At 72.9% G+C, this 57,671-nt stretch carries 50 protein-coding genes and 1 pseudogene (2 of these 51 cut by a window edge); 22 read left to right on the top strand and 29 right to left on the bottom strand.

The features are described from left to right. Positions 1-760: the 5' portion of a cation diffusion facilitator family transporter gene (locus tag TU31_RS29830; protein ID WP_042160299.1), read on the bottom strand. It extends 329 nt beyond the left edge of the window; the window shows 760 of its 1,089 coding nt (coding positions 1-760); it begins with the start codon at positions 758-760; its stop codon lies beyond the left edge, outside the window. A gap of 218 nt (positions 761-978) precedes the next feature. Between TU31_RS29830 and TU31_RS29825 the strand changes: the two genes are divergently transcribed. Continuing rightward, on the top strand, positions 979-1,638 hold the full coding sequence (locus TU31_RS29825; protein WP_042160669.1) for an HhH-GDP family DNA glycosylase: 660 nt from the start codon (positions 979-981) through the stop codon (positions 1,636-1,638). 123 nt (positions 1,639-1,761) lie between these two features. Here the strand turns inward: TU31_RS29825 and TU31_RS29820 are convergent, their stop codons facing one another. From TU31_RS29820 to TU31_RS29735, 20 genes and pseudogenes are all read right to left on the bottom strand, one after another. Then, positions 1,762-3,609 (bottom strand): complex I subunit 5 family protein, encoded by a 1,848-nt coding sequence (locus TU31_RS29820; protein ID WP_042160298.1) that lies wholly within the window; start codon positions 3,607-3,609, stop codon positions 1,762-1,764. Continuing rightward, a complete protein-coding gene (locus TU31_RS29815) occupies positions 3,606-3,953 on the bottom strand; it encodes a sodium:proton antiporter (RefSeq protein ID WP_042160297.1) in 348 nt (115 codons plus the stop codon). The genes TU31_RS29820 and TU31_RS29815 overlap by 4 nt, the downstream gene beginning before the upstream one ends. After that, complete coding sequence (locus TU31_RS29810) at positions 3,950-4,708, bottom strand: MnhB domain-containing protein (protein WP_042160296.1); 759 nt, start codon at positions 4,706-4,708, stop codon at positions 3,950-3,952. The genes TU31_RS29815 and TU31_RS29810 overlap by 4 nt, the downstream gene beginning before the upstream one ends. Beyond that, a complete protein-coding gene (locus TU31_RS29805) occupies positions 4,705-4,974 on the bottom strand; it encodes a Na(+)/H(+) antiporter subunit B (protein WP_042160295.1) in 270 nt (89 codons plus the stop codon). Before TU31_RS29805 ends, TU31_RS29810 begins: the two co-directional genes overlap by 4 nt. Continuing rightward, on the bottom strand, positions 4,967-5,458 hold the full coding sequence (locus tag TU31_RS29800) for a monovalent cation/H+ antiporter complex subunit F (RefSeq protein ID WP_042160294.1): 492 nt from the start codon (positions 5,456-5,458) through the stop codon (positions 4,967-4,969). The genes TU31_RS29805 and TU31_RS29800 overlap by 8 nt, the downstream gene beginning before the upstream one ends. Further along, entirely contained in the window at positions 5,455-5,631 is a 177-nt protein-coding gene (locus tag TU31_RS39245) for a hypothetical protein (RefSeq protein WP_181018697.1), read from the bottom strand. Before TU31_RS39245 ends, TU31_RS29800 begins: the two co-directional genes overlap by 4 nt. Positions 5,632-5,748: 117 nt before the next feature. Next, the gene (locus TU31_RS29795) at positions 5,749-8,157 is read right to left on the bottom strand and encodes a phosphoketolase family protein (protein WP_042160293.1); all 2,409 of its coding nucleotides are present in this window, start codon (positions 8,155-8,157) and stop codon (positions 5,749-5,751) included. 52 nt (positions 8,158-8,209) lie between these two features. After that, a pseudogene (locus TU31_RS38200) lies at positions 8,210-8,341 on the bottom strand (LLM class F420-dependent oxidoreductase); the annotation flags it as partial. 45 nt (positions 8,342-8,386) lie between these two features. Beyond that, on the bottom strand, positions 8,387-8,581 hold the full coding sequence (locus TU31_RS29790) for a hypothetical protein (protein WP_042160290.1): 195 nt from the start codon (positions 8,579-8,581) through the stop codon (positions 8,387-8,389). A 138-nt stretch (positions 8,582-8,719) separates the two neighbouring features. Beyond that, the gene (locus TU31_RS29785; RefSeq protein ID WP_042160288.1) at positions 8,720-13,033 is read right to left on the bottom strand and encodes a bifunctional nitrate reductase/sulfite reductase flavoprotein subunit alpha; all 4,314 of its coding nucleotides are present in this window, start codon (positions 13,031-13,033) and stop codon (positions 8,720-8,722) included. Positions 13,034-13,176: 143 nt separating this feature from the next. Next, positions 13,177-14,409, bottom strand: a complete 1,233-nt coding sequence (locus tag TU31_RS29780; protein ID WP_042160286.1) for an NAD(P)/FAD-dependent oxidoreductase — start codon at positions 14,407-14,409, stop codon at positions 13,177-13,179. A 163-nt stretch (positions 14,410-14,572) separates the two neighbouring features. After that, positions 14,573-15,808 carry a type III PLP-dependent enzyme gene (locus TU31_RS29775; RefSeq protein WP_042160284.1) on the bottom strand — a complete coding sequence of 412 codons (1,236 nt, stop codon included), beginning with the start codon at positions 15,806-15,808 and terminating at the stop codon, positions 14,573-14,575. Further along, complete coding sequence (locus TU31_RS29770; protein ID WP_042160282.1) at positions 15,805-17,586, bottom strand: IucA/IucC family protein; 1,782 nt, start codon at positions 17,584-17,586, stop codon at positions 15,805-15,807. The genes TU31_RS29775 and TU31_RS29770 overlap by 4 nt, the downstream gene beginning before the upstream one ends. Continuing rightward, complete coding sequence (locus TU31_RS29765; protein WP_042160280.1) at positions 17,574-18,884, bottom strand: MFS transporter; 1,311 nt, start codon at positions 18,882-18,884, stop codon at positions 17,574-17,576. Before TU31_RS29765 ends, TU31_RS29770 begins: the two co-directional genes overlap by 13 nt. Then, complete coding sequence (locus TU31_RS29760) at positions 18,881-20,698, bottom strand: IucA/IucC family protein (protein ID WP_042160278.1); 1,818 nt, start codon at positions 20,696-20,698, stop codon at positions 18,881-18,883. The genes TU31_RS29765 and TU31_RS29760 overlap by 4 nt, the downstream gene beginning before the upstream one ends. Further along, entirely contained in the window at positions 20,695-21,885 is a 1,191-nt protein-coding gene (locus TU31_RS29755) for an ATP-grasp domain-containing protein (RefSeq protein WP_042160276.1), read from the bottom strand. The genes TU31_RS29760 and TU31_RS29755 overlap by 4 nt, the downstream gene beginning before the upstream one ends. 88 nt (positions 21,886-21,973) lie before the next feature. Beyond that, complete coding sequence (locus TU31_RS29750; protein ID WP_042160273.1) at positions 21,974-22,981, bottom strand: ABC transporter substrate-binding protein; 1,008 nt, start codon at positions 22,979-22,981, stop codon at positions 21,974-21,976. A gap of 63 nt (positions 22,982-23,044) precedes the next feature. Further along, positions 23,045-23,857, bottom strand: coding sequence for an ABC transporter ATP-binding protein (locus tag TU31_RS29745; RefSeq protein ID WP_042160271.1), 813 nt, complete (start codon positions 23,855-23,857; stop codon positions 23,045-23,047). After that, positions 23,854-24,924 (bottom strand): FecCD family ABC transporter permease, encoded by a 1,071-nt coding sequence (locus TU31_RS29740; protein ID WP_042160269.1) that lies wholly within the window; start codon positions 24,922-24,924, stop codon positions 23,854-23,856. Before TU31_RS29740 ends, TU31_RS29745 begins: the two co-directional genes overlap by 4 nt. Further along, the gene (locus TU31_RS29735; RefSeq protein WP_042160267.1) at positions 24,921-25,931 is read right to left on the bottom strand and encodes a FecCD family ABC transporter permease; all 1,011 of its coding nucleotides are present in this window, start codon (positions 25,929-25,931) and stop codon (positions 24,921-24,923) included. Before TU31_RS29735 ends, TU31_RS29740 begins: the two co-directional genes overlap by 4 nt. A gap of 336 nt (positions 25,932-26,267) precedes the next feature. Here TU31_RS29735 and TU31_RS29730 point away from each other — a divergent pair, with 336 nt between their 5' ends. From TU31_RS29730 to TU31_RS29705, 6 genes are all read left to right on the top strand, one after another. After that, complete coding sequence (locus TU31_RS29730; protein ID WP_042160265.1) at positions 26,268-27,416, top strand: FAD-dependent oxidoreductase; 1,149 nt, start codon at positions 26,268-26,270, stop codon at positions 27,414-27,416. Positions 27,417-27,584: 168 nt separating this feature from the next. After that, a complete protein-coding gene (locus TU31_RS29725) occupies positions 27,585-28,349 on the top strand; it encodes a VOC family protein (RefSeq protein ID WP_042160667.1) in 765 nt (254 codons plus the stop codon). Between the two features lie 176 nt (positions 28,350-28,525). Continuing rightward, positions 28,526-28,945: a hypothetical protein gene (locus tag TU31_RS29720; protein WP_042160263.1), complete on the top strand. Its 420-nt coding sequence runs from the start codon at positions 28,526-28,528 to the stop codon at positions 28,943-28,945. A 213-nt stretch (positions 28,946-29,158) separates the two neighbouring features. Next, positions 29,159-30,373 carry an acyl-CoA dehydrogenase family protein gene (locus TU31_RS29715; RefSeq protein WP_042160261.1) on the top strand — a complete coding sequence of 405 codons (1,215 nt, stop codon included), beginning with the start codon at positions 29,159-29,161 and terminating at the stop codon, positions 30,371-30,373. 20 nt (positions 30,374-30,393) lie between these two features. Then, positions 30,394-31,311, top strand: coding sequence for an oxygenase MpaB family protein (locus TU31_RS29710; RefSeq protein ID WP_042160259.1), 918 nt, complete (start codon positions 30,394-30,396; stop codon positions 31,309-31,311). Between the two features lie 34 nt (positions 31,312-31,345). Beyond that, positions 31,346-33,511, top strand: a complete 2,166-nt coding sequence (locus TU31_RS29705) for a serine/threonine-protein kinase (protein ID WP_042160665.1) — start codon at positions 31,346-31,348, stop codon at positions 33,509-33,511. Here the strand turns inward: TU31_RS29705 and TU31_RS29700 are convergent. Further along, positions 33,498-34,805 carry a glycoside hydrolase family 27 protein gene (locus TU31_RS29700; RefSeq protein WP_052719111.1) on the bottom strand — a complete coding sequence of 436 codons (1,308 nt, stop codon included), beginning with the start codon at positions 34,803-34,805 and terminating at the stop codon, positions 33,498-33,500. The genes TU31_RS29705 and TU31_RS29700 overlap by 14 nt on opposite strands. Before the next feature lie 180 nt (positions 34,806-34,985). Between TU31_RS29700 and TU31_RS29695 the strand changes: the two genes are divergently transcribed. From TU31_RS29695 to TU31_RS29675, 5 genes are all read left to right on the top strand, one after another. Continuing rightward, positions 34,986-36,551 carry a phytoene desaturase family protein gene (locus tag TU31_RS29695; protein WP_042160256.1) on the top strand — a complete coding sequence of 522 codons (1,566 nt, stop codon included), beginning with the start codon at positions 34,986-34,988 and terminating at the stop codon, positions 36,549-36,551. Between the two features lie 179 nt (positions 36,552-36,730). Continuing rightward, positions 36,731-37,834 carry an NAD(P)H-dependent flavin oxidoreductase gene (locus TU31_RS29690; protein WP_042160254.1) on the top strand — a complete coding sequence of 368 codons (1,104 nt, stop codon included), beginning with the start codon at positions 36,731-36,733 and terminating at the stop codon, positions 37,832-37,834. 41 nt (positions 37,835-37,875) lie between these two features. Next, positions 37,876-39,432, top strand: coding sequence for an acyl-CoA synthetase (locus tag TU31_RS29685; RefSeq protein WP_042160252.1), 1,557 nt, complete (start codon positions 37,876-37,878; stop codon positions 39,430-39,432). A 103-nt stretch (positions 39,433-39,535) separates the two neighbouring features. Beyond that, positions 39,536-41,089: an acyl-CoA synthetase gene (locus tag TU31_RS29680; protein WP_042160250.1), complete on the top strand. Its 1,554-nt coding sequence runs from the start codon at positions 39,536-39,538 to the stop codon at positions 41,087-41,089. A gap of 111 nt (positions 41,090-41,200) precedes the next feature. Next, positions 41,201-42,001 (top strand): VOC family protein, encoded by an 801-nt coding sequence (locus TU31_RS29675; RefSeq protein ID WP_042160248.1) that lies wholly within the window; start codon positions 41,201-41,203, stop codon positions 41,999-42,001. Positions 42,002-42,058: 57 nt separating this feature from the next. Here the strand turns inward: TU31_RS29675 and paaK are convergent, their stop codons facing one another. Continuing rightward, complete coding sequence (paaK, locus tag TU31_RS29670; RefSeq protein ID WP_042160662.1) at positions 42,059-43,375, bottom strand: phenylacetate--CoA ligase PaaK; 1,317 nt, start codon at positions 43,373-43,375, stop codon at positions 42,059-42,061. Between the two features lie 122 nt (positions 43,376-43,497). On the opposite strand from paaK, the gene TU31_RS29665 reads away from it, so the two are divergent. Together TU31_RS29665 and TU31_RS29660 are read left to right on the top strand one after the other, a co-directional pair. Beyond that, positions 43,498-44,196, top strand: a complete 699-nt coding sequence (locus TU31_RS29665) for an alpha/beta fold hydrolase (protein WP_042160246.1) — start codon at positions 43,498-43,500, stop codon at positions 44,194-44,196. A gap of 19 nt (positions 44,197-44,215) precedes the next feature. Beyond that, complete coding sequence (locus TU31_RS29660) at positions 44,216-44,833, top strand: chorismate mutase (protein WP_042160243.1); 618 nt, start codon at positions 44,216-44,218, stop codon at positions 44,831-44,833. Between the two features lie 155 nt (positions 44,834-44,988). Here the strand turns inward: TU31_RS29660 and TU31_RS29655 are convergent, their stop codons facing one another. Beyond that, positions 44,989-46,617 carry an acyl-CoA synthetase gene (locus TU31_RS29655; protein ID WP_042160241.1) on the bottom strand — a complete coding sequence of 543 codons (1,629 nt, stop codon included), beginning with the start codon at positions 46,615-46,617 and terminating at the stop codon, positions 44,989-44,991. A 164-nt stretch (positions 46,618-46,781) separates the two neighbouring features. On the opposite strand from TU31_RS29655, the gene TU31_RS29650 reads away from it, so the two are divergent. The 5 genes from TU31_RS29650 (at position 46,782) to TU31_RS29630 (ending at position 51,138) form a co-directional block, all read left to right on the top strand. Further along, positions 46,782-47,582 (top strand): crotonase/enoyl-CoA hydratase family protein, encoded by an 801-nt coding sequence (locus tag TU31_RS29650; RefSeq protein WP_042160239.1) that lies wholly within the window; start codon positions 46,782-46,784, stop codon positions 47,580-47,582. A gap of 15 nt (positions 47,583-47,597) precedes the next feature. Next, complete coding sequence (locus TU31_RS29645) at positions 47,598-48,545, top strand: Zn-ribbon domain-containing OB-fold protein (RefSeq protein ID WP_042160237.1); 948 nt, start codon at positions 47,598-47,600, stop codon at positions 48,543-48,545. Then, entirely contained in the window at positions 48,545-49,594 is a 1,050-nt protein-coding gene (locus tag TU31_RS29640; RefSeq protein WP_042160235.1) for a thiolase family protein, read from the top strand. The genes TU31_RS29645 and TU31_RS29640 overlap by 1 nt, the downstream gene beginning before the upstream one ends. Further along, on the top strand, positions 49,594-50,760 hold the full coding sequence (locus tag TU31_RS29635) for a thiolase family protein (RefSeq protein ID WP_042160233.1): 1,167 nt from the start codon (positions 49,594-49,596) through the stop codon (positions 50,758-50,760). Before TU31_RS29640 ends, TU31_RS29635 begins: the two co-directional genes overlap by 1 nt. A gap of 138 nt (positions 50,761-50,898) precedes the next feature. After that, positions 50,899-51,138, top strand: a complete 240-nt coding sequence (locus TU31_RS29630; protein WP_042160231.1) for a DUF397 domain-containing protein — start codon at positions 50,899-50,901, stop codon at positions 51,136-51,138. Between the two features lie 56 nt (positions 51,139-51,194). Here TU31_RS29630 and TU31_RS29625 read toward each other — a convergent pair whose 3' ends face one another. From TU31_RS29625 to TU31_RS38835, 3 genes are read right to left on the bottom strand one after another with little or no spacing between them, the layout of a single operon-like run. Beyond that, positions 51,195-51,935, bottom strand: a complete 741-nt coding sequence (locus tag TU31_RS29625) for a leucine-rich repeat domain-containing protein (protein WP_181018696.1) — start codon at positions 51,933-51,935, stop codon at positions 51,195-51,197. Between the two features lie 31 nt (positions 51,936-51,966). Further along, entirely contained in the window at positions 51,967-52,701 is a 735-nt protein-coding gene (locus TU31_RS29620; RefSeq protein ID WP_245698879.1) for a maleylpyruvate isomerase family mycothiol-dependent enzyme, read from the bottom strand. Continuing rightward, a complete protein-coding gene (locus tag TU31_RS38835) occupies positions 52,692-52,871 on the bottom strand; it encodes a hypothetical protein (RefSeq protein ID WP_158894778.1) in 180 nt (59 codons plus the stop codon). Before TU31_RS38835 ends, TU31_RS29620 begins: the two co-directional genes overlap by 10 nt. A 50-nt stretch (positions 52,872-52,921) precedes the next feature. Between TU31_RS38835 and TU31_RS29615 the strand changes: the two genes are divergently transcribed. The 3 genes from TU31_RS29615 to TU31_RS29605 all read left to right on the top strand — a co-directional run bounded on the left by TU31_RS29615 (position 52,922) and on the right by TU31_RS29605 (position 54,560). Continuing rightward, positions 52,922-53,530, top strand: a complete 609-nt coding sequence (locus tag TU31_RS29615) for a CGNR zinc finger domain-containing protein (RefSeq protein ID WP_042160228.1) — start codon at positions 52,922-52,924, stop codon at positions 53,528-53,530. A gap of 35 nt (positions 53,531-53,565) precedes the next feature. Further along, positions 53,566-53,961, top strand: a complete 396-nt coding sequence (locus TU31_RS29610; protein WP_042160226.1) for an ACT domain-containing protein — start codon at positions 53,566-53,568, stop codon at positions 53,959-53,961. 98 nt (positions 53,962-54,059) lie between these two features. Next, positions 54,060-54,560: a hypothetical protein gene (locus TU31_RS29605; protein WP_042160224.1), complete on the top strand. Its 501-nt coding sequence runs from the start codon at positions 54,060-54,062 to the stop codon at positions 54,558-54,560. An 86-nt stretch (positions 54,561-54,646) separates the two neighbouring features. On the opposite strand, the gene TU31_RS29600 is transcribed toward TU31_RS29605, so the two are convergent. Both TU31_RS29600 and TU31_RS29595 read right to left on the bottom strand, forming a co-directional pair. Next, positions 54,647-56,653, bottom strand: a complete 2,007-nt coding sequence (locus TU31_RS29600) for an N-acetylmuramoyl-L-alanine amidase (protein WP_042160222.1) — start codon at positions 56,651-56,653, stop codon at positions 54,647-54,649. 335 nt (positions 56,654-56,988) lie between these two features. Beyond that, positions 56,989-57,671 carry the 3' portion of an aminoglycoside phosphotransferase family protein gene (locus tag TU31_RS29595; protein WP_078886052.1) on the bottom strand. 451 nt of this gene lie beyond the right edge of the window, so the window shows 683 of its 1,134 coding nt (coding positions 452-1,134); its start codon lies beyond the right edge, outside the window; the stop codon is at positions 56,989-56,991.

Raw genomic sequence — 57,671 nt, 5'->3', positions numbered from 1 at the left:
GGCGCAGCGCCGGGTCGGCGGCCTCGCCGATGATCTGGCCACGGGACTCCTTGGCCAGCTGATAGGCGACGAACACCAGCAGCGCGCCGATGATCATGGAGGCCCAGGCCTCCCACTGCACCTCGCCGGTGATCATGTGAAGGCCCAGGCCGGCCATGGCGACCAGCACACCGAAACAGGCGGTGGAGTCCTCGGCCAGTACCGTCCGCAGCGCCGGGTCGTCGGCCGTCCGGACCGCCTTTCGCATGCTGTGGCCGGCCTGCCGCGCCCGGCCACGGACCTGGAGCAGGGCGCGGACCAGCGAGGAGCCCTCGGCGACCAGCGCGACGGCCAGCACGACGAGGCCCACGACATAGCCCGTAAAGGTCTCCGAGTGGTGCGAGCGCAGGGCCTCGATGCCCTGGAAGAAGGAGAAACAGCCGCCCATGACGAAAATGCCGACCGCGGCGAGCAGCGACCAGAAGTACCGCTCCTTGCCGTAGCCGAAGGGGTGCCGGCTGTCGGGCGCGCGGGTGCTGCGCTTGAGCGAGGCGAGCAGGAACAGCTCATTGAGGCTGTCGGCGACCGAATGCGCCGCCTCGGACAGCAGCGCGGGCGAGCGCGCGAACAGCCCGCCGGCCAGCTTGGCCAGGGCGATCACCAGATTGGCGCCGAGAGCCACGAAGACCGTGACCGCCGTCCTGGCGTCCTCCGCGTCCTTCCCGTCCTGCCGGTCCGGCCGGCCGGTGGAGTGCGGTGCAGCGTCAGCGTGCCGGGACAAGCGTGGCCTCCCCGTCGTCGGTCGGACCGCCGTCGCGAGCGTAGCCGCCCGTACCTGGCCACGCATACGGTGCGGTGTCGTTGCGCCCCACGGAGCAGCGGCTGTTTCCCGCCGTGCGTACCGGGGACGGTGAGTGCGGACCCCGACCGGAACGACGGAGGACAGGACGTGAACGAGACTTCCCGCAATGACGTGCTGTGCCGGTACGGGTGCGCGCGATGAGCCCCCGCGGCGGTCAGCGGGCGCTGGCCCGCACCCTGTTGGAGCGGCACGGTGAGACCTTCGCCGCGGAGAGCGGTATCCGGCTGGCGAACACCCCGCAGCCGCTGTACCAGGTGCTGGTGCTGGCCGGGCTGCTCAGTGCGCGGATCCGCGCCTCGGTGGCGGTGGCGGCCGCCCGGGCGCTGTTCGACGCGGGACTGCGCACACCCCGGCGGATGGCGGACGCGACCTGGCAGCAACGGGTCGACGCGCTGGGCGAGGGCGGCTACCGGCGCTACGACGAGCGCACCGCCACTCAGCTCGGGGACGGTGCCACCCTGCTGCTGGACCGGTACGGCGGCGATCTGCGGCGGATGCGGGACGCGGCCGACGGCGACCTCGGGGCGCTGCGCAGCGCACTGCGGGAGGTGCCCGGCCTGGGACCGGCGGGCTGCCACATCTTTCTGCGCGAGGTCCAGGGCGTCTGGCCCGAACTCGCCCCGTATCTCGACGCCAAGGCGGTCCAGGGGGCGGAGCGGCTGGGCCTGCCGGGCGACAGCGAGAAGCTGGCCCGGCTGGTCGGTGCGGACGAGACCGCGGCGTTCGCCTCGGGGCTGGTGCGCGCGGCGCTGGACCGGTCCGTCGCCGAGGAGGTACGGGAGGCCGCGGGGGCCTGAAACGGGCGGGGCACGGCCGCGGGCGCGGCTCCCGGATCCCGGCCGCGGGCGCGGCCCGGAACCCGGGCCGGGGGCACGACCCGCAACCGGTCGTGGGAAGTGCCAGGACCGCGGCCGGGCCCGTCACACGACCAGCACCCCCAGCAGGGTGACGCCCGCCAGGAACCATGCGACATAGTCGCCGACATGGCCGGAGTGCAGCCGGCGCAGCGGTGTGGTCCAGCGGGCGGGTTCGGCGCCCAGCGGACGGCGCACGGCGAGCAGGGCGAGGCCCACGGCCAGCGCGGTGGCGAGCAGTCCCCACAGCACGCCGGCCGTGGACCAGTGCGGCGGGGGAGTGGACGCGGGCTCCACCGCCCGGCCGTGCAGCACGGCCGCGAGGTAGCCGGCCTGGTCGGTGAAGGCATCGGCGGCGTGACCGGTGCCGGTGCGCAGGCCCGGGACCAGTCCGACCGCCAGGGCCCCGGCGAGCAGCGCGGCGGGCACCGCGAGCATGCTGCCCGGAACCCGGGTGAGCCGTCCGCCGCTGGTCTCCGGCTCCTCCGCCTTCCCGGTGGTCTCCTCGGCGGCCGCGTCGTCGGCGGCGTCGGCCGGCCCGGACGTGGCGGCCCCGCTCCCCAGGACCGGCCCCAGGCCCAGGAACACCCGCGCTCCGGCCCGCAGCACCGCGCCCCCGGTGGCCGCCGAGACCACCACGAACAGCGCGGTCGCCCAGCCGCCCACCGCCTCCTCGGTCACGGCCTTGCCCAGCGCGGTGCCGAACGGCGGCAGTCCGGCCAGCGCCAGCCCGCCGGTCCCGAACAGCACGCCCACCCACGGGAGTTCCCGCCCCTTGCCGTGCAGCTCGGGCTCATCGACGCTGCCGAACCGGTCCAGCAGGATCCCCACACAGGCGAAGAGCGCCGCCTTCACCCCGGCATGCGCCGGCACGTACAGCGCGACACCGCCGAGCCCCTCCGGGGTGAGCACCGCCAGGCCGATGAGGAACAGGCCGGTGTGCGCGACGGTGGAATAGGCCAGCAGCCGCTTGAGATGGCGCTGGAGCCCGCACATCACCGCACCGAGCACCGCGGTCAGCACCCCCAGCGCCAGCAGCGCCCGCTGCGCGTCGGGCGCCGGGATGCCGCCGGGGCCCGCGAAGACCGTCCAGTAGACCCGGGCGGTGCCGTACACGCCCAGCTCGACCATGACCCCGGACATCAGCATGCACACCGGCGTGGGGGCCACCGCATGCGCATCGGCGAGCCAGAAGTGGAACGGCACCGCCGCGGCCTTGACGAGCAGTCCGGTGGCCACGAGGACGAAGGCGGCGATCACCAGCGCGTCCGGGCCGCCGGGGCGCGCGTCGAGGGCGCTGCCGATCTGGGCGAGGCCGAGTTCGCCGGTGCGGGCGTAGAGCAGGCCGATGCCCAGCAAGGTGGTGTAGGCACCGAGGGAGTTGACGACGCCGAACACCAAGGCCCCCTGGACGGCGCGGGCCTCCTCGACGCGGTAGCCGGTCAGGGCGTAGGCGACGACGCCCATCAGCTCGAAGAAGACAAAGGCGTTGAACAGATCCCCGGCCAGCGCGAAGCCGCACATGCCCGCCTGGAAGAGCAGCACCAGGGCGGGAAAGGAGCCCGCGTGGCGCCGTGGGGGTTCGTCGAAGTACCGCCAGGCGTAGGCGAGGGCGGCCACCACCAGCAGGGAGACCAGGGTGGCCAGGCCGAGGCCGATACGGTCGCCGACCAGCACGATGCCCACCCCCGCCCCGTCGTGCGGCCGCCAGCCGCCCAGCCATTCGAGGGGCCGGGCGCTGGACGACGGGGTACCGGCCGATGCGGCCAGCGCGAGCGCCGCCGTGGCCGCGGCGAAGAGACACCCCAGCACCTCGGCGGCGGACCGCGGCAGCCGCCGGCCCGCGCCGACCAGCAGCGCCGCCCCGAACAGCGGGACCGCCACGATCAGCGGAAGGATCCGGTCGACGCTCACCCCCGCAGCTCCGAGAGCTCGTCCGGGTCCACCGTCCGGTGCCGTTTGGCGACCTGGATGACCAGGGAGAGCAGCAGCGCGGTGACGGTCGCCCCGATGACGATGTCCGTGAGGGTGAGGGCCTGCACGACGGGGTCGACGACGGGGCGGGAGCCCGGCGCGATGTCGGAGAAGACCGGGGCGGTGCCGCCGTCCCGGTAGCCGATGGCGAGCAGCAGGACATAGGTCGAGGACTGGCAGACGGCGAGACAGCCCACCGCGTGGATGAGGTTGCGGCTGGTGGCCAGCCCGTAACAGCCGATCAGGAACAGCCATCCGGCGATCAGATACGGCAGCACACTCATGTCCCGGCCTCCGCTTCGTCGTCCCGGTCCCCGCTCTCGATCTCTACGGCCTGGTCCAGGAAACGGGCCAGCAGGACGACCACCCCGCAGGCCACCTCCACGCCGATGGCGGCGTTGAGCAGCGGGACGGTGCCGCCGGAGGAGAGCGTGTTGAACGTGCCGTAGGGAAGGAAGTTGGTCAAAAACGCCGCCCCCGTCACCAGCGCGGCCGTGCCCACCAGCAGATAGGCGGCCTCCCCGGCGGCATCCGCCACCTCGTACAGGCCGACCGGCCGGATCCGCTCCAGCGCCCGGTAGTCCACGGCGATATAGAGCAGATGCAGCGCGGTGGCGACCACGACCCCGCCCTGGAAGCCGCCGCCGGGGCTGAGCTGGCCGTGCGCGATGACGTACAGGCCGATGAGCAGGGTGACGGGCAGCGCGATCAGCGCATAGCGGCGGACCGGCGGCGCGACCGTGGCCGGCTCCGGGGGCAGCCGGCCCTCGTCCCGGGTCTGGCGGAGCAGGACGACGGTGCCCACCACCGAGCCGAACAGGATGGACTCCTCGCCGAGGGTGTCGAAGGCGCGCTGGTCGAAGTTGACGGAGGAGACGGTGTTGGCGGTGTGCCGGGCCAGCGCGGCATGCACGGCCCGGTCGCCGTACGGGTGCCGGAGCCCGCCGAACGCCGGCAGGTCGAAGCAGGCCAGGACGAACAGGACGGCCACCCCCAGTCCGCCGGCGGCCAGCACCCACAGCCGCAGCCTGCTGCTCATTCGTGCTCCTCCCGGCGCTCACTGCGCGCCTTGCGCCGCACCTTGCGTACGGACAGCAGCACCATCAGCGGGGTCAGCGCGGAGCCCACCGCCAGCTGGGAGAGCGCGACATCGGGGGCCTGGAGCAGCAGGAAGACCAGGGCCAGCGTCAGGCCGAACAGGGACAGCAGAAAGGACTGCCGCACCGGATCGCGCACCAGGACGGCGGCGGTTCCGGCGGCGGCCACCAGGAGCAGGCCGAGCAGCAGCGGCAGATCGTCAGCCATCGGACATTCCCTCCGCCGGTCCGGTCCGGCCGTGGCCCGCGGAGACGGCGGCGGTCACCGCACGGGCCGCCACCCGGCTCCCCAGCACCAACAGCACGCCGATGACCAGCAGTTTCACCATGGCCCTGCCGGGCCCGGTGGCCACACACAGCGGCAGCACCACGGCGGGCACGGCCGTATAGCTCAGCGCCGTCACCGCGAGCAGCGAGCGCGGCCGCGGCGGATGTGCCGCCAACTGGTCGGCGAGCAGCCGCACATACAGCAGAGTGCCGGCCGGCCCCAGCACCGCGAGCACCAGCGCCGGATCGGTGTACGCCGGGCGGCCGTAGCCCTGGGCCAGCAGCAGGATGACCAGGCTGAGCAGGGTGGTCGTCAGGTTCTGTGCGGGCACCCGCCGCCGGACCGGGCCGGTGGCGGCGCCACAGGCGGCCGGGGCGACACCGCACAGCAGCAGCGCGGCGGCCGCGGCGGTCCAACCGCTCATCGGCGGTCGACCGCACGCCGCGCACCGCAGGCCGCACCGGCGGCGAGCAGCGCGGCGCCGGCGCCGACCGCCCACTCCAGGGTGTCGACCGTACCGATCAGCACGATCCACAGTCCGGTCAACACCGCCCACCAGCCGATGAGTTCGGCGCCCGTTGTCAGCCATCGCGCCATCCGCGCACCTCCTGAGGCCCCGGGTACCCGGGCCTCAGGCTCACATGCGGGGGCCGGGCCGCCCCGTCACCGCGCCGCGCGTTACTCCGTCGGAGGCGGGGCCGCCACCGGGCCCCGTCAGCCGGCCCAGGTCCAGTCGGCGACCTCCGGCAGATCGGTGCCGTGCTCCCGGATCCAGGCGTGGTGGCGGGTGCGGGTGTCCGCCATCTCCTGCCGCAGCGCGACGGCGCGCACCCCGAGGCCGGGCACCCGGTCCACCACGTCCATCACCAGCCGGTACCGGTCGAGATCGTTGCGGACGACCATGTCGAAGGGCGTGGTCGTGGTGCCCTCCTCCTTGTAGCCGCGGACATGGAGATTCTCGTGTCCGGCGCGGCGGTAGCAGAGCCGGTGGATCAGCCACGGGTAGCCGTGGTAGGCGAAGATGACCGGCTTGTCGCGGGTGAACAGCGCGTCGTACTCGGGGTCCGGCATACCGTGCGGATGCTCCCCCGACGGCAGCAGCCGGGCCATGTCGACGACATTGACCACCCGCACCGCCAGCTCCGGCAGATGCCGGCGCAGCAGAGCGGCGGCGGCCAGCGTCTCCTGGGTGGGGACGTCCCCGGCGCAGGCCAGCACCACATCGGGGTCCCTGCTGCCGTCCTCGGTGCCCGCCCACTGCCAGGCGCCGGCGCCGCGGGCGCAGTGGGTGCGGGCCTCGTCGAGGGTGAGCCAGTCGAAGCTCGGCTGTTTGCCGGCCACGATCACATTGACGTAGTCACGGCTGCGCAGCGCATGGTCGGCCACCGAGAGCAGGGTGTTGGCGTCCGGCGGCAGATAGACCCGCACCACCTCCGGGCTCTTGTTGAGGATGTGGTCGACGAAGCCGGGGTCCTGGTGCGAGAAACCGTTGTGGTCCTGCCGCCAGACGTGTGAGGTGAGCAGATAGTTCAACGAGGCGAGGGGGCGCCGCCAGGGCAGCCGGCGCGCGGTCCGCAGCCATTTGATGTGCTGGTTGACCATGGAGTCGACGATGTGCGCGAACGCCTCGTAGCTGGAGAAGAGCCCGTGCCGGCCGGTGAGGAGATAGCCCTCCAGCCAGCCCTGGCACAGATGCTCGGAGAGCACCTCCATGACCCGGCCGTCGTGGGCGAGATGCTCGTCGGTGTCCAGTGTTTGTGCCTGCCAGGCCTTGCCGGTGGCTTCGTAGAGCGCCTCCAGACGGTTGGACGCGGTCTCGTCGGGGCCCACGACACGGAAGTCGCGGCGCTCCGCGGTGGCGTCCATGACCGCTTGCAGCAGTCCGCCCAGCACCCGGGTCGGCTCGTGCAGCACGGTGCCGCGCTTGTCGACCTCCACGGCGTACCGCTCCAGCGGCGGCAGCGGCAGGTCCCGTACCAGCAGACCGCCGTTGGCGTGCGGTGAGGCACCGAGCCGGCGCGAGCCCTCGGGCACACACGCCAGCACCTCGGGCCGCGGCCGGCCCTCGGAGTCGAACAGCTCGTCCGGCCGGTACGAGCGCAGCCACTCCTCCAGCTGCCGCAGATGCCCGGCGTCTTCCCGTACGCCCGGAAGCGGGACCTGGTGGGAGCGCCATGTGCCCTCGACGGGCTGCCCGTCGACCTCGTGCGGGCCGGTCCAGCCCTTGGGGGTCCGCAGCACGATCATGGGCCAGCGGGGGCGCTCGGTGACCCCCTCGCCGCGGGCCCGGTGCTGGATGGCGGCGATCCGGTCCAGGGCGCGGTCCATGGCGGCGGCCAGCTCCTGATGGACCGTCGCCGGATCGTCGCCGGTGACATGGATCGGGTCATGGCCGTAGCCGCGCAGCAGCGCGTCCAGTTCGTCCCGCGGGATCCGGGCCAGCACCGTCGGATTGGCGATCTTGTAGCCGTTGAGATGCAGCAGGGGCAGCACCGCGCCGTCGTGCACCGGGTCCAGGAACTTCGTGGCGTGCCAGGACGCGGCGAGCGGCCCGGTCTCCGCCTCGCCGTCGCCGACCACACAGGCGACCAGCAGCTCCGGATTGTCGAACGCGGCGCCATAGGCATGGGTGAGGGAGTAGCCCAGCTCGCCGCCCTCATGGATCGAGCCCGGGGTCTCCGGCGCGACATGGCTGGGGATACCGCCGGGGAACGAGAACTGCCGGAACAGCCGGGCCATGCCCGCGGCGTCCCGGCTGACATCGGGATAGGTCTCGGAGTAGGTGCCGTCCAGCCAGGAGTTGGCCACTACGGCAGGACCGCCGTGTCCGGGCCCCCATACGCACAGGGCGTCCAGGTCACGGGCCTTGATGACGCGGTTGAGGTGGGTGTGCACCAGGTTCAGACCGGGTGAGGTGCCCCAGTGGCCCAGCAGCCGCGGCTTGATGTGCTCGGGGCGCAGCGGCGCCTCCAGCAGTGGATTGGCCATCAGATAGATCTGCCCGACGGCCAGATAGTTGGCGGCCCGCCAGTGGGCATCGAGCCGTCGCAGCTCGGCGGCGTCGAGGGGCCCCGCCGCCGCCGGGGCCTCCGTCGTCCCCGCCGGGATTTCCGCGTCGTGCATGCTCAGCTCCTCATCAATGGGGCGTGCGTCGGGCGGGTCACAGCGGGCGCAGTGCGGGCAGCAGCTCGGTCCGGGGCTCGGTGGCGATCACCAGATCACCCAGGCGGCCGGCGATCTCACAGGGCCGCCGGCCTGAGACGGCCACCCCGATCGGTGGCAGCACCTCGGGTGTGCACCATGTCCTCACCTCGCTGTGCTGACACCGGGTGGCAATCGGGGTGCGGCGGTGTCAGTCGGGTGGTTCGGGCGCCGGGTGGGCGCCCGGCTTCGAGCCGGGCGGCTCCGTGGGGGCCGGGCCCGGCTCGTCCGGTTCCGGCTCGGCGGGGGCCGGGTCCCGTGGCACCGGTTCGGGCTCGCTCGGCACCGGCCCCGGTCCCTTCGGCTCCGGTTCGGTGGTCATGGCGTCAGCGGTCATCAGGGTCATAGCGCTCTCCTTCCTCTCCATCGTCCGTCCAATGCCCGAGGTCGGCCCGTTCAAGAAATCAATCGAGGGGCGCGCGAACGGCAGGGCCGGGAGAGAGCGTTACGCAGGGGGCGGGCTCGGTCCGTGTCCCGCTGCGTCTCAGTACACGTCGCGGACGTAGCGCTTGTCGGCGGCGAGCTGTTTGACGTAACCGGCGGCCGTCTCCTCCGCCAGGCCACCGTGTGCCACGGCGATGTCCCGCAGCGCGCGGTCGACATCCTTGGCCATCCGGGAGGCGTCACCGCAGACATAGAAGTGTGCGCCGTCCTGGAGCCAGGACCACAGCTGGGCGCCGTGTTCGCGCATCCGGTCCTGGACGTAGACCTTGGCCCGCTGATCGCGGGAGAACGCGGTGTCCAGCCGGGTGAGCAGCCCGTCGCGGCGCAGCCGGTCGAGCGCTTCCTCGTAGTAGAAGTCCGTGGCGCGTCGCTGCTCCCCGAAGAAGAGCCAGTTGGGGGCGCGGTGGCCGCGGGCCCGCCGTTCGTCGAGGAAGCCGAGGAAGGGCGCGACTCCGGTGCCCGGGCCCACCATCACCATCGGGGTGGCCGGGTCGGCCGGCGGACGGAAGTGGGCGGTGCGCTGGACGAAGACCGGTACCGGGCTGCCGGGCTCGGCATCGGCCAGAAAGGTGGAGGCCACGCCCTTGCGCGGGCGGCCCGCGCGGTTCTCGTAGCGGACCACGGAGACCGTCAGCCGGAGCAGCCCGGGATCGGTCAGCGGGCTCGACGATATGGAGTACAGCCGGGGCTGGAGACGGGGGAGCAGACCGGCCCACTCCGCCGCACCGGCCCGGACCGGGAACTCCGCGAGCACGTCGACGGCCTGCCGGCTCCAGGTCCACTGGGCCAGTTCACCCTTGTTGTCGGGCCGCAGCAGCTTCTTGAGGACCCGGTCACCGGTGCGTTCGGCGACCAGCCGGAGCAGCGCGGGGGTGATCCTGGCGATGTCCAGATGGCGGTGCAGCGCCTCGCCCAGCGGCACCGTGCCCGGGCCCGGGAGCTCTACGGGGGTGGCGGGATCGAGACCGGTGACGGCCAGCCACTCCGCGACGAGGTCCGGGCAGTTCCGCGGCAGCACGCCGAGCGCGTCGCCCACCTCGTAGTCCAGCGGGGTGCCGTCGCCGTCCCGGGTGTCGAAGGTGAACTGCCGCACCTCCTTGGTGGCCCCCGCCCGGCTCAGCAGTTCATTGCCGACGAGGCGGGCGGTGGCGGGCGCGGCCTTCGAGGGCCGGGTGGGGCCGCCCCGTGCCCCGCCCGGTGCGGCGGGAGCCGGGACCGCCCCCGGCGGCGCGGCGGCCGCGGCACCCGCCCCGGCACCGCCGTCCGCCTCCCCGCCGGCCTGCGCCTCCGCACCGCCGTCCGGCTCCGCGCCGCCCTCCGGCTCCGCGCCGCCCTCCGGCTCCGCGCCGGCCTCCAGGGCCGTGAGGACCTGGTCGAGCCACTGCCCCGCCGGCTGCTCATAGTCCGGTTCGCAGTCCGTACGGGGCACCAGCCGCTTCGCGCCCAGCTCGGCGAGGCGTGCGTCGAGCCGGCGGCCGTGGCCGCAGAAGTCGTCGTAGGAGGAATCGCCCAGGGCGAGGACGGAGTAGCGCATCCCGTCCAGCCGGGGCGTGTCCGGCGCGTTCAGGGTCTCCCAGAAGCCGGTCCCGTTGTCGGGGGCGTCGCCGTCGCCGAAGGTGCTGGTGACGATGAGCAGATCGGCGCCGCGGGGCAGGGTGGCCGGTGCGCTGTCGTCCATGCTGAGCAGCGTCGCCGCCCGTCCGCTGCCGGTCAGCCGGCGGGCCGTGTCGGCGGCGACCTCCTCCGCGTTGCCCGTCTGGGAGGCCCACAGGACGACGACCGTACGGGCGGCCGGGGCGTCGGCTGCCTCGGCGGGAGCCTCCGCCGGGTCCGCCGCCGTCGCCGGCCGGGTGTCCGGCGTGCGGGAGAACATCCCGGCCAGGACGCCGTTGACCCACAGCGCGCTCTCCGGGCTGAACGGGGCGTGGGACGGCAGTACGGGAGTGCCGACGGCGGTGGCGGGCCCGGAGCCCAGCCCGGCGAGGAAACCGGAGAGATAGCGCCGTTCGTGCTCGGCCAGCGCCGGCGGGGCGGGTTCGCCGAGCCCGAACACCCCGGCCAGCACCGCCGTCGCCCCGTCGTGGTCCTGGTCCGCCCCGGCCCCCGACCCGCCGCCGGTCCGCCCGGCGCCCGCCCCGCCCTGCGGCTGCCCCGGGGCGGCCGCGACCCTGGCCAGCGACACCGCGCAGACCTTGAATTCGGGCTGGAAGGAGACCGGGTCGACCGCGTCATGGGTCACCGCGTTGACGCTGAGGTACTCGCCGAACAGGTCGTTCCAGTGGAACGGCGCGAAGCAGTTGCCGGGCCGTACCCGGTCGGTCACCACCGCGGGCAGCACCGCCCGGCCGCGCCGCGAGGCGACCTCCACCATGTCGCCCTCGGCGAGGCCCAGCGACTCCGCGTCCTGCGGGTGCAGCTCCACGAACGGGCCGGGGTTGAGCTTGTTCAGCTTGGCGACCTTGCCGGTCTTGGTCAGGGTGTGCCACTGGTGGGGCAGCCGCCCGGTGTTCAGTACGTACGGGAAGTCGTCGTCGGGCATCTCGGCCGGCGGGAGGTGCGGCCGGGCGAAGAACACGGCCCGGCCGGTCGCGGTGGGAAAGGACAGCCGGGGGCGGGTGCCGTCGGGCCGCTCGTCCAGGGTCTGGCTGACGCCGTCGTTGAGGTAGCGCACCGGATTCCGGTCGGGCCCGTCGACGGCCGCGCTGGGCCACTGCACCGGGGTCTCCCGCAGCCGCTCATAGGTCACTCCGCGCAGGTCATAGCCGGTCATCGGGTTCCAGGCGCGTTTGATCTCCTCGAATATCTCCTCCGCGCTGTGGTAGGTGAAGGCGTCCTCGTAGCCCATGGCGCAGGCGATCTCCGCGATGATCCGCCAGTCCGGCCAGGCCTCGCCCGGCGGGTCCGCGGCCGGTCGCACCAGCGTCAGATTGCGCTCCGAGTTGACCATCACGCCCTCGGACTCGGCCCACATGGCCGCGGGCAGTACGACATCGGCGTAGGCGTTGGTCTCGGTCTCCGCGAAGACGTCCTGGGCGACCACGAACTCCGCGGCCTCCAGCCCCTCGATGACCGTCCGGCGGTTGGCGACCGAGGCGACGGGGTTGGTGCAGATGATCCAGCACGCCTTGATGTCGCCGTCCGCCATCCGCCGGAACATCTCCACGGTCCCCTGCCCGGGCCCGTCCGCCCGCACCGTCCCCGGCTCCAGGCCCCACAGCTCCTCGGCGAAGGCACGGTCCTCGGCCACCAGCGTCGACCGCTGGCCGGGCAGCCCCGGCCCCATGTAGCCCATCTCGCGGCCGCCCATCGCATTGGGCTGGCCGGTGAGCGAGAACGGGCCGCTGCCGGGCCGGCAGATCGCACCGGTCGCCAGATGCAGGTTGACCAGGGCATTGGTGTTCCAGGTGCCATGGGTGCTCTGGTTCAGGCCCATGGTCCAGCAGCTCATCCAGTCATCCGCCGCGCCGATCCACTCGGCGGCCCGGCGCAGGTCCGCCTCCGGAATTCCGGTGAGCTCCGCGACCCGCGTCGGCGGATAGTCCTGGAGGAAGGCCGGCATGGCCTCCCAGCCCTCGGTGTGCTCGGCGATGAACTCCGTGTCCACCCGGCCGTTCTCGGCCAGCAGATGCAGCAGACCGTTCAGCAGCGCCAGATCCGTACCCGGTGCGATCTGGAGAAACAGATCGGCCTTGGCCGCGGTGGCGGTACGGCGGGGATCGACCACGATCAGCTTGGCGCCCGCCTTCACCCGTTCCATCATCCGCAGGAAGAGGATCGGGTGGCAGTCGGCCATGTTGGAACCGATGACGAAGAAGACATCGGCATGCTCGAAGTCCTGGTAGGAGCCGGGCGGCCCGTCCGCGCCCAGCGACAGCTTGTAGCCGCTGCCCGCGCTCGCCATGCACAGCCGGGAGTTGGACTCGATGTGCCGGGTGCGCACGAAGCCCTTGGCGAGCTTGTTCGCCAAGTACTGGGCCTCCAGCGTCATCTGGCCGGACACGTACAGCGCCAGCGCGTCCGGGCCGTGCTCGTCGACGATCTCGCGCAGCCGCCCGGCGGTCTGCTTGATCGCCGCCGTCATCGCCTCGGCCACCGGCTCGTCACCGCGGTCCGCGCGCACCAGGGCGGCCGACAGCCGCCCCGGTGCGGCGAGCAGCTCGGCGCTGGTTGCGCCCTTGGTGCACAGCCGTCCACCGTTCGCCGGGTGGGCCTTGTCCCCGGCCGCCTTGCGGACGGTCCGCCGCCCCTCCGGGTCCGTCGCGACATCCAGCACGATCCCGCACCCGACCCCGCAGTACGAGCACGCCGTCCGCACCTGCGTGAGGCGCTCTGCCAGCGGTTCCGGTGCGGTCACGGACGGTTCCCTTCGTGGTCGGAAGCTCGCTCCGACCCTACGAACGGCCCGTTAACCGGGTGTCACATCAAGCGATCACCAGTCGTTACGGCGGCCACACAGTCACCGGAGGCGCTCCGTGAGAACCGGGCGGCGGCCGCCGCTCAGGGCACCAGGGAGTCCAGCGGCACGGCCGGATCGGCCAGCCGCCCGGGGTCGACCGCCTGCCCGCTCCGCACCAGTGCCTTGATCGGCCCGGTGACGTCCCAGACATTCACATTCATCCCGGCCAGCACCCGTCCCCGGGAGAGCCAGAAGGCGATGAACTCCCGGGCATCGGTGTCCCCGCGGAAGACGACCTGGTCATAGCCGTCCGGTTCGGCGTATCCGGTGTACTCCATGCCCAGGTCGTACTGGTCGGTGAAGAAGTACGGCAGCCGGTCGTAGCGGACGTCCTGGCCCAGCATCGCCCTGGCGGCGGTCTGCGGCTGGTGGAGGGCGTTGGCCCAGTGCTCGACGCGCAGCTGCCGGCCCAGGAGCGGGTGGTAGGCGTTGGCGACATCGCCGGCCGCGAAGATGTCCGGGTGGGAGGAGCACAGCCGCTCGTCCACCACGACACCGTTGTCGACCTTGAGCCCCGCCGCGGCGGCCGGCTCACTGTTCGGGGTGATCCCGACGCCGACGATGACCGCGTCGGCCCCGATCAGACTGCCGTCGGCCAGCCGCACGCCGTCCACCGCACCGCCCGTGCCGGTGATCTCCGCGACCTGGACACCACAGCGCAGCTCGACCCCGTGATCGGTGTGCAGGGTGGCGAAGATCCGGGCGGCCTCGGGCCCCAGGACCTGCAGCAGCGGCAGCGCCGCGGCCTCCAGCACGGTCACCTCGACCCCGGCGGCCCGCGCGGCGGCCGCGGTCTCCAGGCCGATCCAGCCCGCGCCGATCACCACGACCCGGGACCCGGACCGGAAGACCTCCTTGAGCCGGTCGCTGTCCGCCAGCCGCCGCAGGTAGTGGACCCCGTCGAGGTCCGCGCCGGGCACCGGCAGCGGGCGGGGGGTGGAGCCGGTGGCCAGCAGCAGCTTGGCGTAGCCGAGCCGGCTGCCGTCCGCGAGGGTCACCTCATGGCCGGCCGGGTCGAGCGCGGTGACGGCCTGGCCCAGACGCAGCTCGACCTCGTGCTCGGCGTACCACTCGGGCGGATGGACGTAGGCCGTCTCCCGCTCTGCGGTGCCCAGCAGATAGCCCTTGGACAGCGGCGGCCGCTCGTACGGCCGCTCGCGCTCGTCGCCCAGCAGCACGAGTGGGCCGTCGAAGCCCTCCTTGCGCAGTGTCTCCGCGGCCTTGGCGCCGGCCAGCCCCGCTCCCGCGATCAAGAATGCCGTGTTCCGGCCCATGTCCCGCTCAGCTCCTTCGGACGATCGGTTTCCCGTCATCCGTTCCCGCCCGGGGCCCCGGCAGGCACCGCCGATGGTGTGGCCGTCACTCCGGTCCCGCGGGGGTGGCGGACCTGCCGTGCACCCCGTACGACTGCGAGGGAGCGCCGGGCGGAGGGCTGCCTCAGACCTCCCCTGCGGCACCGTCGAGGAAGTGGAAGCCCGGGCGCGGATGCATCAGGAAGTCATGGTGCGAGATGTTCCAGGCGTACGCCCCGGCCACCCCGAACACCACCCGGTCACCGGCCCGCAGCCCCGGCGCCGGGACCGCGCGGGCCAGCACGTCCTTCGGGGTGCACAGCTGCCCGGTCATGGTGACCAGGCCGCCCTGCGCCGCCGGCCACGGCCAGGGGTGCGGCCAGGGCGTGTCGGACGGCAGCACCGTGCAGGGCTGGTCGTGGCCCTTGGTCGCGGGGGTCCGCAGATGGTGGGTGCCGCCGCGCACCACGGCGAACTCCTCGCCGTGGCTGTGCTTCACATCCAGCACCTCGGTGGCGTACCAGCCGCAGTACGCGGTGAGCGCCCGCCCCGGCTCGATCCGCAGGGTGAGGCCGGGGTGCGCCGCGGCGAGCCGGGCCAGGCCCGCGCCGTAGGCGGTCCAGTCGAAACGGCGCTCCGGGGCGGCGTAGTCGACGGCCATGCCACCGCCGACGACCACCTCGGAGAGGGGGAACCGGTGCTCCGCGGCCAGTCCGGCGGCCCAGGTCACGATCGCCTCCGCCACGGCCAGCTGCTCCGGCGCCTCCAGGCCGCTGGCCAAGTGGGCGTGCACACCGCGGAGTTCGAGGTGCGGGTAGGTGCCGTCGGTGAGCAGCGCGACGACCTCACCGGCCTGGCCGGGGTCCAGCCCGAAGGGGGTCGGGCGGCCGCCCATGGCGAGCGAACTGCCGTCCAGGGAACCGTCGTCGACCGGCAGATTGAAGCGTGCCAGCACCGCGATACGGCGTTCCGGGGCGAGCCGGCCGGCCAGACTCGCGAGCATGCGGAGCTCGTACAGGCTCTCCACATGGAAGCGCTCCACACCGCACTCCAGCGCCTGGGCGATCTCCGCGGGGGTCTTGCCAGGACCGCCGAAGGCGAGCGGGGCGCCGGGTACGGCCTTGCCGACATGCGCCAGCTCGCCGCCCGAGGAGACCTCGTAGCCGTCGACGTACGGGCGCAGCGCGCCCAGGATCCCCGGCTCCGGGTTGGCCTTGGCCGCGTAGTAGAGCTCCACGCGCTCGGGCAGTGCGGCCCGGACCTCGGCCGCATGCGCGCGCAGCGCCGTCAGGTCGTAGACGTAGGCGGGCAGTTCCTCGGGCGCGAGGCCCTGGACGCGGTCGCGGACCGCGGCGGTGGGGGCGAAGCCGGGGGTGGTCATCGGGTGCTCCAGGGGGTGGTGTCGTCGGCGCGCACGGCACCGGACAGAACGGCCTCGGCCAGCGGCGAGGGCAGCAGGACATAGCCGGCCTCACGGTCGGCCTTGCGCTCCCAGCGGGTGAGCAGATTGGCCTTGGCGGGCAGCGGGACACCGGCCAGCAGGGCGGCCAGCCGCGGCGGGCAGCCGTACCGGTCCGCGTGGGTCTGCAGGGTGCGGCGCACCTGCGCCCACAGCTCCGCCTCGGTGCCCGGGTGCAGATCGGCGAGCGCGGCGAGCATCTCGGCGACGTGGTTGACCAGCAGGCAGTAGACGACCCGGTCCCAGCCGCGCTGGGCGTCGTAGGTCATCGGGGCCGCGACCCGCCCGGGCAGCGACGCCAGCAGCTCGGCGTGGTGCTCGGGGACCAGCTTGGTGCCCTCCAGGTCACGGAAGAGGACCTGGGCGGGCATCCCGTCGCCGTCGACACAGACCAGCACGTTCTGGAGGTGCGGTTCCAGCACCAGGCCGTGGTCGAAGTAGGCGGCGAGCACCGGCGGGAGCAGCAGATTGAGGTAGGCGGCCCACCAGTCCAGTGCGGCCTGCGGTCCGGCGTCGTCCAGGAGCCGGGAGACATGGGCCGGGCTGGTGGGGTACTCGTCGGCGACGGCGGCCGCCAGCAGCGGGGTGGTACCCGGCAGCAGCCGCTGGGAGAGACCCTCGCGGACGATGACGCCGAACCCTTCGAGCAGCTCGGTGTCCGGACGGCCGTCGGCGCCGGGCAGCGCCAGGCTGCGGTAGGCGGGCTCCCGCAGCACCGCGCTGCCCGGGAACCGGGTGGCGAGATCGGCGAGCGCCGGCGCCAGCAGCCGGGTGAGGGCCACCGCCCCGGACAGCTCGTAACTGGCGTTCTTCCGGAGGCAGTTGGTGATCCGGACGTTCAGGCTGAACTTGAGGAACGCCTCGCCGTCGTAGAGCGTGCGCACGGACGCGGTGGCGGCGAACGGCGCCCCGCCGCTGCCCAGGACGCGGATGTCGTCGCGGTCCAGCGCCTCCCGCAGACCGGCGTGGTCACGCAGCAGCTCGTACTGCCAGGGGTGGACGGGCAGCAGCCGGTAGCCGTCCGGCACCTCGGTGTGCAGCGCGTCCAGCGGGGCGGTGGCGCCCTCGTCGGCCGCTTCCTCGGCGATCAGCTCCTCGCGCACGGCGAGCAGCAGCAGCGGGAAGGCGGCCCCGGTCTCGGGCGCGTACGACTGCCAGGCGGCGGGATCACCGGTGCGGGCCTTGGGAGTCGGGTGGAAGCGGTGGCCGAGGATCAGCGACTGCTCGGAGGTGACATAGGCGGTCTGCCAGTCCTCCGGGTTCTGCTCCCCGGCGGCCGGGTGCCGCTCCGTACGGGCCGCCAGCGCCGCGGAGACGGCCTGGTGGCTGGAGGCGATCTGGGCCAGGAACTCCTCGTTGTCCACGCCGGTCCGCAACGACAGCTCGGCGTGCACGTACTCGGCCAGCCGGCGCCAGCCGGCCTCGGCCCAGCCGTCCGCGGTCTGTTCGGACACCGGGCCGGTGAACCGGTGCGCGCCGAGCAGCGAGGTACGGCGCAGCGCGACCCGCAGCAGTACACCGCGGCGCGGCAGCCGGATCAGCAGCTGCCCGTTGTCGACAGCGGTCTGGTGCTCGGGTCCGGACACCTCGCGCAGCAGGCAGTTGAGCAGGGTGTGCGCCACGGCCTGGTCGGCGGTGGGCGGACCGGCGGGGGCGGCGGGTGCCACGGCGGGGCCGGGGGAATTGGTCAGCGGAGGCATCGCGGGCTCCTGCGGGTGCGGGGGAGGCGGGAGAGCAGAACAGGGGCGGCGGTCGCGAGGACGGTGACCAGGGCGATCGCGGTGCCGGTCAGGACGGGCGCGGCGGGGCCGAACCAGTCGTTGCCGGCCGCGGCGGCCACACCGGCGGCGACCGCGCCGGCCTTGGAGAAGAATTCGATCGAGCCGAACAGCCCGCCCGGGGCCCGGCCCTTGGCGCAGTCCGCGGCCAGTACGGACAGACAGACCAGACCGAGGGTGAGCCCGGCACCGAGAACCAGGCGGACCGCGATGAAGCCGGTGAGGGAGTCCACCAGGCCGTGCCCGGCCAGACCGAGCGCGATACAGCCGAAGCCGAGACCGATGCCGAGCCGGGGGCGGGTGCGGAAGACGGCGTGCACCGCCATCGCCGCGACCAGATAGCACATGTGGGGCAGGGCGAACAGCACGCCGGACACCATGGGGCCGGTGCCGGGAATCCGCTCCTTGATGAGGGAGATCAGGTAGGGGAAGGAGATGACGGTGGAGAAGACGAAGGCGAACTCCAGGGCGTAGAGGGCGCGCAGCGAGGAGAGCGGGGCCCGCCCGGAGGGCTCGGCGGCTGCGGCCTCGGCCGCGGCCGGCTCCACCGCCGACGTGCCGTCCGCGTCGACCTCCGCGGTGGCGGCCTGCGGTGCGCCGGTCCGGATCCGCGGCGGCTCCGGCAGCGCCGCCAGCATCACGGCCGCGGTCAGCGGCAGCACGGCCAGCAGGGCGTACTGACGGTGCGGCGACAGCCACGGCGTCAGCGAGCCGACCACGATCGGGGCGAAGACCAGTGCCGCACGGGCGCTGCCCTGCATCAGGGTGAGCGCCCGGGACAGTGCGTTGCCTTCGAGCGCCGCTCCCAGATACCCGTTCGACGCGGCGAAGGTGCCGCCGAGGATGCCCTGGAGGACCAGCGCCGCGACGAACGTGCCCAGCGAGTCGGCCCAGCCGGCCAGCAGGAATGCCAGCGCCAGCCCCAACTGTGCCCGCAGCAGCAGCCGTTTGCGGCCGAAGCGGTCCGCGAGCCGCCCCCACAGCGGTGCGCCGACGGCCCCGAAGATGGTGGGGACGATGTAGAGCAGTCCGGCCCAGCGGGCGGCGCCGTCGCCGAGCTCGGGCAGGATCTCGGTGAGGTACGGCGGCAGTCCGAGGGCGGCGAACGACGCCACGAAGTAGCAGCCGGCCACGGCGTGCACCTGGCGGCGGGCGAGGCCCGGGCGGTCCTTGGTTTCGACGACGGCCGGTTCGACCTGGCGAGAAGTGGTGGTCCTCATCGGGAAGTCCCCGTCGGAAGCAGGTAGTTGGGGCCGGTGGTGTAGTGCTTGTTGATGTCGGCCGCGCCCGAACGCTCCTTGGAGAGCAGCGTCCCGGCGCTCACCATCGCCTTGACGGGGAGGTGCGGGGCGTCCAGGACGTAGGCGCGCAGCGCGGCGCCCGGCTCGCCCGGGGCGGTGCCCAGCCGTTCGGCGGCCTCGGCGAGCCGGTCGCGGACCAGACCCAGCAGCCGTGTGAGCGGCGCCCGTCCGTGCCGGGCGAGTCCGAAGGCGTACGAGCCCGCGCACAGATGGACGGTGATGGTGGCGAACAGGTCCAGCACCGGCCGGTCGCTCTCGGCGAAGATCCGTGGGTCGGCGAAGACCGATGGGTCCGGGGCGTCGGCTCCCAGCCTGTCCCGCAGCCGGGCGGCGTTGATCCGCGGCCCGTCGTTGTCCTTGAACAGCAGCCGCAGCCGGGTGCCGTTCGCCGTGCGGTCCCACACCAGCGAGATGTTCTGCTGGTGGGACTCCAGCGCGATGCCGTAGCCGAAGAGCGTGGTCTGCCAGTCGAAGAGCAGGGTGAGGCAGGCGTCCAGCAGGGCGAGCGGATCGCCGCCGTAGAAGCGGTCCGCGAGGTGGTCGATCACCAGCCGCCCGCCGGGCGCCCGGCTCAGCAGTGCGGCCATCGGCACCACGGCACTGCCGTCCAGTCCTGCGGGGTAGCGGCGGCACAGCACGGTCAGCAGCTCGTGGTCGGCGTGCGCGTAGACGGTCTCGTCGGCCTGAAGGACCGACTCCCGGAAGCGCGGCTCGCGGGCGATCACGGTCTCCAGCAGCCGCTGCCCCTCCGCGCCGTCGATGAGCGTACGGGGCTTGATGGTGCGCCGGTTCCGCAGGCCCAGTGTGGCGGTGGCCAGCGGCAGCTTCAGATGGAGCCGTGGATCGGCGTCCACCGCCACGGTGCGCATCGACAGGGTGGGGACGACGTCGACCACGGCGCGCTCGGACAGCAGCGCGTCGCCCGCCAGGCCCGTTTCGCGCAGCGCACCGTCCAGCGGTTCGCCGAGCGTCAACGGGTGTACGGGGAGGGCGAGATGGCTGTCGTCGAGGTGGGCGAGGCCCAGCTCGGCAGGCGTCGGCCAACAGGCGGGCAGCGTCGCCTCGCCGCCCGGAAGGGTGACCGCGGCACGCGGCAGGGCGAGCCAGCGCAGCGCGAAGTCCGGACGGAACTCGGGTGCGTAGGAGCGCAGTTGGGCCTCGGTCAGACCGGACCGGCCGCGGGCGGTCGGGTAGACGGGGTGGTCGAGCCGGGCGGCGAGCGTGTCGTGGGCCAGGCCGCCGTTCAGTCCCAGCCAGTCGGCCGGGTCCGCGCCATGACGGACCCTCAGCTCATCCTCGGCCTCGTCCCGGGTCCGGGTGTGCAGCCGCATCGTCGCCAGGGTCTGGCGGCACTCCTCGGCGAAGGCCTCAAAGCCCTCGTGGTCGGCCGGATCGGCCAGCGCGTGGAGCGCCGTGAGGACCTCGTCGACCGTGGTCAGCCGGGCGCCGTCGGACTCCCGCACGAGGAACGGCAGCCGCGCCGTGTACACGCTCTGGTAGCCGTCCTCGCCGAGGGGCAGCAGCAGCGCCCCGGCGGTCTCGTCGGCGGGCAGCCGCAGCCAGGGGCCGTCCGGCCGCTCCAGCAGCGTGCCACGGGTGCGCAGGCCGACCACGTCCTCGCGCAGCAGCGCGCCCAGAACGCGCAGCAGCAGCTCGGCCTCTTCCTCCGCTCCGGCGGGGTCGCCGGTCCGGTGCGGGGAGCGGCCCTCGGCGCTGGCGAGTGCGGTGTTCACGGAGTGATCTCCCAGCGCTCCGCGGCGAGGAAGCCGTCCGCCACCCGGTCCACGGCGCTGCGGTCGGTGCCGGTGACCCGCAGCAAGCCGAGGTAGTCGCGGTTGGTGCCGTAGTACGGATGTCGCTCGCCGAGCGCGCGCAGCGGCCGGTACGTCAGCCGTACGCCGTCCACCGTCCGGTCGGTGGCGGCGGGCGCTGCGGTGAGCGTGCCCGCGCGGTCGGCGAGGGGGCTGTCCACCCGGCCCGCGCCGTCGCGCCGCGCACCGAGATCCGCGGGCAGCGGCTCGCCCAGATGCGCCCGCAGGATGTGCTCGAACAGCGGGATGTCCAGGAGCTGGGCGAGCAGCAGGTCGCACTGGTCACCGATGACGCGGTAGTTCACCTCGATGAGCCTCGCCCGGCCCTCGTGCACCACGTACTCCGTGTGACAGGCGCCCAACCCGACGCCCAGCGCGTCGAGTTGCGCCGTCACCTGTGCGATCACGGGCTCCGGCGGGGCGGCGACGAAGTCCAGCCGTTCCTCGATGAAGACGGGTGGTGGGGAGACGGTGGTGTGGAAGCCGCCCAGGACATGCCGTATCCGGCCGTCGCCGATCGTCTCCAGGGTGTACAGCTCACCGGCGAGGAACTCCTCGGCCAGCAGCGCCGCGTGGGGGCGCCGCGCCTGGATCTCCTTGGCGCGTGTCACCAGCTCCTCGGGGTCCCCGGCCAGGATCACGTCTTCGCTCGCCACGCCCTCGCGGGGCTTGAGGACCACGGGATAGGGCAGGTCCGCGGCGGCGAACGCGGACGGGTCCTGCCCGGCGGCGAGTTCCACGGACCGCACCGCGTCGATGCCGGAGACGGCCAGATGGCGCCGCATCTCGCCCTTGTTCTTGGTGCGCAGCGCGGCCCGCCAGTCCTTGCCGGGCAGCCCGAAGTAGTCGGCGGCCAGGGCTGCTTGAGTCTGCAGATGGTCGCTGTTGGTGAAGACCGCGTCGGCGCGGTGGTGGGTGGCTATTCGGTTGATGACGGCGCGGAAGTCATGGACGTCGCACTCCAGGACCTCGGTCTGGGGGGATACGTCCCGGTGCGCCGGGGGCTGGTCCGTCAGGATCGTGACGTCGAGGCCGAGGCGGGCGGCGGCGGGCAGGAATCCCTCGGTGACCGAGTCGGTGGGGTTGAGGGCGAGCAGATACATCCGCATGAGCGGGGCCCCTTCGGGGTCGGGGGTGGGGGGCGAAGAGGGCAGGAGGGCAGTGGTCCCGGTGGGGTAGGGGCCACTGCCCAGGGCGTCAGCCCTTCGGCAGCGGCACGCCGGCGGCCTTCGCCACGTCGGCGAGCATGTGCTCGGCCGCCTGGATGCCGATACCGGACATCCAGGTCTCGTCCGGCACGTTGTAGACCTTGTGGTCCTTGACGGCCTTCAGGTCCTTCCAGACCGGGTTGGACGTGACGTCCTTCTGCTGGGTCTTGTCCGGGTCGTCCGCGACGGTCACGAACACCAGGTCGGCGTCGGCCTTGTCGATCTGCTCCGGACTGACGTCGAGCATCGTCTTGACCGGGTCGGTGGAGCTCTGGGACTTCGGCCGGGCCAGGCCGATGTCGTTGAGGACCACGCCGCTGTAGGAGGACTTCTGGTAGAGGCGGGTCGGGCCGGCGACGAAGCGGACCACGGAGGCCGACGGCATCTTGCCGTGGTTCTTCTTCTTGATGGCCTCGCCCAGCGCCTTGGCCCGGCTCTCGTACGCCTTCAGCTTCTGGTCGGCCTCCTTCTCCAGACCCAGGGCCTTGGCGTGGACCTTCAGATTGGCCTTCCAGGGGCCGCCGGTGGTCTCGGTGAAGACGGTCGGCGCGATGGCCTTGAGCTTGTCGTAGATCTTCTCGTGCCGGACTTTGGAGGACAGGATCAGATCGGGCTTCAGCATCGCGATCTTCTCAAGGTTCGGCTCCAGCAGCGGACCGACGTCCTTGACGCCGCCGATCTCGTCCTTGAGGTACTTGGGGAAGCCGCCCTCGGTCTTCATGTGCGGGGAGACCGCGCCGACGGGCTTGATGCCGAGGGTGGTGACGTCGTCCAGCTCACCGGTGTCCAGGACCACCACGCGCTTGGGCTTGGCCGGGATCTTCACCGAGCCGCCCTGGACGCTCTTGACGGTGCGCGGGAAGCCGGCGCCGCCCTTCGCCGCGTCGTCGTCCTTGGACGCCCCGCCGCCGCACGCGGTCAGGGTCGCGGCGCCCACGGTGGCGGCGAGCAGGGCGGCCGGCAGCCGGCGGCCGGGAACAGCAAATCTCGTGAACATGAGGGCTCGACTTCCTTCAGGGGAGCGGAAAGGGAAGTGCTCGTGGGGGAGAGCGGGTTCGGGTCAGGCGGTGACGGCGGTGTGCCGTTTCGCGCTGCCCTTGGGGACGACCAGCGGGGTACCGGTCTCGGGGTCGGGGATCACCCGGCAGTCCACGTCGAACACGGACTTCACCAGCTCCGCGTCGAGTACGTCCGCCGGGGCGCCGGCCGCCGCCAGCTGCCCGTCCTTGAGGACCACGAGATGATCCGCGTAGCGGGCGGCCTGTCCGAGGTCGTGCAGCACCATCACCACGGTGCGGCCCGCCTCGGAGTGCAGCGCGGCGACCAGGTCGAGGACATCGAGCTGGTGCCGCAGGTCCAGGAAGGTGGTGGGCTCGTCGAGCAGCAGCAGATCGGTGTCCTGGGCCAGCGCGAGCGCGATCCAGGCGCGCTGCCGCTGGCCGCCGGAGAGCTGGTCGACGGGCTGGTGGCGCAGCTCCTCGGTGCCGGTGCGCCGCAGCGCCTCCTCCACCGCCTGCTGGTCCGCCGTCGACCAGGGGCTCAGCAGCCGCTGGTGCGGGTAGCGGCCGAGCCGCACCAGCGCCTCGACGGTGATCGCGTCCGGGGTGACCGGCTGCTGCGGCAGCAGCCCCATCCTCAGGGCCAGCGCACGGGCCGGCATCCGGTGGATGTCGGCGCCGTCCAGCGCGACGGTGCCGGCGGCCGGCGGCAGCAGCCGGGTCAGCCCGCGCAACAGGGTCGACTTCCCACAGGCGTTGGGGCCGACGACGGCGGTGACGGCGCCGCCGGGCAGCACCAGGTCGAGGCCGCCGACGATCAGACGGTCGCCGTAGCGCAGGTCGAGTCCGTGGGTGGAGAGCTGGTTGGCGGTCATCGGACACTCCTGTTCACGGAACTGCTCTGACGGATCATCAGCACCAGCAGCCAGGGCGCGCCCAGAGTGGCGGTGACCACTCCGACCGGCAGGCCGCCGACGGGCAGCAGATACTGCGCCACCAGATCGGAGGTGAGCAGCAGTACGGCACCGGCGAGGGCGGACAGCGCCAGCGTCCCGGCGGTCGGCGGCCCGGCGAGGAACCGCACCATGTGCGGCACGGCCAGCGCCACGAAGGCGACCGGTCCGGTCAGCGCGGCGGCCAGGGAGGCCAGCACGATGGCGATGACCAGGATCTGAAGCCTGGCGGTGTGGGTGTTCAGGCCGAGCGTGCCGGCCGAGTCGTCGCCCAGGTCGAGGACGGCGAGCCGGCGCTGCAGGGCGAAGGCGAGGACGAGCCCCACGGCCACCGCCCCGCCAGCGGACCACACCTCGGTCCAGGTCCGCCCGTACACCGAGCCCGTGGTCCACTGAAGGGCCGAACCGGCCAGCTCGGTGGGGAAGCTGACGACCATGAAGCTCACCGCCGCGGAGAGGCCGGCCTGTACGGCGAGACCGACCAGCACGAGGCGCGTCACGCTGGTACCGGAGCGCCCGCCGAACACTCCCAGCAGCACCGCGGCCAGCAGCCCGCCGCCGAGCGCGGCCAGCGGCATCATCGCCTGCGAGGCCCCGGCGGCCAGCATCGCCACCGCGCCGAACGAGGCCCCGCCGGTCACCCCCATCACATCGGGGGAGGCGAGCGGATTGCGGAACAGCCGCTGCAACAGCGCACCGCCCACGGCCAGGCCCGCTCCCGCGACGATCGCCGCGACCATCCGCGGGGCCCGGAATTCCTGGACCACCAGCACCGTGCCGGCCTCACCGGCACCGAACAGCCCCTTGACCGCCTCGACGGGCGGCAGCGGCATCTCACCGTTGGCCACGGACACCGTCACCAGCGCGAAAAGCACCACCAGACCGGCGAGCGCGAGCAGCGGGGTCCGGCCGCGTCCGGGCCGGCGTCCGGCGGCCGGGGCCGGCGACGGGGAGCCGAGCGGCTTCGCGCTCCGTACGACGTCGTTCATCGGGCCACCTTCCGGGCCAGCAGCGCCAGCAGCGGCGCGCCGAGGAACGCGCTGATGATGCCGACCTGAAGCTCGGACGGCCGGATGACGAGCCGTCCGAGGATGTCGGCGGTGAGCAGCAGCAGCGGACCGGCGATCAGACAGCCGGGCACCAGCACCCGGTGGTCGGAGGTGCGCAGCACCTGGCGGACCAGATGCGGTGCGGCCAGCCCGATGAAGGCCAGCGGACCGGCCACGGCCACCGCGGACGCGGCGAGCAGCACGACGGCCAGGCCGCCGACGGTGCGGATCCGCGACACCGGCACGCCCAGCGCCTGCGCCGAATCGTCGCCCAGCGCCAGGGCGTTGAGGGCAGGGGTGAGGGCCAGCGCGACGACCAGCCCGATCACCAGGGTCGGCAGCACCGGGTAGAGCACCTCCAGCGGGCGCTCGGCCAGCGAACCGGCCAGCCAGAACCGGGCCTCGTCCAGCGACCGCTTGCTGGCCAGCATGACCGTCGACGTCCAGGACAGCAGCACGAGTTGCAGCACGGTGCCGCCCAGCGCGAGGCGCACCGGGTCGAGGTCGCCGGCGCGCCGGGCCAGTGCCTGGGCGAACAGCGCGGCGGCCGCGGCGCCCGCGAACGCGAACCAGAGGTACTGCACGGGGCGGGTCAGATGGAGTGCGTAGATCGCGGTGACCACCGCGAAGCCCGCGCCCGCGTTGATGCCGAGCGTGGTCGGGGAGGCGAGCGGGTTGCGGGTGATGCCCTGGACGACCGCTCCGGCGACCCCGAGCGCGGCGCCGACCGCGAGCGCCACCACGGTCCGCGGTACCCGAAGCCCCGTCACCACCAGGGCGTCCGGCCCGTGGGCGGCACCGGTCAGCGCGTCCCAGACGGTGGACAGCGGTACGGAGCGGGCGCCGAGGGCAAGGCTCAGTGCGGCACAGACCGCCAGCGCACCGAGCCCGGCCACGAACAGCGGGACACGCCGCAGGACCTTCGCGGCGGGACGCGCATCGGGCACAGGGGGTGCGGTGGCAGGAGGTTTGGTCGTCGACACGCGTCGTTACATTAGGTTAGGCATACCTAATACTGCAAGCGCGCGTTCGGTAAACGGTCAACTATCCCTTTTGTCGGGCGACTGGCATCCACTGCGGCGCTCAGGGCTCCGACCTGGGGTGTTCTACCCCTCCCTGCCGCCGCCCACGCCGCCCGACCCCTCCCCTCCTCGATGAGGACGCGTCAAGAGCCGATGACGCCTCCGGGTTGATACACCCCGAGAGCGCCTCCATTGCAGGTGCGGAGGCACCGTGTTTTTCTGGTGAGGGGATCTTGTGGTTCCGCCCGGCCGAGGAGCGCCATGCACCCCACCACTCCGCGCATCGCGATCATCGGTGCCGGACCCGGCGGCCTGACCTGTGCCCGGGTGCTCCAGCGGAGCGGCGTACCGGTCACCGTCTTCGCCCATGAGGCACCGGCCGCCCCCGATCCGCAAGGCGGCGCCCTGGAACTGCGGATGACGACCGCTCGGACCGCACTGCGGGCGGCCGGACTGTACGAGGAGTTCACCGCCGTCGCCCGCCCCGCCGGACGGGAGCTGCGGCTGCTCGACCACACCGCGACCGTGCTCCTCCAGGACGCCCCCGCCCCCGGCGGGCCCGACCGCACCGAGGTCGACCGGGCCGCCCTGCGCCGTCTGCTGCTGGCCTCCCTCACCGCCGGGACCGTGCGCTGGGGCAGCTATCTGCGCACCCTGCACCCGCTCGGCGACGGCCGCCACAAGGCCGAGTTCGACGACGGCCACACCGAGACCTTCGACCTGGTCATCGGCGCCGACGGAGCCTGGTCCCGGGTGCGGCCGATGCTCTCCGAAGAGACTCCCCACTACTCCGGTGTCACCTTCGTCGAGACCGGGATCGAGGACGCCGACGGCCGCCACCCGGACCTCGCCCGTCTCGTCGGCGACGGCGGCATGCTGGCGCTGTCCGCCGGCAAGGGGCTGCTCGCCCGGCGGCACGGCCGGGGCCACCTCCTCGTGTACGCCGGGTTCCGCGGCTCCCAGGACTGGGCGCTGGCGGCCGGTGTGCGGATCACGGACACCGAGGCCGTGCGCGCCGTACTGCTCGACGGGTTCGCCGGGTGGGACGACCGGCTGCTGGCGCTGCTGCGGGACAGTGACGGCGGGTTCGTCAACCGCCCGCTGTTCGCGCTGCCGGTGCCGCACACCTGGAACCACACCCCGGGCCTGACCCTGCTCGGCGACGCCGCGCATCTGATGACCCCGTTCGCCGGCGGGGGCGCCGGCCTCGCCATGCTCGACGGCTGTGAACTCGCCCGGGCACTGGCCGAGGACAGCGACCCGGACGCGGCGGTACGCGCCTACGAATCCGCCCTGCTGCCCCGCGCCGCGCAGGCCGCCGACCACGCCGCCCGCGCCCTGGCCCAGGCCTTCGCCCCCGACGCCCCGGACAGCGCGCTGCGCTTTCTGCGCGCCGGACGCGAACCGTGACGGCGGCGGGACCGCCACCGCGCCCGGCCGGCACCACGGCCGCCCTCCGGTTGCGGCCCCGCCGTGCCCATCGGACGATCGGCAGCGTACGGAGACCGGATCCGCGGCGAACGGACACGAGTGCGGCACCGCCCGGCCATCGCCCGGCGCGGAGGGACGGAACACACCGTGAAGATGACTGAGCCCACGCCCGGCGCGCCCTGCTGGGTGGAGCTGGGGACCTCGGACGTGGCTGCCGCCAAGGTGTACTACCGCGAGGTCTTCGGCTGGTGCGCCGAGACCGATCCGCGCCCTGAGGCGGGGGGCTACACCACGCTGTATCTGGGGGAGGCCCCCGTCGCCGCACTGACCCCGCTCCACACCCCCGGTCAGCCGACCGCCTGGACCGTCTCGTTCGCGGTCCGGGACGCCGATGCGCTGTCCGCGGCGGTCACCGAGGCGGGCGGCCGGCTGCTGAGCGGGCCGATGGACGTCTTCGACGCGGGCCGCTTCGCCGTACTGGCCGACCCGGAGGGCGCCGTCTTCTCGGTGTGGCAGGCCCGTTCGTTCGCCGGTGCCGCGGTGTTCAACGCGCCGGGCTCCCTCGGCTGGGTCGAGCTGGCCACCCGGGACTCCGAGGCCGCCAAGGCGTTCTACACGACGGTCTTCGGCTGGACCGTGGGCACCCATGAGGACTATCCGCAGTGGGGCCTCGACGGCGCCGACTTCGGTGGCCTGAGTGCGCTGGACGAGTTCTACCCGGAGGACATCAGGGCGCACTGGCTCCCGTACTTCGCGGTGGCGGACGTCGAGGGGACGGCCGCCCGGGCCGCCGAGTCCGGCGGGATGCTGCTGGTGCCCCCGACGGAGGTCCCGCACGGGCCGAAGGTCGCGGTGATCCGGGATCCGCAGGGGGCCTCGTTCGGAATTCACCGCGTCGGCACCGAGGGCTGACGCCCGGTCTCCCCGGTGCGCGCACCGGGCGGCGAGGGCCCGTGAGCCGGGCGCAGGCGCGGCGTCACACGATCGGCGGCCTGTTCGTCGTTGCACCACATTCCACTGGCGGTTTGCGCGTAATGTCCACTTCTCACCAGTGGGTGGCATCGCGCGTCAAGAACAGGAGACCCCCTATGTCCACGACCGACATCCTCGTGGCCCGAGGCAGGCGGCTCGTCGCCGGTACGGGCGCACTGGCCACGGCCGTCGCCCTCGGCGCGACGCTGCTCGCCGCGGCCCCGGCACAGGCGACGCCCGGCCCCCCGAAGCCCTACGGCGTGGTCACCGCCAAGGCGGGTCTGAGCGAGCGTCAGTACCCCAGCACGGACTCGTCGGTACGGGGCTACCTCCGCCACCGCGCGCACGTCGGCCTGGTGTGCAAGGTGCGCACCCAGAATGTGGGCGGCAACTCCGTCTGGTACCTGACCCGCGAGGAGCGGGCGACCTGGGTCTCGGCGAAGTACGTGACCAACAGCGGCCGCGTCAAGTACTGCAAGGACGTTCACCGCAACCGGGTGCAGCCGAAGCACACGGCGAAGCACGTCGTGGGCTGATGGAGCCCCGGGGAGGCCCGGTCCGGTGCCACAGCGGTACCGGACCGGGCCTTCGTGTGTGTGCGGCAGCGGCGCGGCCCGCCGCCCGCCCGCTCCGCGCCCTTCCGTATTACTGGAACAAGTTCTACTGTGCCTCCGATCCGGCAGCCGACGGCCCGTCAGCTTCACGGGCCCCGCGGACCGGACGACCGGACCGGACGAACTGGAGGGGCCGTGCACCTCGAATACACCCCCGAACAGCAACAGTTGCGCGCCGAGCTGCGTACGTACTTCGCCGCGCTGGTGCCGGACAACACCTACGGCCGGGACCCCGGGGGCACCAGAGGTGATCTCGCCGACCCCGCCGCCCAGAAGCGCTTCTACCGTGAGACGGTGCGCCGGCTGGGCGCCGACGGCTGGCTCGGCGTCGGCTGGCCCAAGGAGTTCGGCGGCCGCGGCCTGTCCCCGATGGAACAGTTCATCTTCTTCGACGAGGCCGCCCAGGCCGGGGTGCCGCTGCCGCTGATGGCGCTGAACACCGTCGGCCCGACGATCATGCAGTTCGGCACCGACGAGCAGAAGTCCTACTTCCTGCCCAGGATCCTCTCCGGCGAGATTGACTTCGCCATCGGCTACAGCGAACCGGACGCCGGCACCGACCTGGCCGCCCTCAAGACCCGCGCCATACGGGAGGGCGACGAGGAGACCGGCCACTACGTCGTCAACGGGCAGAAGATCTGGACGACCAACGGGGACACCGCGGAGTGGGTGTGGCTCGCGGTGCGCACCGATCCGGCCGCCCCGCCCCACAAGGGCATCACCATGCTCCTCGTCCCCACCAGCGACCCCGGCTACTCCTGCACCCTGATCAACACCCTCGCCTCGCACGACACCACCGCCAGCTACTACGAGAACATCACCGTCCCGGCCTCCCGCCGCGTCGGCCAGGAGAACAAGGGCTGGCGGATCATCACCAACCAGCTCAACCACGAACGGGTCACCCTCGCCGCCCACGGCACCATGGCCATCCGCGCCCTGCACAACGTCCAGCGCTGGGCCGCCGACACCAAGCTCACCGACGGCCGCCGGGTCATCGACCTGGGCTGGGTACGCGGCCGGCTGGCCCGTACCCACACCAGACTGGATGCCATGAAGCTGCTGAACTGGCAGATGGTCGACGCCCTCCAGCACGGCACGCTCACCCCGCAGGACGCCTCCGCGGTCAAGGTCTACGGCTCCGAGGCCAGACGGGACGCCTACGCCTGGCTCATGGAGGTCGTCGCCGCCGCGGGCCCGCTCAAGGAGCGCTCGGCCGGCGCCGTCCTGCACGGCGAACTCGAACGCGGCTACCGCTCGGCCGTCATCTTCACCTTCGGCGGCGGCAACAATGAGATCCAGCGCGAGATCATCTCGTGGATCGGCCTGGGAATGCCGCGGGTACGGCGCTGAACCGGCAGCAGGGAGGCGTGGTGCACACAGACGACCCGGGGCTCTTCGGGCCCCGTTCCGTGACCTGGCAGCTGCATGCGGATCCGATGATGTGGATCGCGGGCATCCGGGCGCTGTACCTCCAGGCGCTGCACCCGCGGGCGGTGCGCGGGGTGTTCCAGAACTCCGCCGCGTTCCGGATGAGTGGGCAGGGGAGACGGGACGCCTGGGGGCGGCTGATGCGGACCGCGAACTTCGTCGGCACCCTCACCTACGGCACCACCGAGGCCGCCGAACAGGCCGGCGCCGCGGTCCGTGGCCTCCACCGCCGGCTGGCCGCCACCGATCCGGACACCGGTGAGCGCTACGGCGTCGACGAACCGGACCTGCTGCTGTGGGTGCACTGCGCCGAGGTGGACTCCTACCTGGACGTACTGCGCCGCTCCGGCTACCCCGTCGGCGCCGCCCAGGCCGACACCTACCTCGACGAGCAGCGTGAGAGCGCCCGGCTCGTCGGCCTCGACCCGGCCGGGGTGCCCGGCAGCAGGGCCGCGCTCGCCGCCTATTTCGCCCGCGTACGGCCCGAGTTGGCGCTGACCCCCGAGGCCCGCGAGGTGGACGGCTTCCTGCGCCGGCCACCGGCCCCGGCCGTGCTCGTCCCGGCCCGCGCCCTGCTCTGGCGGCAGGTGGCACAGCTCGCCTACGGCGCACTCCCGGCGTACGCACACCAGCTCTACGGGCGTCCCGTGCGCCCGGCCGCCGTCACCCGCCGGCTGCGCGCCACCGGCCGCCTCCTTCGCGCCGTTCCGCCCACGGTCCGCTGGCAGCTCCCGCCCCGGCACATCCTGCGCGCCGTCGCGCGACTCGGCCCCGACAGCCGCCCAGCGCCCTACAAGCTCCGCCGATCCGCCGCCATACTGGACGGGCAGGAGGGCGCGCAGGGGGAGCTGCGCGGCTGACCGGGGGAAACGGGGACGGGGGCGGCGATTCATGGTGGCGGAGAACAGACTGATTCAAGGGCGGTACCGGCTGCTCGGCACCATCGGGCGCGGCGGGATGGGGGAGGTGTGGCGGGCCCGCGACGAGTCGCTGGGCCGGCAGGTCGCGGTCAAATGCCTCAAGCCGCTGGGGCCGCGGCACGAACCCTCATTTCTCCAGGTCCTGCGCGAACGTTTCCGCCGTGAGGCCCGGGTCGCGGCCGCGCTCCAGCACCGCGGGGTCACCGTCGTCCATGACTTCGGCGAGGACGACGGCACCCTCTTCATCGTGATGGAGCTGCTCAGCGGCCGAAACCTCAGCCAGCTGCTGGACGACAACCGCCGGCAGCCGCTGCCCGTACCGGACGTCATCGAGATCGCCGAACAGGTCACGGCCGCGCTGGCCTACACCCATGAACAGGCCATCGTGCACCGCGATCTGAAACCGGCGAACATCGTCCGGACCGCCGACGGCACGGTCAAGATCTGCGACTTCGGCATCGCCCGGCTCGGCCATGACATCGGCTTCACCGCCCGCCTCACCGGCACCGGTATCGCCATGGGCAGCCCGCACTACATGTCGCCCGAACAGATCGGTGCGCACGGCGTCGACCACCGCAGCGATCTCTACTCGCTGGGGTGTGTGCTCTACGAGATCGCGACCGGCGTGCCGCCGTTCGATCTGGGGGACGCCTGGGCGGTGCTCGTCGGGCACCGCGACCTGGCGCCGAAGCCGCCCCGTACGCTCCGCCCCGACCTGCCCGAGGCCTACGAGCGGATCATGCTCGAACTCCTCGCCAAGGACCCCGACGACCGGCCCCGGGACGCCGATGAGCTGGGCAAACGCCTCGCCGATGCCCGCCATCCGCACCCCTGCGGGGCCACCGTGGCCGCCGGTTTCGCGGACATGACGGTGCCCGTCCCGCCGCTGCCGTTCTGGACGCAGGGGATGACGCTCGGCTTCCCGGCGGACGCCACCCGGCGGCCGCAGCGGTATCCCGTCGACGGCACCGCCACGGTCCTCACCGGCACCTGGACCGGCGGCACCGACCCGCAGGACGGCGGCGCGTCCCCGGCCGCCGGCATCGCCAGCCCGGCACCGCCGGACGACCGCCGCGCCGCCCTCGCCGACCTCGCCGGACGGCACACCGCCGCGCTGAACCTCGGCCGGCTGGGCCGTTGGGAGGAGGCCGGCGAGGCGCACCGCGCACTCGCCGCGGCACGCGAGCGGCTCCTCGGCGCCGACCACCCCGACACCCTCACCAGCCGCCTGGAAGCCGGCCATGCGCTGGGCCGGCTGGGCCGGCACTTCGAGGCGCACCAGATCTACGCCGAGGTCCTCGCGGGCCGCGAGCGCGCGCTGGGCCCGGACCATCCCGACGCGCTGAGCTGCCGCCACCATGTCGCCCGCAACCTCGGCCGGCTGGGACGGCTGGAGGACTGCCGGGCGATGACCCAGGAGGTGGCCGCGGCCCGCGCCCGGGTGCTCGGCGCCCGGCACCCCGACACCCTCGCCACGTACTGCGAACTCGCCCACGTCCTGGGCCAGTTGGGCATGTGGCCGGAAGCGCTGCACACCTACCGGGAGGTCGCGGCGGCGCGCACCGCCACGCTCGGGCCCGATCACGAGGACACCCTCGCCGTCCGTTACGAGGTCGGTATCGGCCTGGGCCGGCTCGGCCGCGGCGCGGACGCCCTGGCGCTCTACCGCGACCTGGTCGTGGACCGTACCCGCGCCCAGGGCGCCGACGACCCGGAGACGCTGCGCGCCCGGCACGGGCTCGGGGTCAGCCTCGGGCGGCAGAACCGCTGGCAGGAGGCGCTGGTGGAGGCCCGTGAGGTGGCCGCGGCCCGCGCGCGGGTGCTCGGTCCCGAGCACCCCGACACCCTGGTCAGCCGCCGGGAGACCGCGGTGGCGCTCGGCTGGCTCGGCCGCTGGAGCGAGGCGCTGGACATCTACCGCCAGGTCGCCGACGCCCGCGAACGGGTCCTGGGCGCCGCCCATCTCGACGCGCTGGCCAGCCAGGGCGACCTCGCCCAGTGCCTGGAGCAACTGGGCCGCCGGGAGGAGGCGGCCGCGCTCCGGCGCCGGGTCGCGGCGCTGCACCAGGAGCGCGCCGTACGCCGCGGCCGGAAGCGGGACGGCACCCGGTCCGCCGGCCCCCGGGTCAGTTCGGGGTGACCCGGTAGAGCACCGTGCCGTGCGGCGGCACCTCCCGCGCCACGATGTCTTTCGCGCTGTGCGTACGGCGGCCGGTGACCAGGTCGTGCAGCCGGTAGGAGTCCGCCTCCGCCAGCCCGGCCGCGCGGGCCGTGACGGACAGCGTGCGCGGTGTGCTGCCGGAGTTGAACAGGGCGATCGCCCGGTCGCCGTTCTTCAGCGGCTTGGACAGCACCGCGAAATCGTCGTCCTGCGCGACCACGCGCCCCTGGACGCCGAGCGCGTCCTGGTCGACGGCGATGACCCGCTCGTTCCCGAGCACCTTCCGCGCCGCCGCGGGCAGATCGGACAGATCCGTACTGGAGATCAGCGGTGCGGCCATCATCGCCCACAGCGACATCTGGCTCTGCATCTCCTGACGGGTCAGGCCCGCCGCCCCGGCCAGCAGAAAGTCCGGATCGTTCCAGCGCCCGGCCCGCTGGAAGGCCGCCAGACGGGAGTTGTAGCGGAAGTTGTAGACGATGGAGGCCCACTTCGCGGCCGGTGTGCTCTTCTGGAGGGCGATGTCCCGGCCGCCCCGCCACAGATTGCCGACCTCGGACGACCAGCGGATGACCCGGTGCCAGACGCTGTCCCCGTCGAACTGGAAATAGGCCGGTGCCGACACGGAGAACGTCATCGGGCGGCCGGTGTCGCGCAGCGCACGGCTCAGCTGCCCGTAGAGCTCACGGAAGGTCGCCTCCTTGCCGCGTCCCGGGGTGACCGGCACATTGCAGCCGTCCGCCTTGACGTAGTCCACCTTCCAGCGCGCGAACTGCTCCGCGTCCTGCTGGAAATGCCCCAGGCTGCCCGGGAACTTCTCGCAGGTCAGCGTGCCGACGTCGGCGTAGATGCCGAACTTCAGCCCCATCTCGTGCAGCTGCTTCCCGAGGTGGGCCATACCGTGCGGGAACTTCACCGGGTCCGCCACCAGCCGGCCCCTGGCGTCGCGCTGTCTGCTCATCCAGCAGTCGTCGAGGGTGACGGTGCGGTAGCCCTTCCGGGCCAGTCCCGTACGGACCAGCGCCCGCGCGTTGTCAAGGACGACCTTCTCGTCGAGGTCGCACATGTAGTACGACCAGTTGTTCCAGCCCATCGGGGGGCGCGGGGCCAGATTCGGATATGTCCCGGTGGCGCGGGAGGCGCCGGGGGCACGGGCCGGGTCGGGGGCGGCGGAGGCCGGCGCGGGGGCCGCGAGCAGCCCGGCCGAGCAGGCGGCGACGGCGGTCAGTCCGGCTAAGGAGCGGCCGATGCGGGGTACCGGCGGACGGGACACGGGTCACCTCACGGATGGGCGGTACGGCCCGCTGAGCGGACGGCGGGAGCGGTGCCGGGGCGGAGCACGGCCGGGACGCTAGGAGCAGCCCCCCGCCCGGTCAAGAAGCCGCACCGACCCGGGTGCAGGTTTCAGTCGCCTGCACCTGGCGACCGGGATCACCGCGTGCTACCAAGGGGCATGCCGGAACGGACTTCGTATGACGCGGTCATCGTCGGTGGCGGGCACAACGGGCTGGTGGCCGCCGCCTATCTCGCACGCGCCGGGCGCAGCGTGCTGGTGCTGGAGCGGCTGGACCACACGGGTGGCGCGGCCGTGTCGACCCGGGCGTTCGCCGGGACCGACGCCCGGCTGTCCCGCTACTCCTACCTCGTCAGCCTGCTGCCGCCGAAGATCGTGCAGGACCTCGGGCTGCGGTTCGCGGTCCGTAAGCGCACCGTCTCCTCCTACACCCCCACCGTGCGCGACGGCCGCCCGACCGGGCTCCTGGTCGGCGGCGGGGATGCCCGGACCCGTACCGCGTTCGCCGAACTCACCGGCTCCGACCGTGAGTTCACCGCCTGGCAGGACTTCTACGGCCGCACCCGGCGGCTGGCCGAACGGGTCTTTCCGACCCTGACCGAACCGCTCCCCTCCCGCGACGCGCTGCGCGCCCGTATCGACGACGACGCCCTCTGGCACGCGCTGTTCGAACGCCCCCTGGGCGAGCTGGTCGAGGAGACCTTCACCGATGATCTGGTCCGCGGGGTGGTGCTCACCGATGCGCTGATCGGCACCTTCGCCACCGCCCACGACCCGTCGTTGCGCCAGAACCGCTGCTTCCTCTACCACGTCATCGGCGGCGGCACCGGCGACTGGGACGTCCCCATCGGCGGGATGGGTGCCCTCACCGACGCGCTGGCCGATGCCGCCCGCGGGGCCGGGGCGGAGATCGTCACCGATTGCGAGGTGACCGGTATCGCGACGGACGGCCGGACCGCGGAGGTGACCTGCGACCAGGGCACCGTCGGCGCCCGGCGGGTGCTCGTCAATGCCGCCCCGCGGGAGCTGGTCCGTCTCCTGGGCGAGGCACCGCCGCCACCCGCCGAGGGCGCCCAGCTCAAGGTCAATATGCTGCTCACCCGGCTGCCCCGGCTACGGGACACCCGCGTGGACCCACGGGAGGCCTTCTCCGGCACCTTCCATATCGCCGAGGGCTACCGCCAGCTGGAGGACGCCTACCAGCAGGCCGCGTCCGGCGGTCTGCCCGTCGCCCCGCCCTCCGAGATCTACTGCCACTCGCTCACCGACCCCTCCATCCTCGGCGCCGACCTGGTCCGCCAGGGCTACCAGACACTCACCCTCTTCGGTCTGCACGCCCCCGCGCGCCTGTTCACCGCCGACAACGACGCCACCCGCGACCGCCTCCTGGCGGCCACCCTCGCCGAACTCGACACCCACCTCGCCGAGCCGCTCGCCGACTGTCTGGCCCACGACGCCGACGGCCGCCCCTGCATCGAGGCCAGATCCCCCCTCGACCTGGACCGCGAACTGGGCCTGCCCGGCGGCAACATCTTCCACCGCGACCTGGCCTTCCCCTACGCGGAGCCGGCGGACGCCCCCGCCGGGGAGACCACCGCGGCCCGCTGGGGTGTGGCGACCAGCCGCACCAACGTCCTCCTGTGCGGCGCGGGCGCGCCACGCGGCGGGGGAGTGAGCGGCATCCCCGGTCACAACGCGGCGATGGCGGTGCTGGAGGAGGGGTGAGCGGCGGGCCCGGCGGCCGGCTCAGCGGAAGGCGTCCAGGGCCGCCACCTGCTGCCGGGGCGTCACCCGCGCCGGCCCGGTCAGGGCATAGGTCCGCCAAGTTGCCAGCCGGCGCAAGTTTCTGACGCTGTATCAGAAAATCTCTTCCCTCGTACGGTCCGCTGCGGCATCCTGCGCCCATGCAGACGGAGCTGAGCAACACGCTGGGAGCCGCGCACGCCGTCTTCGGGTTCACGCCCTTCCCCGCGGTCGCCGCGGCGATCACCCGGGCCGGCGGGTTCGGGGTGCTCGGGGCGGTCCGCTACACCGCGCCGGACGAACTGGCGCGTGACCTCGACTGGATGCAGCAGCACACCGACGGGCTGCCGTACGGGCTCGATGTGGTGATGCCCGCCAAGAAGGTGGCGGGCGTCAGCGAGGCCGAGGTCGAAGCGATGATCCCGGAGGAGCACCGCCGCTTCGTCGCCGAACTGCTGGAGAAACACCAGGTACCGCGGCTCGCGGAGGGCGAGGCGTCCGGCTGGCGGATCACCGGGTGGATGGAGCAGGTCGCCCGCACCCAGCTCGATGTGGCCTTCGACTATCCGATCAAGCTGCTGGCCAACGCCCTCGGTTCGCCGCCGGCCGATGTCGTCCGGCGCGCCCACGAGCACGGCGTCCTCGTCGCCGCGCTGGCCGGCAGCCCCCGGCACGCCCTGCACCACAAGGCCGCCGGTATCGACATCGTCGTCGCCCAGGGGTACGAGGCGGGCGGGCACACCGGCGAGATCGCCACCATGGTGCTCACCCCGGAAGTCGTGGCCGCCGTCGACCCGCTGCCGGTGCTCGCCGCGGGCGGTATCGGCACCGGGGAGCAGATCGCCGCCGGGCTCGCCCTCGGCGCGCAGGGCGTCTGGCTGGGCTCACTCTGGCTGACCACCGAGGAGGCGCAGCTGCACTCCCGGCGACTGACCGCGAAACTGCTCGCCGCGGGCCCGGGGGACACCGTCCGCTCCCGCGCCCTGACCGGCAAACCCGCCCGGCAGCTGCGCACCGCGTGGACCGACGCCTGGGACGACCCGAGCGGCCCCGGCCCCCTCCCCATGCCGCTCCAGGGCCTGCTGGTCGCCGAGGCCAACTCCCGTATCCAGCGGCACGAGGTCGAGCCGCTGCTGGGCACCCCGGTCGGCCAGATCGTCGGCCGGATGAACAGCGAGCGCAGCGTACAGGCCGTCTTCGACGAGCTGACCCGCGGCTTCGAGCGGACCATCGACCGGATCAACCGCATCGCCGGACGCGTATGACCCCGAAGCCCCACGCGTGTGAACCCGAGGAGGACAGCTAAATGAGCAAGGACTCCCCACCCAACGGCTTCTGGGCGCAGGCCGCCGCCGACCCGGACCGTACGGTCCTGATCGCCCCGGACGGCGAGGAGTGGACCGCGGGCCGGCTGCACGCCGCGAGCAACCAGCTGGTCCACGGGCTGCGCGCGGCGGGCCTGGAGCGCGGCGACGCCTTCGCCGTGGTCCTCCCCAACGGCGTCGAGTTCCTCACCGCCTACCTGGCCGCGTCCCAGGCCGGGTTCTATCTCGTCCCCGTCAACCACCACCTGGTCGGCCCGGAGATCGCCTGGATCGTGGCCGACTCCGGGGCGAAGGTGCTGATCGCGCACGAGCGGTTCGCGCAGCCGGCCCGGCACGCCGCGGACGAGGCGAAGCTGCCCGCGTCCCAGCGCTATGCCGTGGGGACGGTCGACGGCTTCCGGCCGTACGCCCAGCTCCTCGACGGACAGGCGGAGTCCGCGCCCGCCGACCGCACGCTGGGCTGGGTCATGAACTACACCTCGGGCACCACCGGACGCCCGCGCGGCATCCGCCGCCCGCTGCCCGGCACCCCGCCCGAGGACGCCTACCTCGGCGGCTTCCTGGGCATCTTCGGCATCAAGCCGTTCGACGACAACGTCCATCTGGTCTGCTCACCGCTCTACCACACGGCCGTACTGCAATTCGCCGGTGCCTCACTCCACATCGGCCACCGCCTCGTCCTGATGGACAAGTGGACTCCGCAGCGCATGCTGGCCCTGATCGAAACCCACCGCTGCACCCACACCCATATGGTGCCCACCCAGTTCCACCGGCTGCTCGCGCTGCCGCCGGAAACCCGTGCGGCGTACGACGTGAGCTCGATGCGGCATGCCATCCATGGCGCCGCGCCCTGCCCCGACCACGTCAAACGCGCGATGATCGAGTGGTGGGGCGACTGCGTCGAGGAGTACTACGCGGCGAGTGAGGGCGGCGGCGCCTTCGCGACCGCCGAGGACTGGCTGAAGAAGCCCGGGACCGTCGGCAAGGCCTGGCCGATCAGCGAACTGGCCGTCTTCGACGACGACGGCAACCGGCTGCCCGCGGGCGAACTCGGCACCGTCTATTTGAAGATGACCACCGGCGGGTTCCGCTACCACAAGGACGAGGGCAAGACCCGCAAGAACCGGATCGGGGACTTCTTCACCGTCGGCGACCTCGGCTACCTCGACGAGGACGGGTATCTCTTCCTCCGGGACCGCAAGATCGACATGATCATCTCGGGCGGGGTGAACATCTACCCCGCCGAGATCGAATCCGCCCTGCTCAGCCACCCCGCGGTCGCCGACGCGGCCGCCTTCGGCATCCCCCACGACGACTGGGGCGAGGAGGTCAAGGCAGTCGTGGAACCCGCCGAGGGCCACCCGCCGTCGCCTGAACTGGCCGCGGAGATCCTGGACCACTGCGCACGGCACCTGGCCGGCTACAAGCGGCCCAAGTCCCTCGACTTCATCGCCGTCATGCCCCGCGACCCCAACGGCAAGCTCTACAAGCGCCGGCTGCGTGACCCGTACTGGGAGGGCAGGGAGCGCGCCCTGTAACCGGCACCGCGCGAGCACGGCGGCCGGTCCCTCTCCGGGCCGTCCGCCATCGCCGTCCGCCGGGTGCCTTGACCCGGAAGGGGGCGCGGCCCAGGATCGCGCCATGACGCAAGCGCGGAGCAATACGGTCGACGGAGTCCTGCGACGCAGCGCCCGCCGGGTGCCCGGACGGACCGCGGTGCGGTACGCGGACCGGTCCTGGACCTATCGCGAACTGGACGACGCGGTGACCGCCGCGGCCCGGATGCTGCTGGCGGACGGCCTGGAGCCCGGCGACCGGGTCGCCTCCTACGGACACAACTCCGATGCGTATCTGATCGGGTTCCTGGCCTGCGCCCGCGCCGGACTGGTGCACGTACCGGTCAACCACAGCCTGACCGGCGAGGATCTGCGCTACCTCCTGGCCCAGTCGGGCAGCGTGCTGGTGCTCACCGACGCCGCGCTCGCACACCGGCTGCCGGATTCGGTGCGCACCCTGCCCCTGCACGGCGCGCCCGGCGGGCTGCTGGAGCGGCTCGCCGCCCGGGAGGCGCCCGCGGGCACCGAGCCGGGGCCGCCGGGTGACGGTGCCGCGGACCCGGTGGCCGAAGTGCCCGACGACGCCCTCGTCCAGCTCCTCTACACCTCGGGAACCACCGCGCTGCCCAAGGGCGCGATGATGACGCACCGAGCCCTGGTGCACGAGTACACCAGTGCCGTCGTCGCCCTCGACCTGAAGGAGACGGACCGGCCGGTGCACTCGCTGCCGCTCTACCACTCCGCGCAGCTGCATGTGTTCCTGCTGCCGTATCTGGCGGTCGGCGCGGAGAACACCATCCTGGACGGGCCCGACCCCGGGCGGATCTTCGACCTGGTGGAAGCGGGCCTGGCGGACAGCCTGTTCGCGCCGCCGACCGTGTGGATCGCGCTGGCGAACCACCCCGACTTCCCCGTCCGGGAGCTGAGCGGGCTGCGCAAGGCCTACTACGGAGCCTCGATCATGCCGGTGCCGGTCCTGGAGCGGCTCCGCGCCCGGCTGCCCGGCCTCGCCTTCTACAACTGCTTCGGGCAGAGCGAGATCGGGCCGCTGGCCACCGTGCTCGGCCCGGAAGAACACGAGGGCCGGATGGACTCCTGCGGGCGTCCGGTGCTGTTCGTCGAGGCGCGGGTGGTGGACGAGGCGGGCCGCGAGGTACCCGACGGCACCCGGGGCGAGGTCGTCTACCGGTCGCCCCAGCTGTGCACCGGCTACTGGGACAAGCCGGAGGAGACCGCCGAGGCGTTCCGGGGCGGCTGGTTCCACTCCGGGGATCTCGCCGTCCGCGACGCGGAGGGCTACTTCACGGTGGTCGACCGGGTCAAGGACGTCATCAACTCCGGTGGCGTCCTGGTCGCCTCGCGCCAGGTGGAGGATGTGCTCTACGAGCATCCGCAGGTGGCCGAGGTCGCGGTGATCGGGCTGCCGGACGAGCGCTGGATCGAGGCGGTGACCGCGGTGGTCGTACGGCGCGCGGACGGCGGCGCCGTGGTGGGGGAGCAGGAACTGATCGAGGCGGCCCGCGCCCGGCTGGCGCCGTTCAAGGCACCCAAACGGGTGATGTTCGTGGACGCGCTGCCGCGTAACGCCAGCGGCAAGGTCCTCAAGCGGGAGCTGCGGGCCCGGTTCGGCGCGCCCTGAGCCGGGCCGGGCACGGTGTGCGTGAAGGGCGGTTGTCAGTGCCCCCTGCCATGCTGAGAAACGACGCGCACACCGCCGTGCACGTCACGATCCGTGCACGGAGGTCCCGCCATGCTGACCACCAACTTCGTCCCGGGCACCCCGAACTGGCTCGACCTGGGAGCCCCCGACATCGACGCCGCCGTCTCCTTCTACTCCGCCGTGTTCGGCTGGAGCTTCCAGTCGGCCGGCCCGGACGCCGGTGGCTACGGCTTCTTCCAGCTCGGCGGCAAGACGGTCGCCGCCATCGGCCCGCTGATGGAGGAGGGCGCCGGCTCCGCCTGGACCGTCTACTTCCAGACCCCCGACGCGGACGCCACCGTCAAGGCGGTGGAGCAGGCCGGCGGCGCGGTGCGCGTCCCGCCGATGGATGTCTTCACCGCCGGCCGGCTGGCCGCCTTCACCGATCCGGCGGGTGCCGACTTCGCCGTGTGGCAGCCGGGCGATGTGCAGGGCCTGGAGCGGGTGATGGAGCCGAACACGCTCTGCTGGACGGAGCTGTACACCACCGACGCGGCCGCGGCGAAGGACTTCTACCGCTCCGTCTTCTCCTGGGACCACCAGGACATGCCGATGGGCGGCGACCTCCTCTACTCCGTGGTGTCCGCCCCGGGCGGCGGTCAGGGCGACGACACCGGGCAGGGCGGCATCATGCAGCTGCCGGAGGAGAATCTGAAGGCCGGTTCGACCCCGGAGTGGCACCCGTATTTCGGTGTGACCGACTGTGACGCCACCTTCGCCGCGGCCACCGGCCAGGGCGCCACGGTCCTGATCCCGCCCACCGATGCCCCCGGCGTCGGCCGGCTGGCCATGGTCAAGGACCCGGCCGGGGCCCCGTTCGCGCTGATCAAGGGGGACCCGACGATGACCTGAGCGGGCCTGCCGTGGAGGGTTGCCGGTCAGCCGGTCAGCCGGTCAGCCGGTCAGCCGTCAGGCGGTGTCCCGTGGCCGGGCGTCCACGATGCGCTTGATCTTGCCGACCGAGCGCTCCAGGGTCTCCGGATCGACGATCTCGACCGCGACCGAGACCCCGATGCCCTCCTTGACGCTGTGCGCGATCAGCCCGACGGCCGCCGTCCGCTCGTCAGAGGTCGCATCCGGCCGGGCCTCGGCCCGCACGGTCAGCCGGTCCATCCGGCCCTCCCGGCTCAGCCTGAGCTGGAAGTGCGGGGCGATGCCGGGGGTGCGCAGCACGATCTCCTCGATCTGGGCGGGGAAGAGGTTGACCCCACGCAGAATGATCATGTCGTCGCTGCGTCCGGTGACCTTCTCCATCCGGCGGAAGGCGGGGCGGGCGGTGCCGGGCAGCAGCCGGGTCAGATCCCGGGTGCGGTAGCGGATGACCGGCATCGCCTCCTTGGTGAGCGAGGTGAACACCAGCTCGCCGTGCGCCCCGTCCGGCAGCACCTCGCCGGTGATCGGGTCGACCACCTCCGGATAGAAGTGGTCCTCCCAGATGTGCAGCCCGTCCTTGGTCTCCACACACTCCTGGGCGACGCCCGGGCCCATCACCTCCGACAGGCCGTATATGTCCACGGCGTCGATCGCGAACCGTTCCTCGATCTCGCGGCGCATCGCCTGGGTCCAGGGCTCGGCGCCGAAGACACCCACCTTGAGCGAGGTCGTACGGGGATCGATGCCCTGCCGTTCGAACTCGTCCAGCAGAGTGAGCATGTACGACGGCGTGACCATGATGATCTCGGGGCGGAAGTCCTGGATGATCTGCACCTGGCGGGCGGTCATCCCGCCGGACGCCGGTACGACCGTGCAGCCGAGCCGCTCCGCGCCGTAGTGCGCGCCCAGTCCGCCGGTGAACAGCCCGTATCCGTAGGCGATATGGACGGTGTGCCCGGGCCGGCCGCCGGCCGCGTACAGCGAGCGGGCGACCACATCCGCCCAGTGCGACAGATCGCCTTCGGTGTAGCCGACGACCGTAGGGCGGCCCGTGGTGCCGCTGGAGGCATGGATCCGGCGCACCTCCGCCTTGGGGACGGCGAACATCCCGAAGGGGTAATGGGCGCGCAGATCGTCCTTGACGGTGAACGGGAAACGGGCGAGATCGCCGAGCGAGCGGCAGTCCCGTGGATGCACCCCGGCCCGGTCGAAGGACTCCCGGTAGAACGGGACGTGGTCATAGGCATGCTGCAACGAGGCGCGCAGCCGGGTCAGTTGCAGCGCCCGCAACGCGTCCCCGGAGAGCCGTTCCACCTCGTCGAACGTCTCACTGCCCGTAGCCGCTTCCGGCATGGAGTTCACCGCCTCGATGTCCCTACCGATCATTCGGTAGCCGCATGCTGGTCCAAGTAATCAGCGCGCGGCGAACACGTCAAGGGGCGTGCCGCAGCCGGCTCACGGGTAGCGTCCCGCGCATGAGTGACGTCCAGAAAGTGCAGGTCGGTGAGGTCCAGCTGGCATACCGGGTGTGGGGAGAGGAGGATGCGCCCCCGGCCGTGCTGCTGCATTGCCTCGGTGAGGACGGCGAGGACTGGCGCGGAGTGGTTGGCCGGCTCGCCGGCACCCACCGTGTCTTCGCCCTCGACCAGCGCGGCCACGGTCACAGCGACTGGCCGGGCGAGTACGGCTTCGCCCGGTGGCGGGACGATGTCATCGGCTTCCTCCAGGCCCTCGGTCTGGAGCGGGTGGCCCTCATCGGGCACTCGCTGGGCGCGCTGGCCGCCCTGCTGGTGGCCGCGGAGCGCCCGGACCTGGTGGACCGGCTGGTCCTCGAAGAAGTCCCCCCGCCGCTGCCCGCCGACCCGCCGCAGGAGGTGCCGGAGCAGCCGGCCGGCCCGCAGCCGTTCGACTGGCAGGCCGCCCGCGCGGTGGCGGCGGAGCGCAACGCACCCGACCCCGTGTGGTGGGACGCGCCGGCGAAGGTCACCGCACCGACCCTGGTCATCGGCGGTGGTGCGACCAGCGACATCCCGCAGGGACACCTCGACGAGCTGGTCGAGCGGCTCCCCGATGCCCGCCTGGTGACGGTGGAGGGCGCCGGCCCGCTCGTCCACGAGGAGCGCCCCGGAGAGTTCCTTGCCGCCCTCCCCGTCATCCCCCTCCCGGGGGCCTGAGGTTCGAGAGAGGCCGACCGTGCAGCTGACCACCTCGATACGGAGCGCCCTGATCGCCGGCGCCGCCGCGACCGTCCTGTTCACCGGCGCCACCGGGGCCGTCGCGGCGCCGGCCGCCCCGTCCGCCGCACCGGCCTCCGCCACCACGCACTCCCCGTACGGTCAGCTCCGGCCGCTCGTCGTGCTGTCCGCGGAGCGGCTGGCCACCGGAGATCTGGTGGCCGCGGCGAAATGGGGAACCGGCGGCCCGGTCGACGACCCGGCCCGGGAGCAGGAGGTGCTGCGGGCGGTGGCGGAACAGGCCCGGCAGCTGGGCGCCGATCCGGCGGTCACGGTGCGGTTCTTCCGGGACCAGATCGAGGCCAACAAGGTCGTGCAGCGTGGGCTGCACCGCGCATGGGACGCGGACCCCGGCCGGGCACCGACCGAGCGGCCCGACCTCGGTCAGGTGCGCAAGGAGATCAACCGCATCAACCACGAGCTGGTGCAGGCCCTCGCCGACTCCCCGCAGGCCCGCTCGGCGCCGTACTGCGCGCCGCTGCTGACCGCGGCCGCCGTGCGGGTCCGTCACGAGCGGCATCTGGACGCGCTGCACACCGGCGCACTGGCCCGCTCGCTGCGGTCGGTCTGCGCCTGAGACCGAGCGCCCGGGCCTGAGCGCGGGCCCACGCGGCTGCGGCGCGGCCCCCGGCGCGGCCCGTCTCGGTGGCGGCCCACCCCGGCGCGGACCCCGCCGGGCGCGTCCCCACACTCCCGCCGAGTGCGGCCCCGCGGCCGGGCGCGCCCGCCCCCTCAGGCCGTCCGTGCCCCCGTCGCCACCGCCTTCGCCCAGCGATAGTCGGCCTTCCCGCTGGGCGAACGCCGGATGTGGTCGGTGAAGACGACGGCGCGCGGGATCTTGTAGCCCGCCAGCCGTGTCCGGCAGTGGCGCTGGATGTCTGCCAGGGCCGGCTCCGGTGCCCCGGCACGCAGTTGTACGACGGCCGCGACGCGCTGGCCCCACCGCTCGTCCGGCACGCCCGCCACCAGCGCGTCATAGACGTCCGGATGTGCCTTCAGCGCCTGCTCGACCTCCTCCGGATAGATCTTCTCGCCACCGGAGTTGATGCACTGCGAGCCGCGGCCGAGGACGGTGACGATGCCCCCGTCGTCGACGGTGGCCATATCGCCCAGCAGCACCCATCGGTCACCGCGCGCCTCGAAGAAGGTCTCGGCGGTCTTCACGGGGTCGTTGTAGTAGCCCAGCGGTACATGCCCGCGCAGGGCGATCCGGCCCACCTCACCGACCGGGACCGGCTCGTACGTTGCCGGATCCACCACCGCCGTACGGGAGTTGACCTGGAGCCGGAAGCCCTTGTCCGGTCCCGAGTCCTCGGTGGCGGTGCCGTTGAACCCGGATTCCGAGGAGCCGAAGTTATTGAGCAGCATGACGTGCGGGACCAGCGCCCTGAACTGGGCGCGTACCGTCTCGGAGAGGATCGCGCCGGAGCTGCTGACGCTGAACAGCGAGGAGCAGTCGGTGCCGTTGAGCGGCCCGCCGAGCGCATCGACGAGCGGGCGCAGCATCGCATCGCCGACCAGGGAAACGCTGGTGACCCGCTCCCGTTCGATGGTCCGCAGCACCTCCTCGGGCAGGTACTTGCGGTGGATGACGACCTTCTGGCCGAAGTGGAAGGCGATGAACGCGGTGAGGGTGGAGGTGCCGTGCATCAGCGGGGGCGTGGGGAAGAAGACCAGGCCGTCGCCCCCGGCCGCGACCCGCTCGGCCAGTTCCTGCGGCCGCTTGACCGGTTCGCCGGTGGGTGCCCCGCCGCCCATCCCGGAGAAGAAGATGTCCTCGTGGCGCCACATCACGCCCTTGGGCAGGCCGGTGGTGCCGCCGGTGTAGATGATGATCCGGTCGTCGGCGGAGCGCGGGCCGAAGCCGCGGGCGGGGGAAGCGGCGGCCTCGGCGTCCGTCAGGGCGACGGGTGCGATCCGTGGTTCGGGGGCGCCGGCCGGCGGGGTGCCGACCCGGACGAGATGCCGTAACCCGGGGGCCTGGGGGAGGGCGGCGGCCACCCGCGCGGTGAACTCCGCGTCGAAGACCAGCGCCGCCAGGTCGGCGTCCCGGTAGAGGTAGGCCAACTCCTCTTCCACGTAGCGGTAGTTGACGTTGACCGGAACGGCGCGGATCTTCAGGCACGCGTAGAGGGCCTGGAGATATTCGATGCCGTTGTAGAGGTGCAGCCCGACGTGCCGGCCGGGGCCGATGCCGTGCTCGGAGAGGTGGTGGGCCAGGCGGTTGGCCGCGCGGTCCAGCTCCGCGTACGTCAGCCGCTGCTCCGCGCCGGTCCCGGGGTGGTCGACGTACACCAGCGCCTCGCGGTCGGGGACCGTGTCGACGATCGACTCGAAGAGGTCGGCAAGGTTGTACTCCACGTCTCCTCCAGACCGGGCGGGCGTCGGCTTGGCGGTCATTAGAGCGCCGCCGCGAGGAGCTGGGAAGGGCCACGGACAAGAAATCTGACTGTCTGTCAGAAAAGCCTTGAAGTCGCTGTGCGGCTACTGCAACCTGTTCTCGTCGTGAGACGGGAGGACGGAACATGGGTGGTACGGAGCATCTGTCGGTGGAGCGCGTCGGCGCGACACTGGTGCTCACCCTCAACCGGCCGGAGGCGAAGAACGCGCTCTCGCTGCCGATGCTGGTGGGCCTGTACGACGGCTGGATCGCCGCCGACGAGGACGACGAGATCCGTTCCATCGTCCTCACCGGCGCCGGCGGGACCTTCTGCGCCGGTATGGACCTCAAGGCCCTCGCGGGTGACGGGATGGCCGGTGAGCAGTACCGCGACCGGCTGCGCGCCGACCCGGACCTGCACTGGAAGGCGATGCTGCGGCACCACCGCCCCCGCAAGCCGGTGATCGCCGCCGTCGAGGGGCACTGCGTCGCGGGCGGGACGGAGATCCTCCAGGGCACCGACATCCGGGTCGCCGGTGAGAGCGCCACCTTCGGGCTCTTCGAGGTCCGCCGCGGACTGTTCCCGATCGGCGGCTCCACCGTCCGCCTCGCCCGTCAGATCCCCCGCACCCACGCCCTGGAGATGCTGCTCACCGGCCGGCCCTACCCCGCGCCCGAGGCCGAACGCATCGGCCTGATCGGCCATGTCGTGCCCGACGGGACCGCCCGGGACAAGGCCCTGGAGATCGCCGAACTGATCAACGCCTGCGGACCGCTGGCCGTCGAAGCCGTCAAGGCCTCCGTCTACGAGACCGCCGGAATGACCGAGGCCGACGGGCTGGCGGCCGAACTCGCCCGCGGCTGGCCGGTCTTCGACACCGCCGATGCCAAAGAGGGCTCCCGGGCCTTCGCGGAGAAGCGCCCTCCTGTCTACCGGCGGGCCTGACGCAAGGAGTCCCGTATGTCCGAGGTCCTCACGGCGCCCCTCGTCGTGGAATTCCCCTTCACCCGCTCGCTCGGCCCCGTCCAGAGCGCCTTTCTCACCGGGCTGCGCGAGCGCACCGTCCTCGGCGTCACGGCGAGCGACGGCCGGGTGGTCGTACCGCCCACCGAGTACGACCCGGTCACCGCCGAGGAGGTCCGGGACCTGGTCGAGGTGGGCAGCGCCGGCACCGTCACCACCTGGGCCTGGAACCCGTCCCCCCGCCGCGGCCAGCCGCTCGCCACCCCCTTCGCCTGGGTCCTGGTCCGGCTCGACGGCGCCGACACCGCGCTGCTGCACGCCCTGGACGCACCCGGCCCCGAGGCGGTACGCACCGGAATGCGGGTCCGGATCCGCTGGGCCGCGCGGCGCACCGGGGCGATCACCGATATCGCCTGCTTCGAGCCCTACGACAGTCCGGCAGGCGACGCCGAACCCGCCCCGCACGACGGGGAGTTCGCCGACCCCGTCACCGGTATCACCGCCCCCGCCCGGCTCGACTACACCTACGCGCCCGGCCGCGCCCAGTCCCGCTATCTCCGGGCCCTCGCGGACCACAAGACCATCGGCGAACGCTGTCCCTCCTGCCGCAAGGTCTATGTCCCGCCCCGCGGCGCCTGTCCCACCTGCGGCGTCGCCACCGACACCCAGGTCGAGGTCGGCCCGCGCGGCACCGTCACCACCTTCTGCATCGTCAACATCAAGGCCAAGAACCTCGACATCGAGGTCCCCTACGTCTACGCCCATATCGCCCTGGACGGCGCCGACCTGGCCCTGCACGCCCGGATCGGCGGCATCCCGTACGACCGGGTCCGCATGGGGCTGCGGGTGGAACCCGTATGGAGCGAGGACGGCCGCTTCCCCGACCACTACCGCCCCACCGGCGAACCCGATGCCGACTACGACAGCTACAAGGAGCTGATCTGATGCGCGAGGTCGCCATCGTCGCCTTCGGGCAGAGCGATCATGTCCGCGACAGCGCGGAGACCTCCGAGGTGGAGATGCTGATGCCGGTGCTCCACGACGTGCTGGAGCAAACCGGCCTGGCGGCCCGGGACATCGGCTTCACCTGCTCCGGCTCCTCCGACTACCTCGCCGGCCGCGCCTTCTCCTTCACCATGGCCCTGGACGGCGTCGGCGCCTGGCCGCCGATCTCCGAATCCCATGTCGAGATGGACGGCGCCTGGGCGCTGTACGAGGCCTGGGTGAAGCTCCTCACCGGCGAGGCGGAGACCGCGCTGGTCTACGCGTACGGCAAGTCCTCGCCCGGTGACGTCCGCGAGGTCCTCACCCGCCAGCTCGATCCCTACTACGTGGCCCCGCTGTGGCCCGACTCGGTCGCGCTCGCCGCCCTCCAGGCCCAGGCCCTGATCGACGCGGGGCTGACCGATGAGCGGGCACTGGCCGGTATCGCGGCCCGCAGCCGCACGGCCGCCGAGTCCAATCCGCACGCCCAACTGCGCGGCGCCGTGCCCCCCGGCGAGCACCTCGTCGCCCCGCTGCGTACCGGCGACTGCCCGCCCATCGGCGACGGCGCGGCCGCCGTCGTCCTCGCCGCCGGTGACACCGCCCGCCGGCTGACCGCCCGCCCCGCCTGGATACGCGGCCTCGACCACCGCATCGAGGCCCACGCCCTGGGCGTCCGCGACCTCACCGACTCACCGTCCACCCGGCTCGCCGCCGAGCGCGCCGGAGCCTTCGAACGGCCTTTGGACACCGCCGAGTTGCACGCCCCCTTCACCTCCCAGGAAGTCGTTCTGCGCCGTGCCCTGAAGCTCGACGCGCCGGACAGCACGGTCCGGATCAACCCGTCCGGCGGCGCGCTCGCCACCAACCCGGTCATGGCCGCCGGGCTGATCCGCCTGGGCGAGGCCGCCGCCCGCATCCACCGGGGAGAGTCCGACCGCGCACTCGCCCATGCGACATCGGGGCCGTGCCTGCAACAGAACCTGGTCGCCGTCCTGGAGGGTGAGTGATGAGCAAGGAGCCCGTGGCCGTCGTGGGCATCGGCCAGACCCGGCACGTCGCCGCACGCCGGGATGTCTCCCTCGCCGGACTCGTCCGCGAGGCCGCCCGGCGCGCCCTGGACGACGCCCAGTTGACCTGGGCGGACATCGACGCCGTGGTGATTGGCAAGGCCCCCGACTTCTTCGAGGGCGTGATGATGCCCGAGCTGTACCTCGCCGACGCCCTGGGCGCCGTCGGCAAACCGATGCTGCGGGTGCACACCGCGGGCTCGGTCGGCGGCTCCACCGCCCTGGTCGCCACCAACCTCGTCGCCGCCCGGGTCCACCGCACCGTCCTCACCCTCGCCTTCGAGAAACAGTCCGAGTCCAACGCCATGTGGGGCCTGTCCCTGCCGATCCCCTTCCAGCAGCCGCTGCTCGCCGGTGCCGGCGGCTTCTTCGCCCCGCACGTCCGCGCGTACATGCGGCGCACCGGCGCCCCGGACACCATCGGCTCCCTCGTCGCCTACAAGGACCGCCGCAACGCGCTCAAGAACCCCTACGCCCATCTCCACGAGAAGGACCTCACCCTCGAAAAGGTCCAGGCCTCCCCGATGCTCTGGGACCCGATCCGCTACTCCGAGACCTGTCCGTCCTCCGACGGGGCCTGCGCCATGATCCTCACCGACCGCACCGGGGCCGCCCGCGCCCCGCACCCGGCGGCCTGGGTGCACGGCGGGGCGATGCGCAGCGAACCCACCCTCTTCGCCGGCAAGGACTTCGTCTCGCCGCAGGCCGGCAAGGACTGCGCCGCGGATGTCTACCGGCAGGCCGGAATCACCGACCCGCGCCGACAGATCGACGCGGTGGAGATGTACGTCCCCTTCAGCTGGTACGAGCCGATGTGGCTGGAGAACCTGGGCTTCGCCGAGGAGGGCGAGGGCTGGAAACTCACCGAGTCCGGCGTCACCGAACTCGACGGCGCGCTCCCCGTCAACCCCTCCGGCGGGGTGCTGTCCACCAACCCGATCGGCGCCTCCGGAATGATCCGCTTCGCGGAGGCCGCCCTCCAGGTACGGGGCATGGCCGGCGATCACCAAGTCGACGGCGCCCGCACCGCGTTGGGACACGCCTACGGCGGTGGCTCCCAGTTCTTCGCGATGTGGCTGGTGGGCGCCTACACACCGGGCGGCTGACCACCGTCGGGGGCGGACGCGCCCGGCTGGCGCGCCCGCCCGCGGATCACCACTCCACCGCCTCGCCACGTCCCCTGTCCGTCCCCGGACACAGTGGTTAGGCTGACCGCGGACGACGAACCGGGAGGTGCGGGACACGTGACCGACAGCATCACGGAGCAGCGGCTCGTGGGCGGGCCCAGGCCCGATCTCGACCTGACGCAGGCCGAGTGGCAGTCGAGCACCCAGGGTGTGGGCGGCGTCCAGATCGCCTTCGTCGAGGGCTATATTGCGATGCGCAACCGCCGCAGCCCCGAGATCCCGGCGGTGATCTTCACCCCCGCCGAGTGGCGCGCCTTCGTCCTCGACGCGCGCGAGGGCGAGTTCGACCTCACGTAGGGCGTGTCGCCCGGAGCGCAGGACACGCCCGGGCGACGGCCACGGGAGAGCGGTGGTCAGGTGAGCACCACGCACCCGCGCTCCCGGAGCGCCCGGACCGGCTCCGCCCCGTCCGCCACGGTGTTCCAGCGCAGATCGAGCTTCTCCAGCGACGGCAGCCGGACGATCCACGGCGGCAACTCCGCGATCCGGTTGCCGCGCAGATCGATCCGGCGCAGCAGCGGAAGAGCGCGCAGCGCCTCGGGGACGTGGCGGAGCGCGTTGTCCCGTAGCTCCAGCAGCCGCAGTTCGCCCAGCGCCGCGAGGCTCCCGGGCAGTGCCGTCAGCGCATTGCCGCCCAGCCACAGCTCCCGGAGCCGGCCGAGCCGCCCCAGCGACTCCGGGAGTTCGGTCAACTCCGCCTGCTGTGCGCGGAGTTCGACCAGCCCGGCCATCTCGCCGAGCGCGGCCGGCAGGCGGCCGAGCGGATTTTCGCCGACGTTGAGATAGCCGAGCCGGTCCAGTCCGCCGAGGGTGTCCGGCAGTGCGGTGAGCCGGTTGTCGTGCAGATAGAGGAAACGGGTCAGCCCGGCCGGCTCGCCGATCTCGTCGGGGACCGCGGTCAGCGCGTTGTGGCCGAGGTCGAGGGTGTGCAGCGCGCGCAGCCGGCCGACCGCCGCCGGGATCTCGGTCAGCGCGTTGTCGGCCAGGATCAGCACCTCCCAGTCCGCGCGCCGCCAGACCTCGGGTGGTACGGCATCCAGGCCCGCCTTCCAGAGGTTCAGCACGGGAGGGCCGCCGGGCTCGGGCAGGGGCATGGGGGGCCTTCCGGGAGGTGGTGCCGGACCGCTACGGCCAGCCGAGCAGTTCGGGCAGCGGGGCCACCGCTCCCGACCGCCGGCAGTCGAGCGGGTGCTGCGGCCTGCGGCCGGTCAGCCAGGCCGCGAGATCACCGAGCGGCCCGCTCACGGTCACCGTCGGCGCGTCCCCGGAACCGTACCGCCGCGACAGCGCGCCGTCCGTGGCCGTCAGAACGAGGTGCACGTCCTCGGGTACGCGGGGCGCCATATGGTCCAGCAGGTGCAGGCACAGTTCCCGCGGCCAGTCCCGCGGGCCGTAACCGATCCGGGCGTCCGCGGTGTGGATCTCCAACTCCCGCCACCAGGCCAGCAACGCGGAGCGCAGATCGCCGTCGCGATGCCGCACCGGCCGCGACCAGTCGGCGGGGCCGACCGCCGCCCAGGCCGCCGAAGCCTCGGCCAGCGCGGCCCGTACGGCCTCCCGCAGCGCCGCCGCGTCCCGCAGCGCGCCGGCCTCGATCGCGGCGGCGCGCGCCGGGCGGCCGCCGTCATACGGCTCGATCAGCTCACCGCGCAGCGCATAACGGGCCTGCCGGGCCAGCGCCAGCCCGACGCCCTCGATGTGCGAGAGGACATGCGCACGGGACCAGCCGGGCAACTCGCTGGGCTCCGGCACCTCTTCGTCGGTCAGGGCGGGCAGCAGGGCGCGCAGCCGCTCCTGACCCGCCTCGATCGCGGCCCGTATCGCCTCGGCCGGCATGGTGCGCTCCGTCGTCAGTGCCACAGCAGCTCCTTTGTCCTGGCATACGGCTCGGGGGCCTGCGCCCGCCCGGCGCCGGAGAGCCGTGCGGCGCACAGTCCCCCCGGTCCGCCCGGTGCCGTCGGTGGACCGCCTACGGACAGCTCACCCGCCAAGATCCGCAGATCACCCAGCAGTTGACGCATGTCGGCCACACCGCCCCCTCAGCCGGCTAATGGTGGTCGGTGACGTTACCATTAGCCGCATGGCCGCAACACAGCTCGCCCTCGACCTCGCCGTCACCATCCGCCACGACGGGCACGGCGGCGTCGCCGATGACCTGGCCGACCGGGAAGGGCTCGCGGTCTGGGTGCGCGAACGGGCCGCGCTGCTGGACTGCGACGGGCCGCCGGTCACCGTGGACGAGACGCTGCACACCGCCGTACGGGAGCTGCGGGCCGCGGTGCGGTCCCTGTTCGCCCGCGCCGTCCGTCCGGGCCCGCCCAGCTCCGCCGACGCCCACCGGCTCCTCCCGGAAGCGGAGGCGATCCGCCGGCTCAACGCCGCCGCGGCCCTGGTCCCCACGGTGCCCCGGCTCAGCTGGGAGCCGGACGCCCGGCCCACGCTGCGGCTGCGGCCGGCCGGCACTCCGCCGGCCGCCGACCGGATCGTCGCCGCGCTGGCCCGCGCCGCCCTCACCTTCCTCGACGGACCGGACCGCGCCCTGCTGCGGGCCTGCCCCGCCCCGCGCTGTGTGCGCTACTTCGTCAAGGACCATGCCCGCCAGGAGTGGTGCACGCCCTCCTGCGGCAACCGCGCCCGGGTCGCCCGCCACCACGAACGCCGCCGGGAGGCCCAGGGCGACGCCCCGTAGGCCGGTGGCATGACAGGTGCCCGTAGGCTGGCGGCATGACAGGTGAACGCGACCTCCGGGCCCTTCTGAGCGCGATGCGTCCCGAGCGGAACGAGGGCCGCTACGTCTTTGCCAGCGTCCCCGGCGCGGTCCCCGAGGGGCTGACCCCGGTGGTCACCGTCTCCGAACCCGAAGGCCGCACCCTCGTCGTCCACCAGGAAGAGGCCGACCGCGCGGGCCTGGCCTACGACTACGTCGCCGCCTGGATCACCCTGCGGGTGCACTCCGCGCTGGACGCCGTCGGACTGACCGCCGCCGTCGCCACCGCCCTCGCCCAGGCCGGCCTCAGCTGCAATGTCGTCGCGGGCTTCCACCACGATCACCTCTTCGTGCCGTATGACGCGGCCGACGAGGCGCTGCGCCGGCTGCGCGCCCTGGCCGACCAGGCCTGAGGCCACCGGCCACAGAGGGGGCGGCGGCGCCGCGCACGGGGTGTCGCCGACCCCGACGTCCGCGCGGCGCGCCCGGCCGGGCCACGTACGATGGCGGCATGTCCTTCCTCCGCCGCCGCAGCGCAGCCACGCCCGCCGGGCCTGACTTCGACGTCCTCGCCATGGACCCCGGGGACTGGCCGGGCAATCTCGGAGCCGGGCTGCTGCCCGCGCCCGACGGGAGCTGCCAGGGCGTCTTCCTCCGCTACGACCTGTTCGGCGGCCGCGGCCCCGCGATGATCATCGGCAATCTGCCGGAAGGCTCCCCGGCCCGCGAGCTGGAGGACGACCAGGTGCCCTTCGAGGTGGCCCAGCTGCTGGCGGCGCTCGGCAACGACGAACCGGTGACGGTCGTCGAGAGCGAGGACACCCCCGTGATGCACGACGACAACCTGCTGATCGTCAAGCGCATCAAGTGCTCCGAGAGCCGGATCTCCTGCGCCCAGTTCGACCGCAGCGACGGTGTGCTGGTCACCATCGCCAGCTGGGACCGGCCGATCACCGACGACCTCTACGCCCTGCTCAAGCCGCTGCCGGCGGAGCTCTTCCAGCAGGGCTGAGCCCCGGCACGGCCCCGGAGCGGACAGTGTCGCGCCCGGTGGACGGTTCCCCGTCCACCGGGCGCGACGCGCTCACCCGACGGGTTTCACGAACCCGAGCGCCGCACCTCCACGTCGGCCGCCCGCACATAGCCGACCCGGTGCCCGAGCTGGATCTCGTAGTAGACGTCCTCGCCGCGCACGACCGCATGCTTGGTGACATCGAAGGTCGGGGAGTAGAAGTAGTCGCCCCGCATCCGGCCCCCGACGGTGTACTTCTGGCCGGCCGCGAGCTTGTACGGCAGCGGGGAGACCGCCTGGTAGGGGACCCCGGCCGGGTAGGCCTCCTTCTCCGGGTACGCACGGCCGTAGACCGGGATCTCCTGCCGCCCGTCCTTCGGCGTGGCGATCAGCCCCTTGGCGTGCACGGCCACCGGCTCGTCCGGCGGATTGTGGAACCACGCCTTCTGCCCGAGGTACCAGATCGCCGTCCAGTCGCCGGACCGGCCGGCCACCGCGAACCGCTGCCCCGTCGTGGCGCGGGCACCCGTGTCATTCACCCCGGTCGTCGAGTCACTGCCGTTCGGGTGCAGTCCGACGTCCTTGACCAGCGGCGCGTCCTCGTCCGGCGCGCTGTACAGCCGGACCGCCGTGGAGCCGTGCGGGGCACAGGTGTCACCGGCCTTCACACAGCCGGTGTACACCGGCTGGTTCTCGTCGTAATCGGGGCGGATGGTGACCAGCCCGCCGCGCGGGCCCGCGGTGGCCTTGAACGGCTTGCCCAGCAGCGTGAAGTAGTGCGCCCAGTCCCAGTACGGGCCGGGGTCGGTGTGCATCCCCGGGATGGTGGCCGTCGTCGTGCCGGGCACATTGTCGTGGCCGAGGATGTGCTGCCGGTCGAGCGGCACGTCGTACTTGCGGCCCAGATACTTCACCAGCCGGGCCGAGGCGCGGTACATCGCCTCCGTGTACCAGGCGTCCGGTGCGGCCAGGAAGCCTTCGTGCTCGATGCCGACGGAGTGCGAGTTGATGTACCAGTTGCCCGCATGCCAGGCGACGTCCTTGGTGGGCACATGCTGGGCGATCAGACCGTCCGAGGAACGGATCGTGTAGTTCCAGGACACATACGCCGGGTCCTTGATCAGCTTGAGCGTGGTCTCCCAGGACCCCTCGGTGTCATGGATGACGATGGCGCTGACTCGCTGGTCCGCGGGGCGGTCCGCCTTGTCGTGGTTGCCGTAGTCACCGTCACCGAACTCCTCGTACGGCGCCGGCACGGACTCGCAGGCGACATTCCGCGGGCACTCCGGCCGGCGGCCGGCGGGCGCCGTCGACGCCTTGGTGGCCGACGCGCTGAGACGTTTCTGCTGTCCGGCGTCAGGAGCCAGCCCCGGCGCGGCGGCCAGCGCGACCCGCTGTCCCGCGTCGGTGGTGCGGGCCTGGCCCTGGCGCAGCACCGCGTACACCTCGTCCGCGAAGGCCTTCCCGCTGTACGCGCTGTCCTGGCCGCCGTAGCGCGCCACCGCCGCATACCACCGCGCCGGGTCGCTGCCCGCGGCCGTGCCCAGCTTGCGCTGCTCCGCGGCGAGCAGCGCGGCACCGCCGAGCACATTCGCCGCGGGGTCGGTGCGCAGCTTCTCGGCCGGAATCCCGGTCAGCTCGGCGGCCGTCGGCAACGTACGCAGCCGGGCCGGGAGTTCGGCGGGCAGCGCCGCTCGCTGCGCCGCACCGGCCGGCACCCTCTTACGGGCCCGCGCCCCGTCGCCGCGCGCATCCTCGTCACCCTCACTGAACTCCGGTGTGCGGGTCAGGGCCGTACGGGCGTCGGTCAGATGCATCGGCCCGTAGCCCCCGGAGACGCTGGGCGCGCCGCCGTGCCCGTCCCAGCGGGACTCCAGATACGAGACACCGAGCAGCACACTGCGCGGCACATGGAAACGCTCGGCGGCCTCGGTGAAGGCCCGTTGCAGTGTGTCCGTCCGGGGCTGTCCGGCCTGTGCGGACGGCGCTCCCGCGAGCGGCAGCAGCAGCACCGCGGCCGCGACGGCGGTGGCGGATCTCCGCAGGGCGGGGCGGGGGACTCTCTTCTCGTCTTCCGGGGCGGATCCTTGCAAAGCAACCTCCTCGAGCCGGCCCGAGCCGGGGCGGTGTGACGGTGGGTGCGCAAACGGCCGCACGGGCGGGACCCGAGACTAGAGTCCCCTGTCGGCTTAGAGCTATACGTTTGCCGACGGTCCGTCAATCACCCTGCCGGTTCGGGATTCCGCATGTCAGGGCCTCTCCGGAGGAGCCTTCCCGGGCCGGTGCCGGGCCTGCGGAGCGTCAGTGGAATGGACCAATGAACCGGCCCCGCGGGCAGCAGAAGAGAAGCGCCGGCGGCAGGCCGGCGCACATGGGTGAGCGGCGCACCCCGTGCCCGGGCGCGCCGCTCACAGTCCCCCCTCGGCGGTCAGCGAGTGCCGACCGCCGCCCTTACCGCACGCCGTGCCATCTGGCAGTCGTCGTGCAGTCGGCGCAGGAGCAGCCGCTGCTCCTCGCCCGCCGCGGGCACGCCGGGGTGTCCCGGCCCCGGTGCTCCCGTCGGCGTGGGCTCGCGCATGGTCCGCTGGACCGCGGTTTCATAGCGCCGGATCTCGCGGGTGAGCACCAGCATCAGATTCACCAGGAAGGCGTCCCGCGAGGCCGGTCCGGCGTTCTGGGCGAGCTGGCTGATGTGGCGGCGGGCCACCGGCGCGTCACCGAGCACCGACCACAGCGTCGCCAGGTCGTAGCCCGGCAGGTACCAGCCCGCGTTGTCCCAGTCCAGCAGCACCGGGCCGGCGGGGGACAGCAGCACGTTGTTCAGCAGCGCATCGCCGTGACAGAACTGGCCCTGGGTGTGCGACAGGCCGTGCATCAGCTTCTGAAGATCACCCAGGTCCCGGTCGGTGAGCAGCCCCAGGTCGTGGTAGCGGCCGATCCGGCCCGCGTAGTCCAGCGGGGTGTCGAACAGCCCGGCCGGCGGACGCCAGAGATTGATCCGGCAGATCGCGCCGAGCGCGGACCGGACGTCCGCGCGGGGCGGGGCCTCGGACGGGTGCCGGGTCAGGGCCGCTACCCGGCCGGGCATCCGCTCCATGATGAGCGTGCAGT

Source organism: Streptomyces lydicamycinicus (assembly GCF_000829715.2).
Lineage (GTDB): Bacteria > Actinomycetota > Actinomycetes > Streptomycetales > Streptomycetaceae > Streptomyces > Streptomyces lydicamycinicus.
This window is presented reverse-complemented; position numbering and strand designations above follow the sequence as displayed.

Coding starts and splice junctions, on each gene's coding strand:
- TU31_RS29825 (WP_042160669.1), top strand. CDS start 979: ATGAGCCCCCGCGGCGGTCAGCGGGCGCTGGCCCGCACCCTGTTGGAG.
- TU31_RS29815 (WP_042160297.1), bottom strand. CDS start 3,953: ATGAGTGTGCTGCCGTATCTGATCGCCGGATGGCTGTTCCTGATCGGC.
- TU31_RS29810 (WP_042160296.1), bottom strand. CDS start 4,708: ATGAGCAGCAGGCTGCGGCTGTGGGTGCTGGCCGCCGGCGGACTGGGG.
- TU31_RS29805 (WP_042160295.1), bottom strand. CDS start 4,974: ATGGCTGACGATCTGCCGCTGCTGCTCGGCCTGCTCCTGGTGGCCGCC.
- TU31_RS29800 (WP_042160294.1), bottom strand. CDS start 5,458: ATGAGCGGTTGGACCGCCGCGGCCGCCGCGCTGCTGCTGTGCGGTGTC.
- TU31_RS39245 (WP_181018697.1), bottom strand. CDS start 5,631: ATGGCGCGATGGCTGACAACGGGCGCCGAACTCATCGGCTGGTGGGCG.
- TU31_RS29795 (WP_042160293.1), bottom strand. CDS start 8,157: ATGCACGACGCGGAAATCCCGGCGGGGACGACGGAGGCCCCGGCGGCG.
- TU31_RS29790 (WP_042160290.1), bottom strand. CDS start 8,581: ATGACCCTGATGACCGCTGACGCCATGACCACCGAACCGGAGCCGAAG.
- TU31_RS29780 (WP_042160286.1), bottom strand. CDS start 14,409: ATGGGCCGGAACACGGCATTCTTGATCGCGGGAGCGGGGCTGGCCGGC.
- TU31_RS29775 (WP_042160284.1), bottom strand. CDS start 15,808: ATGACCACCCCCGGCTTCGCCCCCACCGCCGCGGTCCGCGACCGCGTC.
- TU31_RS29770 (WP_042160282.1), bottom strand. CDS start 17,586: ATGCCTCCGCTGACCAATTCCCCCGGCCCCGCCGTGGCACCCGCCGCC.
- TU31_RS29765 (WP_042160280.1), bottom strand. CDS start 18,884: ATGAGGACCACCACTTCTCGCCAGGTCGAACCGGCCGTCGTCGAAACC.
- TU31_RS29755 (WP_042160276.1), bottom strand. CDS start 21,885: ATGCGGATGTATCTGCTCGCCCTCAACCCCACCGACTCGGTCACCGAG.
- TU31_RS29750 (WP_042160273.1), bottom strand. CDS start 22,981: ATGTTCACGAGATTTGCTGTTCCCGGCCGCCGGCTGCCGGCCGCCCTG.
- TU31_RS29745 (WP_042160271.1), bottom strand. CDS start 23,857: ATGACCGCCAACCAGCTCTCCACCCACGGACTCGACCTGCGCTACGGC.
- TU31_RS29740 (WP_042160269.1), bottom strand. CDS start 24,924: ATGAACGACGTCGTACGGAGCGCGAAGCCGCTCGGCTCCCCGTCGCCG.
- TU31_RS29730 (WP_042160265.1), top strand. CDS start 26,268: ATGCACCCCACCACTCCGCGCATCGCGATCATCGGTGCCGGACCCGGC.
- TU31_RS29720 (WP_042160263.1), top strand. CDS start 28,526: ATGTCCACGACCGACATCCTCGTGGCCCGAGGCAGGCGGCTCGTCGCC.
- TU31_RS29695 (WP_042160256.1), top strand. CDS start 34,986: ATGCCGGAACGGACTTCGTATGACGCGGTCATCGTCGGTGGCGGGCAC.
- TU31_RS29690 (WP_042160254.1), top strand. CDS start 36,731: ATGCAGACGGAGCTGAGCAACACGCTGGGAGCCGCGCACGCCGTCTTC.
- TU31_RS29685 (WP_042160252.1), top strand. CDS start 37,876: ATGAGCAAGGACTCCCCACCCAACGGCTTCTGGGCGCAGGCCGCCGCC.
- TU31_RS29680 (WP_042160250.1), top strand. CDS start 39,536: ATGACGCAAGCGCGGAGCAATACGGTCGACGGAGTCCTGCGACGCAGC.
- TU31_RS29675 (WP_042160248.1), top strand. CDS start 41,201: ATGCTGACCACCAACTTCGTCCCGGGCACCCCGAACTGGCTCGACCTG.
- paaK (WP_042160662.1), bottom strand. CDS start 43,375: ATGCCGGAAGCGGCTACGGGCAGTGAGACGTTCGACGAGGTGGAACGG.
- TU31_RS29665 (WP_042160246.1), top strand. CDS start 43,498: ATGAGTGACGTCCAGAAAGTGCAGGTCGGTGAGGTCCAGCTGGCATAC.
- TU31_RS29650 (WP_042160239.1), top strand. CDS start 46,782: ATGGGTGGTACGGAGCATCTGTCGGTGGAGCGCGTCGGCGCGACACTG.
- TU31_RS29645 (WP_042160237.1), top strand. CDS start 47,598: ATGTCCGAGGTCCTCACGGCGCCCCTCGTCGTGGAATTCCCCTTCACC.
- TU31_RS29640 (WP_042160235.1), top strand. CDS start 48,545: ATGCGCGAGGTCGCCATCGTCGCCTTCGGGCAGAGCGATCATGTCCGC.
- TU31_RS29635 (WP_042160233.1), top strand. CDS start 49,594: ATGAGCAAGGAGCCCGTGGCCGTCGTGGGCATCGGCCAGACCCGGCAC.
- TU31_RS29625 (WP_181018696.1), bottom strand. CDS start 51,935: ATGCCCCTGCCCGAGCCCGGCGGCCCTCCCGTGCTGAACCTCTGGAAG.
- TU31_RS29615 (WP_042160228.1), top strand. CDS start 52,922: ATGGCCGCAACACAGCTCGCCCTCGACCTCGCCGTCACCATCCGCCAC.
- TU31_RS29610 (WP_042160226.1), top strand. CDS start 53,566: ATGACAGGTGAACGCGACCTCCGGGCCCTTCTGAGCGCGATGCGTCCC.
- TU31_RS29605 (WP_042160224.1), top strand. CDS start 54,060: ATGTCCTTCCTCCGCCGCCGCAGCGCAGCCACGCCCGCCGGGCCTGAC.